This is a genomic window from Agromyces tropicus (assembly GCF_039531345.1).
GTDB classification, from domain to species: domain Bacteria; phylum Actinomycetota; class Actinomycetes; order Actinomycetales; family Microbacteriaceae; genus Agromyces; species Agromyces tropicus.
In genome coordinates, this window is sequence record NZ_BAAAPW010000003.1 from 56,657 (window position 1) to 113,159 (window position 56,503).

The 56,503-nt window shown below is 72.7% G+C and carries 51 protein-coding genes and 2 tRNA genes (2 of these 53 cut by a window edge); 28 read left to right on the forward strand and 25 right to left on the reverse strand.

The annotated features are described in order from the left end of the window. The 7 genes from ABD230_RS11295 to ABD230_RS11325 form a co-directional block, all read left to right on the forward strand. Window positions 1-602 carry the final stretch of a sugar ABC transporter substrate-binding protein gene (locus tag ABD230_RS11295; RefSeq protein ID WP_344373481.1) on the forward strand. The gene continues 631 nt to the left of window position 1, outside the view, so only the last 602 of its 1,233 coding nucleotides appear in the window; its start codon lies beyond the left edge, outside the window; it ends in the stop codon at window positions 600-602. Between the two features lie 95 nt (window positions 603-697). Next, entirely contained in the window at window positions 698-2,320 is a 1,623-nt protein-coding gene (locus ABD230_RS11300; RefSeq protein WP_344373483.1) for an ABC transporter permease subunit, read from the forward strand. Next, window positions 2,320-3,306, forward strand: a complete 987-nt coding sequence (locus tag ABD230_RS11305) for a sugar ABC transporter permease (RefSeq protein ID WP_344373486.1) — start codon at window positions 2,320-2,322, stop codon at window positions 3,304-3,306. The genes ABD230_RS11300 and ABD230_RS11305 overlap by 1 nt, the downstream gene beginning before the upstream one ends. Before the next feature lie 174 nt (window positions 3,307-3,480). Further along, window positions 3,481-3,981, forward strand: coding sequence for a DUF4190 domain-containing protein (locus ABD230_RS11310; RefSeq protein ID WP_344373487.1), 501 nt, complete (start codon window positions 3,481-3,483; stop codon window positions 3,979-3,981). Between the two features lie 64 nt (window positions 3,982-4,045). Further along, window positions 4,046-4,117: transfer RNA gene (locus ABD230_RS11315), tRNA-Thr, on the forward strand. A gap of 33 nt (window positions 4,118-4,150) precedes the next feature. After that, a tRNA-Met gene (locus tag ABD230_RS11320) sits at window positions 4,151-4,224 on the forward strand. A gap of 194 nt (window positions 4,225-4,418) precedes the next feature. Next, complete coding sequence (locus ABD230_RS11325; protein ID WP_344373489.1) at window positions 4,419-6,884, forward strand: CHAT domain-containing protein; 2,466 nt, start codon at window positions 4,419-4,421, stop codon at window positions 6,882-6,884. Window positions 6,885-7,016: 132 nt separating this feature from the next. On the opposite strand, the gene ABD230_RS11330 is transcribed toward ABD230_RS11325, so the two are convergent. Then, window positions 7,017-8,816, reverse strand: coding sequence for an acyl-CoA dehydrogenase family protein (locus tag ABD230_RS11330; protein ID WP_344373491.1), 1,800 nt, complete (start codon window positions 8,814-8,816; stop codon window positions 7,017-7,019). Window positions 8,817-9,088: 272 nt separating this feature from the next. Here ABD230_RS11330 and ABD230_RS11335 point away from each other — a divergent pair, with 272 nt between their 5' ends. Beyond that, on the forward strand, window positions 9,089-10,522 hold the full coding sequence (locus ABD230_RS11335; RefSeq protein WP_344374321.1) for an MFS transporter: 1,434 nt from the start codon (window positions 9,089-9,091) through the stop codon (window positions 10,520-10,522). A 151-nt stretch (window positions 10,523-10,673) separates the two neighbouring features. Next, window positions 10,674-11,582 (forward strand): alpha/beta fold hydrolase, encoded by a 909-nt coding sequence (locus tag ABD230_RS11340; RefSeq protein ID WP_344373494.1) that lies wholly within the window; start codon window positions 10,674-10,676, stop codon window positions 11,580-11,582. Window positions 11,583-11,648: 66 nt separating this feature from the next. Here ABD230_RS11340 and ABD230_RS11345 read toward each other — a convergent pair whose 3' ends face one another. Continuing rightward, the gene (locus ABD230_RS11345) at window positions 11,649-12,101 is read right to left on the reverse strand and encodes a PPC domain-containing DNA-binding protein (protein WP_344373495.1); all 453 of its coding nucleotides are present in this window, start codon (window positions 12,099-12,101) and stop codon (window positions 11,649-11,651) included. Between the two features lie 80 nt (window positions 12,102-12,181). Further along, a complete protein-coding gene (locus tag ABD230_RS11350; RefSeq protein WP_344373496.1) occupies window positions 12,182-12,808 on the reverse strand; it encodes a TetR/AcrR family transcriptional regulator in 627 nt (208 codons plus the stop codon). A 253-nt stretch (window positions 12,809-13,061) separates the two neighbouring features. Between ABD230_RS11350 and ABD230_RS11355 the strand changes: the two genes are divergently transcribed. From ABD230_RS11355 to ABD230_RS11365, 3 genes are all read left to right on the forward strand, one after another. After that, window positions 13,062-14,426, forward strand: coding sequence for a purine-cytosine permease family protein (locus ABD230_RS11355; RefSeq protein WP_344374326.1), 1,365 nt, complete (start codon window positions 13,062-13,064; stop codon window positions 14,424-14,426). A gap of 33 nt (window positions 14,427-14,459) precedes the next feature. Further along, the gene (locus tag ABD230_RS11360) at window positions 14,460-15,530 is read left to right on the forward strand and encodes a C45 family autoproteolytic acyltransferase/hydrolase (RefSeq protein ID WP_344373498.1); all 1,071 of its coding nucleotides are present in this window, start codon (window positions 14,460-14,462) and stop codon (window positions 15,528-15,530) included. A 100-nt stretch (window positions 15,531-15,630) separates the two neighbouring features. Beyond that, window positions 15,631-17,040, forward strand: coding sequence for an MFS transporter (locus ABD230_RS11365; RefSeq protein WP_344373499.1), 1,410 nt, complete (start codon window positions 15,631-15,633; stop codon window positions 17,038-17,040). Window positions 17,041-17,086: 46 nt separating this feature from the next. On the opposite strand, the gene ABD230_RS11370 is transcribed toward ABD230_RS11365, so the two are convergent. From ABD230_RS11370 to ABD230_RS11380, 3 genes are all read right to left on the reverse strand, one after another. Beyond that, a complete protein-coding gene (locus tag ABD230_RS11370) occupies window positions 17,087-17,854 on the reverse strand; it encodes a PspA/IM30 family protein (RefSeq protein WP_344373501.1) in 768 nt (255 codons plus the stop codon). Between the two features lie 37 nt (window positions 17,855-17,891). Then, entirely contained in the window at window positions 17,892-18,482 is a 591-nt protein-coding gene (locus tag ABD230_RS11375) for a hypothetical protein (protein WP_344373503.1), read from the reverse strand. 311 nt (window positions 18,483-18,793) lie between these two features. Next, complete coding sequence (locus ABD230_RS11380; RefSeq protein ID WP_344373505.1) at window positions 18,794-19,081, reverse strand: iron-sulfur cluster assembly accessory protein; 288 nt, start codon at window positions 19,079-19,081, stop codon at window positions 18,794-18,796. A 157-nt stretch (window positions 19,082-19,238) separates the two neighbouring features. Between ABD230_RS11380 and ABD230_RS11385 the strand changes: the two genes are divergently transcribed. Both ABD230_RS11385 and ABD230_RS11390 read left to right on the forward strand, forming a co-directional pair. Further along, entirely contained in the window at window positions 19,239-20,189 is a 951-nt protein-coding gene (locus ABD230_RS11385) for an aldo/keto reductase (RefSeq protein ID WP_344374331.1), read from the forward strand. 65 nt (window positions 20,190-20,254) lie between these two features. Continuing rightward, on the forward strand, window positions 20,255-22,297 hold the full coding sequence (locus tag ABD230_RS11390; RefSeq protein WP_344373507.1) for a DEAD/DEAH box helicase: 2,043 nt from the start codon (window positions 20,255-20,257) through the stop codon (window positions 22,295-22,297). Between the two features lie 27 nt (window positions 22,298-22,324). On the opposite strand, the gene ABD230_RS11395 is transcribed toward ABD230_RS11390, so the two are convergent. Together ABD230_RS11395 and ABD230_RS11400 are read right to left on the reverse strand one after the other, a co-directional pair. Then, window positions 22,325-22,894, reverse strand: a complete 570-nt coding sequence (locus ABD230_RS11395) for a GIY-YIG nuclease family protein (protein WP_344373509.1) — start codon at window positions 22,892-22,894, stop codon at window positions 22,325-22,327. Window positions 22,895-23,081: 187 nt separating this feature from the next. Continuing rightward, window positions 23,082-24,098 (reverse strand): LacI family DNA-binding transcriptional regulator, encoded by a 1,017-nt coding sequence (locus ABD230_RS11400; protein ID WP_344373511.1) that lies wholly within the window; start codon window positions 24,096-24,098, stop codon window positions 23,082-23,084. A 130-nt stretch (window positions 24,099-24,228) separates the two neighbouring features. On the opposite strand from ABD230_RS11400, the gene ABD230_RS11405 reads away from it, so the two are divergent. The 4 genes from ABD230_RS11405 to rhaS are packed head-to-tail and all read left to right on the forward strand — an operon-like array spanning window position 24,229 to window position 28,964. After that, window positions 24,229-25,758, forward strand: a complete 1,530-nt coding sequence (locus ABD230_RS11405; protein WP_425546224.1) for a sugar ABC transporter ATP-binding protein — start codon at window positions 24,229-24,231, stop codon at window positions 25,756-25,758. Continuing rightward, window positions 25,755-26,795 carry an ABC transporter permease gene (locus ABD230_RS11410; RefSeq protein WP_344373515.1) on the forward strand — a complete coding sequence of 347 codons (1,041 nt, stop codon included), beginning with the start codon at window positions 25,755-25,757 and terminating at the stop codon, window positions 26,793-26,795. The genes ABD230_RS11405 and ABD230_RS11410 overlap by 4 nt, the downstream gene beginning before the upstream one ends. Beyond that, window positions 26,792-27,868: an ABC transporter permease gene (locus tag ABD230_RS11415; protein WP_344373518.1), complete on the forward strand. Its 1,077-nt coding sequence runs from the start codon at window positions 26,792-26,794 to the stop codon at window positions 27,866-27,868. Before ABD230_RS11410 ends, ABD230_RS11415 begins: the two co-directional genes overlap by 4 nt. A 46-nt stretch (window positions 27,869-27,914) precedes the next feature. Then, on the forward strand, window positions 27,915-28,964 hold the full coding sequence (rhaS, locus tag ABD230_RS11420; RefSeq protein ID WP_344374342.1) for a rhamnose ABC transporter substrate-binding protein: 1,050 nt from the start codon (window positions 27,915-27,917) through the stop codon (window positions 28,962-28,964). 120 nt (window positions 28,965-29,084) lie between these two features. Here the strand turns inward: rhaS and ABD230_RS11425 are convergent, their stop codons facing one another. Both ABD230_RS11425 and ABD230_RS11430 read right to left on the reverse strand, forming a co-directional pair. Continuing rightward, window positions 29,085-29,726, reverse strand: a complete 642-nt coding sequence (locus ABD230_RS11425; protein WP_344373520.1) for a response regulator — start codon at window positions 29,724-29,726, stop codon at window positions 29,085-29,087. Next, the gene (locus tag ABD230_RS11430; RefSeq protein WP_344373522.1) at window positions 29,723-31,438 is read right to left on the reverse strand and encodes a GAF domain-containing sensor histidine kinase; all 1,716 of its coding nucleotides are present in this window, start codon (window positions 31,436-31,438) and stop codon (window positions 29,723-29,725) included. The genes ABD230_RS11425 and ABD230_RS11430 overlap by 4 nt, the downstream gene beginning before the upstream one ends. A gap of 106 nt (window positions 31,439-31,544) precedes the next feature. Between ABD230_RS11430 and ABD230_RS11435 the strand changes: the two genes are divergently transcribed. From ABD230_RS11435 to ABD230_RS11445, 3 genes are all read left to right on the forward strand, one after another. Then, window positions 31,545-32,363: a universal stress protein gene (locus ABD230_RS11435; protein ID WP_344373525.1), complete on the forward strand. Its 819-nt coding sequence runs from the start codon at window positions 31,545-31,547 to the stop codon at window positions 32,361-32,363. A 92-nt stretch (window positions 32,364-32,455) separates the two neighbouring features. Continuing rightward, a complete protein-coding gene (locus tag ABD230_RS11440; RefSeq protein WP_344373527.1) occupies window positions 32,456-33,028 on the forward strand; it encodes a hypothetical protein in 573 nt (190 codons plus the stop codon). A gap of 115 nt (window positions 33,029-33,143) precedes the next feature. Beyond that, a complete protein-coding gene (locus ABD230_RS11445) occupies window positions 33,144-34,091 on the forward strand; it encodes a phosphodiesterase (protein ID WP_344373529.1) in 948 nt (315 codons plus the stop codon). A 48-nt stretch (window positions 34,092-34,139) separates the two neighbouring features. Here ABD230_RS11445 and ABD230_RS11450 read toward each other — a convergent pair whose 3' ends face one another. Then, a complete protein-coding gene (locus ABD230_RS11450) occupies window positions 34,140-35,846 on the reverse strand; it encodes a stealth family protein (protein ID WP_425546225.1) in 1,707 nt (568 codons plus the stop codon). Between the two features lie 242 nt (window positions 35,847-36,088). On the opposite strand from ABD230_RS11450, the gene ABD230_RS11455 reads away from it, so the two are divergent. The 3 genes from ABD230_RS11455 (at window position 36,089) to ABD230_RS11465 (ending at window position 38,553) form a co-directional block, all read left to right on the forward strand. Continuing rightward, complete coding sequence (locus ABD230_RS11455) at window positions 36,089-37,456, forward strand: aminotransferase class V-fold PLP-dependent enzyme (RefSeq protein ID WP_344373532.1); 1,368 nt, start codon at window positions 36,089-36,091, stop codon at window positions 37,454-37,456. A 76-nt stretch (window positions 37,457-37,532) separates the two neighbouring features. Next, on the forward strand, window positions 37,533-37,982 hold the full coding sequence (locus ABD230_RS11460; RefSeq protein ID WP_344373534.1) for a hypothetical protein: 450 nt from the start codon (window positions 37,533-37,535) through the stop codon (window positions 37,980-37,982). Window positions 37,983-38,058: 76 nt separating this feature from the next. Next, window positions 38,059-38,553, forward strand: coding sequence for an FBP domain-containing protein (locus tag ABD230_RS11465; protein WP_344373536.1), 495 nt, complete (start codon window positions 38,059-38,061; stop codon window positions 38,551-38,553). A gap of 62 nt (window positions 38,554-38,615) precedes the next feature. Here the strand turns inward: ABD230_RS11465 and ABD230_RS11470 are convergent, their stop codons facing one another. After that, window positions 38,616-39,383, reverse strand: a complete 768-nt coding sequence (locus ABD230_RS11470) for an SGNH/GDSL hydrolase family protein (protein ID WP_344373538.1) — start codon at window positions 39,381-39,383, stop codon at window positions 38,616-38,618. Between the two features lie 103 nt (window positions 39,384-39,486). Here ABD230_RS11470 and ABD230_RS11475 point away from each other — a divergent pair, with 103 nt between their 5' ends. Continuing rightward, complete coding sequence (locus tag ABD230_RS11475; protein ID WP_344373543.1) at window positions 39,487-39,675, forward strand: DUF1918 domain-containing protein; 189 nt, start codon at window positions 39,487-39,489, stop codon at window positions 39,673-39,675. Between the two features lie 16 nt (window positions 39,676-39,691). Here the strand turns inward: ABD230_RS11475 and ABD230_RS11480 are convergent, their stop codons facing one another. The 13 genes from ABD230_RS11480 to ABD230_RS11540 all read right to left on the reverse strand — a co-directional run bounded on the left by ABD230_RS11480 (window position 39,692) and on the right by ABD230_RS11540 (window position 53,630). Continuing rightward, a complete protein-coding gene (locus tag ABD230_RS11480) occupies window positions 39,692-41,245 on the reverse strand; it encodes a PucR family transcriptional regulator (RefSeq protein ID WP_344373547.1) in 1,554 nt (517 codons plus the stop codon). A gap of 99 nt (window positions 41,246-41,344) precedes the next feature. Next, window positions 41,345-41,965, reverse strand: coding sequence for a TetR/AcrR family transcriptional regulator (locus ABD230_RS11485; protein ID WP_344373549.1), 621 nt, complete (start codon window positions 41,963-41,965; stop codon window positions 41,345-41,347). After that, window positions 41,962-43,896, reverse strand: a complete 1,935-nt coding sequence (locus ABD230_RS11490) for an ATP-binding cassette domain-containing protein (RefSeq protein WP_344373564.1) — start codon at window positions 43,894-43,896, stop codon at window positions 41,962-41,964. The genes ABD230_RS11485 and ABD230_RS11490 overlap by 4 nt, the downstream gene beginning before the upstream one ends. Then, window positions 43,893-45,026, reverse strand: a complete 1,134-nt coding sequence (locus ABD230_RS11495) for an ABC transporter permease (protein WP_344373567.1) — start codon at window positions 45,024-45,026, stop codon at window positions 43,893-43,895. Before ABD230_RS11495 ends, ABD230_RS11490 begins: the two co-directional genes overlap by 4 nt. 54 nt (window positions 45,027-45,080) lie before the next feature. Next, window positions 45,081-46,361, reverse strand: a complete 1,281-nt coding sequence (gene kynU, locus ABD230_RS11500) for a kynureninase (RefSeq protein ID WP_344373572.1) — start codon at window positions 46,359-46,361, stop codon at window positions 45,081-45,083. A 73-nt stretch (window positions 46,362-46,434) separates the two neighbouring features. Next, complete coding sequence (locus tag ABD230_RS11505; RefSeq protein WP_344373574.1) at window positions 46,435-47,427, reverse strand: amidohydrolase family protein; 993 nt, start codon at window positions 47,425-47,427, stop codon at window positions 46,435-46,437. A 5-nt stretch (window positions 47,428-47,432) separates the two neighbouring features. Further along, entirely contained in the window at window positions 47,433-47,957 is a 525-nt protein-coding gene (locus ABD230_RS11510; protein ID WP_344373578.1) for a 3-hydroxyanthranilate 3,4-dioxygenase, read from the reverse strand. Beyond that, window positions 47,954-48,415, reverse strand: coding sequence for a RidA family protein (locus tag ABD230_RS11515; RefSeq protein ID WP_344373585.1), 462 nt, complete (start codon window positions 48,413-48,415; stop codon window positions 47,954-47,956). The genes ABD230_RS11510 and ABD230_RS11515 overlap by 4 nt, the downstream gene beginning before the upstream one ends. Beyond that, window positions 48,412-49,257: a 2-keto-4-pentenoate hydratase gene (locus ABD230_RS11520; protein ID WP_344373596.1), complete on the reverse strand. Its 846-nt coding sequence runs from the start codon at window positions 49,255-49,257 to the stop codon at window positions 48,412-48,414. Before ABD230_RS11520 ends, ABD230_RS11515 begins: the two co-directional genes overlap by 4 nt. Beyond that, window positions 49,254-50,336, reverse strand: coding sequence for a 4-hydroxy-2-oxovalerate aldolase (gene dmpG / locus ABD230_RS11525; RefSeq protein WP_344373608.1), 1,083 nt, complete (start codon window positions 50,334-50,336; stop codon window positions 49,254-49,256). Before dmpG ends, ABD230_RS11520 begins: the two co-directional genes overlap by 4 nt. Next, a complete protein-coding gene (locus tag ABD230_RS11530; RefSeq protein WP_344373612.1) occupies window positions 50,333-51,262 on the reverse strand; it encodes an acetaldehyde dehydrogenase (acetylating) in 930 nt (309 codons plus the stop codon). The genes dmpG and ABD230_RS11530 overlap by 4 nt, the downstream gene beginning before the upstream one ends. Then, complete coding sequence (locus ABD230_RS11535) at window positions 51,259-52,119, reverse strand: 2-keto-4-pentenoate hydratase (protein ID WP_344373616.1); 861 nt, start codon at window positions 52,117-52,119, stop codon at window positions 51,259-51,261. Before ABD230_RS11535 ends, ABD230_RS11530 begins: the two co-directional genes overlap by 4 nt. Beyond that, window positions 52,116-53,630 (reverse strand): 2-hydroxymuconic semialdehyde dehydrogenase, encoded by a 1,515-nt coding sequence (locus tag ABD230_RS11540; protein ID WP_344373629.1) that lies wholly within the window; start codon window positions 53,628-53,630, stop codon window positions 52,116-52,118. The genes ABD230_RS11535 and ABD230_RS11540 overlap by 4 nt, the downstream gene beginning before the upstream one ends. Before the next feature lie 82 nt (window positions 53,631-53,712). Between ABD230_RS11540 and ABD230_RS11545 the strand changes: the two genes are divergently transcribed. From ABD230_RS11545 to ABD230_RS11555, 3 genes are all read left to right on the forward strand, one after another. Continuing rightward, window positions 53,713-54,681, forward strand: coding sequence for a LysR substrate-binding domain-containing protein (locus tag ABD230_RS11545; RefSeq protein ID WP_344373631.1), 969 nt, complete (start codon window positions 53,713-53,715; stop codon window positions 54,679-54,681). 126 nt (window positions 54,682-54,807) lie between these two features. Then, window positions 54,808-56,430 (forward strand): LVIVD repeat-containing protein, encoded by a 1,623-nt coding sequence (locus ABD230_RS11550; protein WP_344373633.1) that lies wholly within the window; start codon window positions 54,808-54,810, stop codon window positions 56,428-56,430. 7 nt (window positions 56,431-56,437) lie between these two features. After that, window positions 56,438-56,503 carry the 5' end (the start) of a DHA2 family efflux MFS transporter permease subunit gene (locus ABD230_RS11555; protein WP_344373637.1) on the forward strand. 1,461 nt of this gene lie beyond the right edge of the window, so only the first 66 of its 1,527 coding nucleotides appear in the window; its start codon is at window positions 56,438-56,440; its stop codon lies off the right edge, out of view.

Here is a 56,503-nt window from a genome sequence, read left to right on the forward strand (position 1 = left end):
AGGGCTACGACCCCACCGACCTGCAGCTCGGCAACGAGGGCGGCATCGAGTTCGCCAAGTGGCTCGGCAGCCAGGGCAAGAACGGCACCGGCGAGTTCAACACCGACATCGACGGTGACATCGCCAAGCAGGCCTTCCTCGACGGCACCGCGGCCTTCTGGCTGACCGGTCCGTGGAACGTGGGCGCGGCCATCGACGGCGGCGTCAACGTCGCGATCGACACCGTCCCGAGCCCGACCGGTGAGGCCGCCTCGCCGTTCGCCGGCGTCAAGGGTTTCTTCGTGTCGTCCGAGTCGGAGAACAAGGTCGCCGCGAACGACTTCCTCGTGAACTACATCGGCACCGAGGACGTCCAGCTCGAGCTGTTCAAGGCCGGCAACATCCTGCCCGCCCTCTCGGCCGCCGCCGAGTCCGCGTCGAGCGACCCGATCATCGAGGGCTTCGCGGCCGTCGGCCAGGAGGCCGTCCCGATGCCGGCCATCCCCGCCATGGGTTCGGTCTGGCAGTACTGGGGCATCGCCGAGGCCTCGATCATCAACGGCGAGGACCCGACGGCGACGTGGGAGAAGCTCACCGCCGACGTCCAGGCTGCGATCGGCTGATCCGGCCACGAGGCTCCGGGCCGGATGCCGCGAGGCGTCCCGCCCGGAGCCGCAGCCGTATCCGGAGCGTTCCACGAGATGAGCGAGCAGAGCTGATGAGCACCACGACCGACGAGGACGTCGTCACCGAGACGGCGACCCCGCCCACGAAGCGCCAGCGCCGCGCCGCGGCGATCGCGGATGCCGCATCCGGCGGCGTGCGCACCATCCTGATCAAGCTCCTGCTGCTCGGCATCGTCGACGCGATCGCGGTCTACGCGCTCTTCGTCCTCGCGCTCTCGCAGGACTGGCTCGTGTTCGCCGTCGTCGCCGGCGTCACGGCCCTCGTCAACTGGATCTACTTCTCCCGGCGACGCCTCCCGGCGAAGTACCTCACGCCGGGCGTCATCTTCCTGGTGCTGTTCCAGGTGTTCGTGCTCGTCTACACGGGCTACATCGCCTTCACCAACTACGGCACCGGCCACAACGGCTCCAAGGAGCAGGCCGTCAGCTCGCTCATGGCCGCATCGCTCGAGCGCGTGCCCGAGTCGCCGACCTACAAGGTCACCGTCGTCGACCAGCTCGGCACGCTGGGCCTGCTCGTGACCGACCCCGACGGCGACGTCAGCGTCGGCACCAACGAGCAGCCGCTGCAGCCGGTCGACGGCGCCGAGGTCGAGGGCGGCAAGGCCGTCGCGATCGACGGCTGGACCTCGCTGCAGTTCTCCGAGGTCATCGCCCGGACCGGCGAGATCACCGAGCTCGCGGTGCCGTTCTCGGACGACCCGAACGACGGCGCCATCCGCACGCCCGACGGCTCCAACGGCTACCTCTACACCTCGAACCTCGAGTACGACGAGGCGGCCGGCACGATGACCGACCTCGGCACCGGCACCGTGTACTCCGACATCGGCACGGGCGCGTTCACCGCCGACGACGGCACCGAGTTGCTGCCCGGCTGGCAGATCACGGTCGGGTTCGACAACTTCGTCCGCGCCGTCACCGACACCCGCCTCGCGGGCCCGCTCGTGTACGTCACGCTGTGGACCTTCGCGTTCGCGCTCATCTCGGTCGCGACGACGTTCTTCCTCGGCCTCTTCCTCGCGCTCGTCTTCAACGACATGCGCATGCGGGGCCGGAAGTACTACCAGGTCGTCATGATCATCCCGTACGCCATCCCGTCGTTCCTCTCGGCGCTGGTCTGGGCGGGCATGATGAACGAGAGCTTCGGCTTCATCAACCAGGTCATCTTCGGCGGCGCCGCGATCCCATGGCTCACCGATCCCTTCATGGCGAAGGTGTCCGTGCTGATCGTGAACCTCTGGCTCGGGTTCCCGTACATGTTCCTCATCTGCACGGGTGCGCTGCAGTCGATCCCCGACGACGTGAACGAGGCATCCAGCATCGACGGCGCGTCGGCGTGGCAGACGTTCCGGCACATCAAGCTGCCGCTGCTGCTCGTGAGCGTCGCGCCGCTGCTGATCGCCTCGTTCGCGTTCAACTTCAACAACTTCAACGTCATCTACATGTTGACGAACGGCGGGCCGCGCGACACCGGCGCGCCGATCCCGGTCGGCTTCACCGACATCCTCATCTCGATGGTCTACAAGGTCGCGTTCACCGGCCAGAACCGCGACTACGGCCTCGCGGCGGCGTACTCGATCATCATCTTCATCGTCGTCGCGGTGATCTCGATCATCGCGTTCCGCCGAACCAAGTCGCTCGAGGAGATCAACTGATGTCGGACCAGCAGGCGATCCCCGGCTCGGACACGGGCCTCCTCGAGGGCGAGATCCGCGAGGAGGGCGACGCGGTCCGTGCGGGCCGCGACCCCGAGCTGCGCACCACGGCGACCGCGCCGAAGCGCCCGTTCCGCTTCGACCGCTGGTTCAAGGCCACCGGATGGCGCCACCTCGTCGGCCTCGTGGTCGTCGCGTTCGCGCTCTTCCCGGTCGTGTTCGTCATCTCGTCGTCGCTCAACCCGAACGGCACCCTCACGGGCTCGAACGCGCTGTTCTCGCAGATCGGGTTCGACGCCTATGCGCGGATCCTCACGAACCCGCAGGTGCCGTTCACGACCTGGTTCGCGAACACGCTCATCATCGCGGGCGTCACCGCGATCCTGACGGTGTTCCTCGGCGCGCTCGCGGCGTATGCGTTCTCGCGCATGCGCTTCACCGGCCGCCGCTTCGGCCTCATCACGATCGTCGTCGTGCAGATGTTCCCGCAGATGCTGGCCGTCGTCGCGATCTTCCTCGTGATGACCGCGATCAGCGATTGGTTCCCCGCGATCGGCCTGAACACGCACATCGGCCTGATCATGGTCTACCTCGGCGGCGCGCTCGGCGTGAACACGTACCTCATGTACGGCTACTTCAACACGATCCCGTCGTCGATCGACGAGGCGGCGAAGATCGACGGTGCGGGCCATGCGCGGATCTTCTTCACGATCATCCTGCGCCTCGTCGCCCCGATCCTCGCGGTCGTCGCGCTGCTGTCGTTCATCTTCTCGGTGAACGAGTACGTCGTGGCCTCGGTGATCCTGATCGACACCGAGAACCAGACGCTCGCGGTGGGCCTCACGAAGCTCGTCTCGAACCCGCGCTACGCGGACTGGGCGGCGTTCTCGGCGGGCGCGGTCATCGCGGCGCTGCCGGTCGTCGTGCTGTTCCTCTACCTCCAGAAGTACATCGTCGGCGGGCTCTCGGCCGGGTCCGTGAAGTAGCGCCGACCACGGCGACGGATGCCGCGACGCGGGGGCCCCGCGCCGCGGCATCCGTCGTCTCGGGGTCGGAAGTCGCCTCGCGACGGGAGGGGCGCGCGGGGCCTACGGCCCGACGGCGGCACGCGCGTGCTCGGTAGCATGGACGGACCGCTTCGCACGCGACCGGGAGTGACCATGGACGCCGACCAGAACCGCTCGCCCGACGACCGCGAGGCGCCGCCGCCCGCGCCGCCTGCACCGCCGGTCCCGCCCGCGGCCGCGCCGCCCGCCGCCGCGCCGACGCCCTACGGCGCGCCGCCGGCCGCGCCCGGGTACGGGATGCCTCCGGCTGCCCCCGGCTACGGAACGGCGCCGGTATCGGGCGCCTACGCCCCCTACGCGAGCCGCCCGGCGCCGCCGCCGACCAACACCCTCGCCTGGGTGAGCTTCGGGCTGGCGCTGGGGTCGATCTTCTTCGGATTGCTCACCTCGGTCGCCGCGGTCGTGTGCGGCCACATCGCGCGGAGCCAGATCCGCCAGCGGGGCGAGGAGGGCAACGGGATCGCGCTCACGGGCCTCATCCTCGGGTACGTCGTGACGGGCCTCTGGGTCGCCGGGATCGTCGCCTACGGGCTGTTCGTGATCGTCGCGATCGTCGGCTACGGGATCTCCACCGGAGTGCCCTCCAGCCTCTGACCGCCGATTTAGCGTGGACGCGCCGAGGTGATATTCTCGTGTGGTTGCCGCGACAGCGGCGCACGCCCCGATAGCTCAGTGGTAGAGCACTTCCATGGTAAGGAAGGGGTCGTCAGTTCAATCCTGACTCGGGGCTCTGGTTCCTCCGGCTCGACCGGGGAAGCCTCGCGGCGGGGTAGCTCAGGTGGTTAGAGCACACGGCTCATAATCGTGGTGTCGCGGGTTCGAGTCCCGCCCTCGCTACCGTGAATCATCGGTTGATCCGGAGTCTCTTGTCCTTCTGAAGGGCACGGACTCGATGAGTCCAGCGTTCGTACGGTGCGATCCGCCGGATTCTCGTGCCTCTTGGATGGCGCTGCGGCGTGATCCGGAGGACACTGGCAGGAGAGGCCCCGACTCGGGGTTCTGGGAGGATCGCATCATCCGGGGGGCGGCTGATGTCCGTCAGCGAATACGACGACCTCGAGTTGCGCATCGACCGCGATGCCGACGGATCCTACCGCGTGCTGGCCCGCGCGCCCGACGGGCGGACCGCGCGTGGATCGTTCACGTCGCCCATGACCGACGATGACCTCGACGACTTCGTGCAGCGCGTCGGACTGGCCCGTCGGCGCGGCGACTCGGGGGACGCGAGGATGAAGGCGATCACCGAGTTCGGCGCGGATCTCTTCGACGCCCTGATCAAGGACGAGGTCGGCACGGTGTACTACTCCGCGCGCAGCGCGGCCGCCGAGCATGATCGGGGTCTCCGCATCACGCTGCGGCTCTCGGGTTCGCCTGAGCTGATGCGGCTCCCGTGGGAGTTCCTCTACAAGCGCCCGCGTTTCATCGCGCAGTCGACCTACACCCCGATCGTCCGCGCACTCGACGTCGACTCCGCGATGCATCCCCACGAGCTGCGGCTGCCGATGCGGATCCTGGCGATGGTGAGCAGTCCTGCCGGCTACCCGGAGCTCGACGCCGACACCGAGCGACGGAACCTCGAGCGCGCCCTCGCCCGCCCGGGCGCAGCCGGGCTGGTCGAGGTCACCTGGCTCGACCGCGCCACCCTGGGCGAGTTGGGGCGCCGGGTCGCGGAGCCCGACGAGATCCACGTGCTGCACTTCATCGGCCATGGAGCATACGACGAGGCGACGGAATCGGGCGTGCTCGTCCTCGAGACCCCGCAGGGACGCGCGCATGACGTCTCGGGCGAGGAGATCGGGGCGATGCTCCAAGACGAGACGAGCCTGCGGCTGGTGGTGCTGAACGCGTGCGAGGGGGCGCGGAGCTCGCACGTCGACCCGTTCTCGGGCGTGGCGACGAGCCTCGTGCAGTTCGACATCCCCGCCGTGATCGGAATGCAGTTCGAGATCACGGACGATGCCGCGATCGCGTTCAGCGAGAGCCTCTACACCGGCCTCGCGACCGGCTTGCCTGCCGACGCGGCGCTCGCACCTGCCCGACGCGCCATCATCGGGGCGATGCACGCCACGGAGTTCGGGACACCGGTGCTGTTCCTGCGCGACGGCGATGCGAGGCTGTTCGACGTCGCGGATGTCCCCGCGGAACTCCCTGCTCCTGCTCCGGCTGCCGCGCCGGCTCCGGCGGCTGGGGCGGCGGTCGAGGAGGAGGATGGGTCCGCTGAGCCCGTCGTGGCGAGCCTCGACGGTCCGGGGCCGATCGATGCGGTCCCGCCGATGCCGACGGCCGGGTCGGAGACCACCGCCGAGTCGCAGCCCGAGCGGGCGCGGACGACCTGGCCGCTCGGGCCCCTCCTGCTCGCGTGGACCGCGGCGGGGCTGCTCACGTTCTCGGTGGCGACGTGGATCTCCGTCTGGATCGAGTGGAACGTCGCGGCGGGCGTTGCCCAGTACTCGGCTCAGGCCCTCGCCTTCGCGGCCCTGGCCCTATACCACCTCGCCCGGGAAGACCGGGACCGGATCGCGGCCGCCCTGCTCGGGGTCGCAGCGATCGCCGGCGTGTACATGGTGATCGTCTTCGACTCCGTCTACGAGAGTTTGGCCTGGGGCGCCGTCGTCGTCGGACTCGCTCTGATCGGCGTCGGAATCCGAGTGTGGGCCGTCGCGGCGAAGCGGACTTCGCCGTTCACGGTGAGTACGCGCATTCCCGCGCCGTTCATCGTCTTCGCGGGCATCGCATACCTGTCTGCCGCGATGGTCCTCTTCGACCGCGTCGTCTGGGATTGGGACCCGGTGTTCGCCTGGACCTGGCCGTTCGCGATGCTCGCGGTGGGCGCCGGCTATGTCCTCGCCGCGCACGTGCTGGCCCGGGAAGAGCGGTCCACCCGGGCCCCTCGCGACATCAGCTCCGCGGTGACGGCCCAGCGTCGGCGCTTCGCGAGATCCGTCGTCCTGGCCGGGCTCGGGGTGGCATCGCTCGCCTACACGTCCTGGATGGTCTTCGGCGTCGTGGTCCAGCCGGGGGACGCCTTCCAGCTCGCACCGGCTGCGTTCCTCGGGCAGACGCTGGCGTTCGGTGCGTTCGCGGTGCACCACCTCACTCGCCCGAATGGCGATTCGGTTCCGGCATCGGTCGGATACGCGATCGTCGCGGGGGTGAGCGCGGTCACCGTGTGGAACGTGTCGACGGATCTCGAGTCGAGAGCGTGGGGGGACGCAGCCCTCCTCGGGCTCTTCCTCATCGCGATCGGGGGGTGGCTCGCCGTTGCCGGGCGACGCGGGGCATCGCCATTCGCAGTGAGCCTGAAGGCGCCGTCCCCCTACGTGATCGCGCTCGGCGCCGTCTATGCGGTCGCCGCAGTGCTCCGGGTGGCTGGTGCAGGCGATGTGTCATTGGTCATCGATTGGATCATCCTCCCCATCGCCGTGCTCGGTATGGCGGTCGGGTACGTCATCTCGGCCGTGCTCCTGGTGCAGGCGGGTCGGCGCGGACTTCAGTAGCGCAGGCGGCTCTCGGAGGCTCGCAACGTCACGCCCTCGCCGGCGGACCGAACACGATCGCGTCCATGGAGCCGCACGACCGCGGGGGCCGCGCCGATCGGCGCGACCCCCGCGGTGTCGTCGGGCGATGCGTCAGACGCGCGCGCCGCGCCGCGCCACCACGTCGCCGAGCGCGTCGGCGTCGAGCGCGAACAGGTCGCGCGACCCGGCCGTCGCCGCGGGGACGAGGCCGGCCACCGCTGGGAGCAGCTGCTCGGCGTAGAAGCGTGCCATCGGCAGCTGCGTCGCCGCGATGGCGTCGCCGTCGAGCTCTCGGGCGGCGAGTGCGGACTTCGCGAGGAGCCATCCGCCGACCACGAGACCCCAGATGCGCAGGTACGGGCTGGAGCCCGAGAGCACCGAGTTCGGGTCGGACTGGCCGGTGCTGAGCATCCACGCGGTGGTCTGCTCGAGCATGTCGAGGCTCGTGCTCAGCTGCGCCCGGATGGACGCGAACTCGTCGCCCGCGTCCGCCAGCTCGCCGTCGAGTTCGCGCATGGTGGCGATGAACTCGAGGAACGACGCGCCGTTCCGGACGCCGAGCTTGCGGCCCACGAGGTCGGCGGCCTGGATGCCGTTGGTGCCCTCGTAGATGGCGGCGATGCGCACGTCGCGGTAGTGCTGGGCGGCGCCGGTCTCCTCGATGAAGCCCATGCCGCCGTGGATCTGCAGTGCGAGCGACGTGAGCTCGTTGCCGAGGTCGCTTCCGAACGACTTGCAGATGGGGGTGAGGAGGCCCACGATCTCGTCCGCGCGGGCGCGGGTCGCGGCATCCGGGTGGTGGGTCGAGATGTCGACCTGGACGGCGTTCAGGAGCATCATGCGGCGGAGCGCGGCGATGTACGACTTCTGCGTCATGAGCATGCGGCGCACGTCGGGGAACTCGATGATCGGCGAATCCTGCGTGGCGCCGATCGCGCGGCCCTGGATGCGGCCCGTCGCGTACTCGAGCGACTGCTGGTACGCGCGCTCGGCCACGGCGAGCCCCTGCGTGCCCACCGAGACGCGCGCGCTGTTCATCATCACGAACATGATCCGCATGCCGAGGTTCTCGTCGCCGATGAGGTACCCGGTGGCGTCCTCGTACGACAGCACGCAGGTGGGGGAGCCGTGGATGCCCATCTTGTGCTCGACGCCGACGGTGTGCACCCCGTTGCGCTCGCCGATCGAGCCGTCGTCGTTCATGAGGAACTTCGGCACGATGAAGCACGAGATGCCCTTCGTGCCGGCGGGCGCGTCGGGCGTGCGGGCCAGCACCAGGTGCACGATCTGGTCGCTCAGGTCGTGGTCGCCGAACGTGATGAAGATCTTCTGGCCGGTGATGCCGTACGTGCCGTCAGGGCGCTTGACGGCCTTCGTGGTCAGGGCGCCCACGTCGGAGCCGGCGTGCGGCTCGGTGAGGTTCATCGTGCCGGCCCACTCGCCGCTGACCATCTTCGGCAGCCAGGCCTGCTTCTGCTCCTCGCTGCCGTAGTGCAGGAGGGCCTCGATCGCGCCCTGCGTGAGCAGGGGCGCGAGCGAGAAGGCCATGTTGGCCTCCATCGTCAGCTCCTGGATGGCGAGCCCGATCGCGCGCGGGAAGTCGCCGCCGCCGAACGCCTCGGGCAGTGGGACCGACCCCCAGCCGGCCTCCACGTAGGCGGCGTAGGCCTCCTTGAACCCGGTCGGCGTCGTCACCGTGCCGTCGGGGTTCAGCCGGGCACCCTCGAGGTCGCCGGCGCGGTTGGTGGGGGCGACGACCTCGGCCATGAAGCCGCCGACCTCCTCGAGGATCTCGGTGGCCGTGTCGAGGTCTGCGTGTTCGAAGCCCGGGAGCTCGGCGACCCGGTCGTAGCCCACGACGTGCGTGAGCGCGTACGCCAGGTCGGCGACGGGCGGACGGAAATCAGTCATCTTCGGACTGTAGGCGCGGCCATCCGCGTGCGGGCCGAATCTGTCGCTCTCGACGAAGCACGTGGGTCGAACGGGCGCGGATGTTGTGCCTCCCGTCAGTCGGACCCGCCGACCCGGGGCGGCCCGGCCCGTCCGCCCGGTCGGGAATGGAATGCCGCGCATCGCGTTGGCCTTCATCAGGGGTCGTCCGCGTCGGCGGTCGGGCCGAGCGAGGAGGACGTGTGACCGAGCAGACCGCCGTGGGATTGCGCTCCGAACGCGGCCCGGTGCTGATGGCCCTGATGCTGTGCACCGGGCTGGTCGCGATCGAGGCGACGATCCTGGCGACGGCGGTGCCGTCGATCGTGGCCGACATCGGCGGCTTCGCCCAGTTCCCGTGGCTGTTCTCGATCTACCTGCTCGCCCAGGCCGTGTCGGTGCCCGTGTATGCGAAGCTCGCGGACACGATCGGCCGCAAGCCGATCATGCTCGTGGGCATCGGGGCGTTCCTCGTCGGGTCGATCCTCGCGGGCTTCGCGTGGGACATGACCTCGCTCATCGTCTTCCGCGCGATCCAGGGCCTCGGCGCCGGCGCGGTGCTGCCCGTCTCCATCACCATCACGGGCGACATCTACACCGTGCGCGAACGCGCCCGGGTCCAGGGCTACATCGCGAGCGTGTGGGCCGCGTCATCCGTCATCGGCCCGTCGCTCGGCGGACTCTTCGCCGAGTTCCTCTCGTGGCGGTGGATCTTCTTCGTCAACATCCCGCTGAGCATCATCGCCGCGTGGATGCTGATCCGGCACTACCACGAGCGCGTGGAGCGCAAGAGGCACCGCATCGACCTCGCCGGCGCGAGCGTGCTCACGGTCGGGCTCACGCTGCTGATCCTCGCGGTGCTCGAGGGCGGCCAGGCCTGGGCGTGGAACTCGTGGCAGAGCATCGGCGCGTTCGCCCTCGCCGCCGTGCTGCTGGTGGCGTTCGTGTTCATCGAACGGCGCGCGGCGGAGCCGATCCTGCCGCTCTGGGTGTTCTCCCGGCGCCTCATCCTCACGACCTCGCTCATCTCGCTCGGCGTCGGCGCCGTGCTCATCGGCCTGACCTCGTACGTGCCGACGTACCTCGAGATCTCGGCCGGCCAGTCCCCGCTCGTATCGGGCCTCGCGGTCGCCGCGCTGACGCTCGGCTGGCCGATCTCCGCGTCGCAGTCCGGGCGGCTGTACCTTCGGATCGGCTTCCGGAACACGGCGTTCCTCGGCCTCGCCATCGCCGTGCTCGGCGCGTCGGGACTGGTCGTCGCGACCTTCGCCCCCAACCCGGTGACGACGGCGATCGCCTGCTTCGTCGTGGGTCTGGGCCTCGGCCTCGTCGCCTCGCCGACGCTCATCGCCGCGCAGTCGTCCGTACCGTGGTCGGAGCGCGGCGTCGTGACGGGAGCCAACATGTTCCTCCGCTCCATGGGCAGCGCCGTGGGCGTCGCGGTCTTCGGTGCCGTCGCCAACGGCGTGATCGCCGAGTCCGGGCTCGGGATCCACTCGCCCACGGCGATCCGCATCGCCTCGGCGGCGGTGTTCATCGGCGTGGTGATCGCGGCGGTCGCGACGGTCGCCGGTGCCGTGGCGATGCCGCGCGCGCACGTCGACGACATCGAGCACCGGCCGGCCGAACCGGCGGAGCCCGCCGCCGCGGGCTCGGCCGAACCGGCGGAGCCCGCCGCCGCGGGCTGACGAGCGGATCCGGCCCGTCGCGCCCGAGGCGCAGGACTCGCCGCCCGCAGGGCGCTCCAGCGCGGCGCTCCCGTGCGGCGCGCCGCGGGCCGGAGGTCCCATCGGGCGCAGCCCGTTCGTGGTCAGATGTGCCCGACGAGGGGGTGCGTCGATGGCCAAGACGAGCGCGGCGGCGGCGGATCGGTGGCGCGAGCGGCGGACCCCGCGTCGCCAGGTCTCGGGCCTCGTGGAGCGATGGACCGTCGTCGACGGGGTCGACGTCTTCTACCGGGAGTCGCCCGACCCGCCGCCCGACGCCCGCGTGATGATGCACGTGCACGGCTTCGGGATGTCGGGCCGGTACCTCCTGCCGACGGCGGAGCTGCTCGCCGACGAGTTCCACACGTTCGTGCCCGACCTGCCCGGGTTCGGCCGCAGCGGCCGCCACGAGGAGGGCCTCGACATCCCGGACCTCGCGCGGGCGGCGGTCCGGTTCCTCGACGACCGCGGGGTCGAACGCGCGACGCTCGTCGGGAACTCCATGGGGTGTCCGGTGATCCTCGAGTTCGCGAGCCGCTTCCCCGACCGCATCGACCGCGCCGTGCTCGTGTCGCCCGCGGGCGGCGTGTTCAACCGGCCGCTGTCACGGGCGATCCGGCAGCTCGCGCAGGACGGGACGCGCGAACCGCCGCGGATGGCGCGGGTCGCCGTGCCCGACTACGCGCGGTTCGGGGTGCCGAGCACGCTCAAGCTCTTCCGCGCGCTCACCCAGTACCCGTCGCTCGAACGGCTGCTCGAGCTCGAGCTCCCGTCGCTCGTCGTGCTCGGGGACCGCGACCCGCTGATGCCGGGACCGGCGCGCGTGAAGGAGGTCGCCGGGCAGATCGACAACCACGTCCTGGCCGTGACCATCGAGGGCGCTGCACACGCCATCAATTTCAGCCACGCGCGTGCGCTCGCCCACATCATCCGGCGGTTCATGGACGACCGCTCGATCATCGACGATCCCACGTGGACGGGCGGCGCCCGCGTGGTGGAGATCCACCGCGGCGTTCACCATCCGCCGGCGAAGGACGCGTAGGGCCGGTCCGGCCCGGCAGCGGTCGCCACGCAGGGCTCGGCCGGTCTCGCAACGGATGCCTCGGGCTCAGCCCTCGTCGGACCTGCCGACCGAGATGAGCGCGAGCCCGGTGCCGCGGTCGAACCGCTTGCGGAGGTGTGCCGGGGTCTCGGTGACGACCACCTCCATCGTCGGGAAGGCCTCCAGGGCCATCAGGTGGCCGCCGATCACCGCGTAGTCGCGTCGCGCGAGGGTGATGTGGAGGTGGAGCGCGGGCTCGCCGTCGTCCTCGGTGAGGTCGCCCAGCGCCGAGCAGATCTCGAGTTGCTCGTCGAAGTCCTGCTCGAGGTACTCGTTCGACTCGGGATCGAAGTAGGCGAGCCTGACGGAGGATGCCGCGCCGATCGCCGACACCGATGCGCCGAAGATGCGGCGCGATGCGGCGAAGCGGACGATCTCGGCGACCGCCTCGTCGCCCTTGTCCATCACGAGGAGATGCGTCGCGAGGCCCTCGGCCTCGCCCAGCAGGATGTGCTTCATGTGGCCGCCCTTCGTCGGGACCCCATGCTTCGCCCGCTGCGGGCCGGCGTCGACCGGGTTGGCGCGGTCGGCCGATCGCGCTAGCCGCCCCGCCGCAGCGCCCCCGCCCGGAGGCCCAGCGCCCACTCCGCGACATCCGCCACGAAGTGCCCGTAGGCGTCGTGCTCGAATGCACCGGGGTCGTTGGCGTACGCGCCGACGCCGTCGACGGCGATGAGGATCCGGATGCAGGCGGCGAGCGGGTCGACGCCCTCGGTCACGTCGCCGGCGACGATCGCCGCCTCGATGAGCTCGACGAGTCGGTCGCGGTCGATCGCCTCCTGCTCCTCGAGCGCCTCGGCGAGCGCCGGGCGGAATCGGGAGAGGTGGCGGGCGTTGAGCCAGAGTCGGGAGAGCTCCCGCGACTCCGGCCCCTCGGCGCGAGAGACGAGCTGCGCCATCCGCTGCATGGGGTCGCCCTCGGCGGGGATGAGCTCCTCGCGTTCGTGCGCGATGGCCTGGACGAACGCGGCGATCACGAGGTCCTCGACCGCGGGGAAGTAGTGGGTGATGAGGCCGGGCCGCACGCCGAGCCGTTCGGCGACCGCGCGAACGGTGATCCGCTCGAGTCCCTCGCCCAGCGCGATCGAGGCGGCCTCGGCGATGATCTCGGCGCGCCGCTCCTCGGGCCTGCGCCGCGTCCGCGGCGCAATGGGACTTGACACCATGCGACCGATGTTATTGGATAAGCGACCAATAAGGTATTGGTCGCATGACCAATAACGTGTCAGGTCGCTGGTGACGAAGGCGTGCACCGGCCTTGCCGAAGGGTTCCCCGTGTCGCACTCCACCCCCCAGCCGACCGCTCCGCCCGACGCGGCCGCCCGCGCCGTTGCGCCCGCCCGCGCCGACGCGGCCGCCCGCACCGACGACCGCACCGACGCGTACGTCGACCTCGCGACGCGCCCCGAGACGCGCGGCATCGAGCTCGTCCGCCCCTCCGAGCGCCACGGCCGCGCCCGCGAGCTCTTCTGGGTGTGGGCCGCCCCGAACGTGAGCGTCCTGAACTTCACGATCGGCGCGACGATGATCCTGCTCGGGCTCGAGCTCTGGCAGGCCCTGCTGCTCATCGTGGCAGGGAGCCTGCCGTGGATCCTCACGGGCATCGTCGCGACCAGCGGGCCGGCGGCCGGCACGTCGGGCTCGGTGATCAGCCGGGCCATGTACGGCGTGATCGGCAACAAGCTCGTGATCCTGCTCACGGGCTGGCTGCTCTCCGCCGTCTTCCTCGCGTTGAACTGGCTGGCCTCGTCGTTCATGGGCGCCGAACTGCTGGCCGGACTCGGGTGGACGGACCCGGTGCTCGTCCCGGTCGTGGTCACGCTCGTGGTCTCGCTCGTCACCGTGCTGGTCGCGGTCTACGGCCACGGGCTGATCGTGAAGACCTACCCGGCGGTGACGATCGGACTCGTGGTCGTCTTCGTCGCGGTGAGCGCGTTCATCCTGCCGCACGCCGACTGGGGCTACCGGGCCGCCGAGCCGCTGGAGGGCGTCGGCCTGTGGTCGGCACTCACGATCGGGTTCACCATCCTCGCGGCGACCCCGCTGTCGTACATCAACAGCCCCGACATCGCCCGCTACCTGCCGCGATCCGCCCGCCCGTCGCACATCGTCGCCGCCACCGCGCTCGGCGGCGCGCTGCCGTGCATCGCGTTCACCGCGATGGGCGCGCTGCTCGCGACCGGGATCGACGCCGCCGCGATGGACCTCGGGATCGAGTCGGCGCTGCTCGGCATGCTGCCGGCGTGGCTCGCCCCGGTCTTCGTCGTCGCCGTCATCGTCAACACGATCTCGCTGAACGGCATGACCACCTACACGTCGAGCATGGCCCTCCAGTCGATCGGCATCCCGATGCGCCGCATCCCGGCGGCGATCCTGGTCGGCGCCATCGGCACCGCGCTGACCGTCTACCTCGTGATGTCGACGAGCCTGCTGGAGGCCGTGAACCTCATGCTCCAACTGCTCATCGTGGTCACGGGGCCCGCCATGGCGATCTACCTCACCGACCAGGCGCTGCGGCGCAATCGCTACGACGGGTCGGCGCTGCTCGACCAGGAGCGCGGCGGTCCGTTCTGGTACACCGGCGGGTGGAGCATCCCGGGTCTCGTCGCAGCGGCGACCGGCGGCCTCGCCGCCGCGTGGTGCCTGACGACCGAGGCCGGCGCGGGCCCGATCGCCGAGGCGCTGGGCTTCGTCGACCTGTCGGTCCCTGCCGGCATGGCCGTCGCCGGCCTCGTCTACCTCGGCCTGTCGCGCACGCGGCTCGCTGGCCCGACGCGCCCCTGAGCGCGCAGAATCGAAGTACCCGAGAGGACCCACGTGACCATCACCGTCTCCTTCACCACCGCGACGACGCCGTTCGAGCGCGGCCGGTCGTTCGGCGCCGCGAACGCGGCCGACCTCCGCGCCAACTGGGAGGGGTACCGCGCCTTCTTCGGGCTGTTCGACCTGTCGGACGCGGCCGTCCGCGAGGTCGCCGACGGATGCCGCGAGCGACTCGCCGGCTGGGCGCCCGACCTCGCGATCGAGCTCGACGGCCTCGCCGAGGGTGCCGGCCTCGAGCGATGGGAGACGGCGGCGATGACCGCGCGGAGCGAGGTCGTCGCGCCGTTCCGCGCACCGGGAGAGTGTTCGACCGCGATCCACCTGCCCGAGGGCGCCCCGCCGCGCACCCTGCAGACCTGGGACTGGAACGACCGGATGACCGAGGGCAAGGTCGTCCACCGCTACGCGACCTCCGCCGGGCGCACGGTCACGACCTTCACCGAGTTCGGCATCCTCGCGAAGATCGGGGTCACCGACGCCGGCCTCGGGGTGCACTTCAACCTGCTCCAGCACGACGCCGACGGCGGCGAGCCGGGCGTTCCGGTGCACGCCGTCGCGCGGCGGATCCTCGACGAGGCCACGACCGTCGACGACGCCGAGGCCATCGCGAGGTCGGCGCCGGTGTCGGCATCCGTCGTCTTCTCGGTCGTCACCTGGGACGGCGAGCGGGCGGATGCCGCGGCCATCGAGTGCTCGCCCGTCGGCGTCGCCCGCGTGCCGGTGGGCGATCGCGGCCACCTCTGGCACTCGAACCACTTCGTCGACGCGGGGCTCGCGACGGGCGAGCGCCTCGGCGCGATCGACCCGGACACCTACGAGCGCTTCGACGAGCTGGCGCGCCGCATCGACGCGCTCGAGTCGCCGGACCTCGCGGAGCGGGCATCGGCGTTCGTCGCCCACGCCGAGGACGGCGCCGCACTGTGCTGCCATCCGGACCCCGACGTTCCCGCCCACGCGCGCTGGCGGACCCAGGCGATGGTGTCGCTCGACGTCGCCGCCGCGCGGCTCCACGTGCGCGACGGCACCCCGTGCGTCGGCGACCTGCGGGAGTGGCTCGTGGTCTGATCCTCGCCGGCCGGAGCCGGGGTTGTGGGCGGTGTCGAGGTCTGCGAGCCTTGCGCCGAATGCACCCGTCGGCGGGTGCCGGGCCCCGGGGGAGGGTTCCATGGCCGAACCGAGCACGTCCGAGCGCCTGGACCGGAGCGCCGTCGTCACCCTCGTCGCGCTGTCGCTCGGGATCCTCGTCGTCGCGAACGACTTCACGGCGCTCAGCGTCGCGGTGCCCAGCATCGAGCACGACCTCGACAGCAGCCTGAACCGGGCGCAGTGGGTGATCAACGGGTACACCGTCGTGTTCGGCGTGCTGATCGTCACCGGCGGACGGTTCGCCGACCTGTTCGGGCGGCGACGGGTCTTCGTGATCGGGGCGCTCGTGTTCGGCGGCTTCTCGCTGCTCGGCGGCCTCGCGCCGAACATCGGCCTGCTCATCGCGTCGCGCGCTCTCATGGGCATCGGGGGCGCCATGATGTGGCCCTCCGTGCTCGGGATGGTCTACGAGATCATCCCGAAGTCGCGCAGCGGGCTCGCGGGCGGTCTCATCATCGGCGTGGCCGGGCTCGGCAACTCCATCGGACCGCTGCTCGGCGGCATCCTGACCGACACGCTCGGCTGGCGTTCGATCTTCTTCCTCAACGTGCCGGTGGCGCTGCTCGCCGTCCTCGTCGTGATGCGGAACGTGCCGGAGTCGGCCCGCGGCCGGGGCGCCCGCGTCGACTACGCGGGCATCGCGACGCTCTCGGCCGCGGTCGTGCTCATCCTCGTCGCCCTCGACGTCGGGAGCGCGAACTCGTTCGCCTCGCCGTGGGTGATCGGGATGGTCGTCGTCGGGGTGCTGCTCATCCCGGCCTTCGTGCTCGTGCAGCGCCGCCAGGGCGACGACGCGCTCGTGCCGCCGCGGGTGGTCGCGAGCCGGCAGTTCACCGGGGCGCTGGTCTCGATCGTGCTGCTCGGGTCGGTGTTCTTCGGCGTGCTCGTCTACGTGCCGCAGTACCTCGAGAAGGAACTGGGGTGGACGGCCTTCGCGGCCGGCGCCGGCCTGCTGCCCATGATGCTCACGTTCGCCACGGTGTCGTTCGCGGCCGGTCCGCTGTACCACCGGATCGGGAGTCGGCCGGTGGTCGGTATCGGCGCCGCCTGCCTCACCGCGGGCGTGCTGGTGGTCGCGCTGGTCATCGGCACCGGGTACCTCCCGCTCGTCCCGGGGCTCGTGCTCTGCGGCGTCGGCGTCGGGCTGTACTTCTCGGCGGTGACCACGGCCGCGGTCACGGCCGTGCGCCCGGAGGACTCGAGCCTCGCGGGCGGCATCGTCTACATGGGCAACGTGGCCGGCGGCTCGCTCGGGCTCGGCGTGAACACGGCCATCGTGCTCGCTGCCGCCGCGTTCACGGTCGGGATGCGGAACGCCTTCCTCGTCGACGCGGCGCTCGGCGTCATCGGCACGATCGTCGCCATCGCCCTCATCCGCTCCGAGGGCTCGCGGACCCACGCCGCCGGCTCGTCGACGACGAAGACCTGAGCGTCAGCGGGTCGCGGGCGCCGTCAGGGCCGTCAGGTCGGGGGCGTCAGTCGGTGCCCGGGCCGTGCCCGATGCTGAGCCACTCCTCGTCCGTGCGGCCGCCCGACCCGCGTCCGCGGCCGCCGTCCTTCATCTCCTGGAGCTGCCGGTCGACCTCGGCGCGGGCGCTCATCGCGGCGAGCTGGCGCTCGATGTCGGCGTCCGGCGCCGCGGTGAGGTCCTTGAGCGCGCCGCTCGAGAGCAGCTCGTCGGTCGCGGCGGCGCGTGCCTGCATCTGGGCGACGCGGTCGCGCGCCCGATCGAGGCTCGTGCCGACGTCGTCGATCCGCGAGCCGATGCCCGCCACCGCCTCGTTCGCGCGCACCTGCGCCTCGGACGCCGTGTAGGTGGCCTTGATCGTCTCCTTCTCGATGCGGAAGGCGGCGATCTGCTCGGCGAGCTGCCGTTCGCGGTCCTGGAGCTGGTCGTTCTGCCGCTGCATGCCGGCGTACTGCTCCTGCAGCGCCGAGACCTGCCGCTCGATGAGCGAGCGCCGCTCGAGCGCCGCCCGCGCGAGGTCCTCGCGCCCGCCCGCCAGCGCCTCCCGGGCTTGCTCGCCGAGGCGCTGGTACCGGGTGCCGAGCTCCTGCCCCTGCAGGTCGATCCGCTTCTTGGCGGTCGCGACCTCGGCGAGCGCCTGGCGGACCTGCTGCAGGAGCTTCACCTGCTGCTCGTAGCTGTCGTCGAGCGTCTCGCGCGGATCCTCGATCCGGTCGATCGCGCGCGTGGCCTTGCTGCGGAAGATCGTGCGCATCCGCGAGGTGTTGCTGCTCATGGTTCGGTTCCCCTCGTCTCGGGCGGGTTCGGGTGGTTCAGGCGGTTCGGCGGACGGCGTCGGATCCGCTCCACGAGCCGTCGCGGTTGAGGGCGCGCAGGTGCTCGACGCCCGCGTGCAGTGCGGTGGCCTCGCGGTCGACGTCGGCGCGGAGCCGGCGGAGTTCGTCGTCGGAGAGGCCGCCCAGGCCGGATGCCACGGCGGCGCGCATCTCGCGCACCATGCCCGCCACCTGGTCGACGCGCTGCGACGCGGCCGGGAGCTCGCGGTCGAGCACGCCGCGGTCCGCCTCGCTCTCCATGAGGTGGAGCTGCCGGTCGAGCGCCTCGCCCTCGTGCTCGATCCGGGCGAAGAGCCGGTCGAACTCTCCGCGCGGACCGTCGCCCGACGCGGAGACCTGCACCGCGGCGCGCCCGCTCGACAGGGCGTCGGCGAGCCGGACGCGGAGCCGGAGCACTCGGCCCTGCGGGCCGGACGCCAGTCGCGCGCGCACGCGCAGCGCGTTGCCGGAGAGCAGGCGGCTGCGGCGCGCGCGCCGGACGACGGCGCGGACGACGAGGAACACCGTCGTGAGCGACGCGACGACGATGAGCAGGAACGACACGAAGAGCCAGAGCAGGATGTCCACGCGACCACCTTCACGATCTCGGGCGCTCGACGGCGCTCAACCGGGTGGTGGAGCGATGCCCCGGCGTCGATGCCCTCGCGCCGCTGCGGGTCGAACTCGCGATATAACGCGAATATACGCCGCATCGTCCCGGAACGTGAGGGGCTGGCGGAACTTCGCAGCTTCGTGCCAGCCGCGGTCGCGGGACTCGGTCGGTCTCGGCGCGCCGTCGGGCGCCGGCCCGGACAGACCGAGGTCCCGGCGGGCCATGCCCGCCGGGACCTCGGTCTCGACTCGCCCCCGACGCGGTGCGACCGCGCGGGAGCGGTGCCTCACAACTGCTGCGGCAGGATGTCGAAGGCCACGCGGCCGTCGTCCGCCACGCGGGCGTCGAGCACCTTGTCGTCGAGCGCGATGGTGGCGCGCTCGCCCAGGTACACGCGGGCGCCGTCCTGCTCGACCACCGCGTCGCCCTCCTCGGGGGCGGGAGCGATGGCGACCCCGAACTGGGTCGCTTCCGGGTCCTCGGCCTCGATGCGGAGGCCGGAGCCCTCGGGCGCGCCGTTGCCGGCGACGATCTCCTTCACGACCGTGGTCGCGGTATCGGTCAGTGCGAACATGGGGTCCTCCTCTGCGATCACGAACCGACGATGATTCCAGATGTGCGGTCCGTTCGCGACCGGTGGCGGCGTCCGATCGCATCGTCTACCCTGCAGGTCCGGGCATCGGCCCCTGCCCGATTCCGAGCGCCCGGCCTGGCGTAGGCTCGCGCACGTGATGCCCGCGACCGATCCTCCCGTCCCGACGCTCGCACCGCTCGGGCTGGGGCTCGCGGCGCTCGGCCGTCCGGCGTACATCACGGCCGGACGCGACCACGACCTCGGCTCCCACCGCACGCCCGAAGAGCTGGAGCACCGAGCCCACGCGATGCTCGACGCGGCCTGGGACGCCGGCATCCGGTTCCTCGACGCCGCACGCTCGTACGGACGGGCCGAGGCGTTCCTCGGCTCCTGGCTCGCCGCCCACCCGGAGCGCCGCGGCGGGCTCGCGATCGAGTCGAAGTGGGGCTACGAGTACGTCGGCGGATGGCGCATGGACGCCGACGTGCACGAGCGCAAGGAGCACACGCTCGCCATGCTCGACCGGCAGTGGCCCGAGACCGTCGCCGCGCTCCGCGGCGCGCCGGACCGCTACCTCGTGCACTCGCTGACCCCGGAGAGCCCCGCGCTCGCCGACGCGGCGCTCCTCGACCGGCTGCGCGAGCTCGCGGCATCCGGCGTCGCCGTCGGCGTCTCGACCAGCGGGCCGCACCAGGCCGACGCGCTCGACGCCGCCCGCGAACTGGCCGACTCGCCGTTCCGCACCGTGCAGGCGACCTGGAACCTGCTCGAGCCGTCGGCCGGCGCCGCGCTCGGGCGCGCCCACGCCGACGGCTGGTTCATCGTCGTCAAGGAGGCCGTGGCCAACGGCCGGCTCACGCCCGCGGGAGACGAGGCGGATGCCGCGGCGCTCGCCGAGGCCGACGGGCAGTCCCTCGACGCGCTCGCGCTCGGCGCCGCCCGCGCGCAGCCGTGGGCCGACGTCGTGCTCTCGGGGGCCGTCACCCCGGCACAGCTCGCCGCCAACCTCGCCGCGCGCGCCCCGCGGACGGACCCGGACGCGCTCGCGGCGCTCGCCGAGGACGCGGACGCGTACTGGTCGGCGCGGAGCGCGCGGACCTGGGGATAGGCGCGCCGCCGAGGCATCCGTCACCGCATGGGGCGGTTGCACAGGGCCGAGGTCTACCCTGAAATGTGACTTCCGACGACATCCCCACCGAGGCCGAGGCTCCTGAGGAGCCGAAGACGCCCACCTTCGCAGATCTCGGACTCGAGGGGGCCGTGCTCAAGGCGCTCGACGACGTCGGCTACGAGACGCCCTCCGCCATCCAGGCCGCGACCATTCCGACACTCCTCGAGGGGCGCGACGTCGTCGGCCTCGCGCAGACCGGGACCGGCAAGACCGCGGCGTTCGCGCTGCCCATCCTCGCCCGCCTCGACACCTCCGACCGCAGCCCGCAGGCGCTCGTGCTCGCCCCCACCCGCGAACTCGCGCTGCAGGTCTGCGAGGCGTTCGAGAAGTACGCGGCGCACCTGCCCGACCTGCACATCCTGCCCGTCTACGGCGGCCAGGGGTACGGCGTGCAGCTGTCCGCGCTCCGCCGCGGCGTGCACATCGTCGTCGGCACGCCCGGCCGCGTGATCGACCACCTCGACAAGGGCACGCTCGACCTCTCGGGCCTCAAGTACCTCGTGCTCGACGAGGCCGACGAGATGCTCAAGATGGGCTTCGCCGAGGACGTCGAGACGATCCTCGCCGACACCCCGGAGGAGAAGCAGGTAGCGCTGTTCTCGGCGACCATGCCCGCCGCCATCCGGCGCATGTCGGAGCAGTACCTGAACGACCCCGAGCAGATCACGGTCAAGGCGAAGACCCAGACCTCGGCGAACATCGCACAGCGCGTGCTCGTCGTCGCCCACGCGCGCAAGGTCGACGCCCTCACGCGCATCCTCGAGGTCGAGGACTTCGGCGGCGTGATCATCTTCGTCCGCACGAAGAACGCGACCGAGGAGCTCGCCGAGAAGCTCCGCGCGCGCGGCTACGAGGCCGCCGCCATCAACGGCGACATCGCGCAGGCGCAGCGCGAGCGGACCGTCGAGCAGCTCAAGAGCGGCAAGCTCGACATCCTGGTGGCGACGGATGTCGCGGCCCGCGGCCTCGACGTCGAGCGGATCACGCACGTGGTGAACTACGACATCCCCACCGACCCGGAGCCGTACGTGCACCGCATCGGGCGCACCGGTCGCGCGGGCCGCACGGGCGACGCGATCAGCTTCGTCACGCCGCGCGAGCGGGGGCTCCTGAACCGCATCGAGCGGACCACCAAGCAGCAGATGACGCCCATGCAGCTGCCGAGCGTCGACGAGATCAACGAGTCGCGGCTCTCCCGTTTCGACGACCGCATCTCGACTGCACTCGAGCAGTCCGAGCGCATCGAGGGCTTCCGCGACATCATCGCCCACTACGTGCGCCACCACGACGTGCCCGAGACGGATGTCGCCGCCGCCCTCGCCGTCGTCGCGCAGGGCGATTCGCCGCTGCTCATGGAGCCCGAGCCTGAGCCCGCGCCGCGGGAGCGCGGCCGCGACCGCTTCGACCGCGACGACCGCGGCGGGCGCGACGGCGACCGGGACCGGGGCGACCGCGGTCCGCGGCAGCCGAGGGAGGGAATGGCGACCTACCGCCTCGACGTCGGCAAGCGCCACCGCGTGATGCCCGGGCAGATCGTGGGCGCGCTCGCGAACGAGGGCGGGCTCGCGCGAGACGACTTCGGCGCCATCCGCATCCAGGGCGACTTCTCGCTCGTCGAGCTGCCCGCGGACCTGCCGAAGGACGTGTTCGATCGGCTCGCCGACACGCGCATCTCGGGTCGCCTCATCGACCTGCGGCTCGACACGGGCGGCCGTTCGCGCCGCCAGTACGACGATCGGCGCGGCGGCGGGCGCGGGTACGACCGTGACCGCGGGTACGACCGCGGCCAGGGTGGCGGGCGCGGGTACGACCGCGACCGGCGGGACGGGGACCGCGATCGCGGGTACGACCGTGACCGGCGCGGCGGGGACCGCGATCGCGGGTACGACCGTGACCGGCGTGACGGGGACCGCGACCGCGGGTACGACCGCGACCGCGGGTACGACCGGGACCGCGGGTACGACCGGGACCGCCGCGACGGGGATCGGGACCGCGGGTACTCCGGCGACCGCAAGCCGCGGAAGCCCCGGCACGGCAAGTCCTGAGGGGCCGCGCCCGACCGGGCTGGTGACTCAGGTGCGGCGGGCGAGCTCCTCGCTGCGCCAGCGGTCGTAGACGTTCCACGGATCGGCGACGCCGGCGGCCAGCTCGGCGACGTGGCGGACGATCGGCTCGTCGAACCGGAACCATTCGCCGCCCGGCCAGCGCGAGCCGGCGAACTCGGCGTGCCGTCGCCGCTCCAGTGAACGGCCGCCGCGCTCGAAGGCGAGCACCTCGTCGTGCGGGATCGCGGCGAGGCGCTGCCGCGGGTTCGCGGAGGTGCCGATCTTCACCCGCTCCCGCCACCGCACGTAGTACACGACGTCGACCCGAGGCGGCGCGACGTCGGCATCGGGGACCTCGCCCAGCCGCCACTCGCACACCGCGCAGACCCACCCCGACGGGTAGCGCACGCCGACGCGCGACCCGCAGACGAGGCATGCGCCGGGCAACACGTCGGTGACGCCGTGCTCGCGCGCGACCCAGTCGTGCGCCGCGAGCAGGTGCGTGGTGCAGAGCGCGAGGGGCGCGCCCGGCTCGCTCGCGGCGCCGCACGGCCCGCGCTCATCGACGGCCGTGCAGGCCGCGGCATCCGTCGCCATGCGGGCACGGTACTCCCGCCCACCGACGCCCCGTCCGAGTGCCGTTTCTGCGGTGGAGTGCAGGAAGAATCCGCCCTCCACCGCAGAAACCGCACTCGAACGGGAGGAGGCGGGGAGTACGCGGCCCGGGAGTGCGCGTGCGGGGAGTGCGCGGGCGGGGAGTGCGCCGGCGCGGCCGGGGCCGCGGTCAGCGCCGCGGGTCGGTGCTCCGGCGCACGATGAGCTCGGGCTGGAAGACCGTCTGGCGGGGGATGAGCTCGGGGTCGGCCGTCTCCTCGAGCAGGATGCGCAGCGCGGTGCGGCCGATCATGCGGCTCGGCTGGCGCATCGAGGAGAGCGGCACCGCCGCGGCGGCGGCGAACGCGTTGTCGTCGAACCCGATGAGCGCGATCTGGTCGGACACCAGCATCCGCCCGTCGACGATGAGCGCCTGCAGGAGTCCGAGCGCGAGCAGGTCGTTGGCAGCGAAGATCGCGTCGGGCCGCTCGGCGGGCGGCCGGGCGACGATGCGCGCGCCGGCCGCGGCGCCGTCGGCGACCGTCAGCGCGTCGGTCGCGACGACCTCGAGGTCGACGTGCTCGCCGGCGTTCTCGGCCGCGGCGCGCGCGCCGGCCAGCCGATCGGTGACCTGGCGGATGTCGAAGGGCCCGCCCACGAACGCGATGCGCCGGCGCCCGGTCGCGATGAGGTGCTCGACCGCCATCCGCCCGCCCGCGACGCTGTCGACCGAGACCGAGCTGAACCGGCCGTCGCCGCTGAAGCGGTCGACGAGCACGGCCGGGATGCCGCGGGAGCGAAGCCGTTCGAGTCGTGGGTTGATGTCGCCGTAGGGCGAGATGAGCACGCCGCGGACCTGCTGCTCCTCGAAGAGGTCGAGGTACATGCGCTCCCGCTTCGGGTCCTCGTCGGTGTTCCCGTAGAGGATCGCGATGCCCGACTTCGACGCCTCGTCCTCGGCCCCGCGGACGACGTCGCCGAAGAACGGGTTCTGCCCGTCGAGCACGACGAAGCCGACCGTGGTGCTCACGCCGGCGCGGAGCTTCCGGGCCGCGTCGTTGCGCACGTAGCCGAGCGTCTCGATCGCCTCCTGCACGCGCCGGATGGACTCGGGCGACACCTCGCCCGGCCGGTTGAGGACGTTGGAGACCGTGCCCACCGAGACGCCCGCCTGCTGTGCGACGTCGCGAATGCTGACCGCGGCCATCGTGCTCCTTCGTCATCGAATCGTGAGGGGCATCCGTCCGAGCCGACTTGACCGCCGCGGATGTCCTCCATAGAGTATGCCTGAATCGAGCCTGAATCGATTCATAAAGTTTCACCTCAAGGAGGAGGACGTGACCGTGGACCAGACCAGCACGACCCCGGCGCCCCCGGCGCTGGAGCTGTCGAAGGTCGTCAAGTCGTTCGGCGCCGTCGTCGCCCTCAGATCCGGCACCATCACCCTCGAGCAGGGATCGATCCATGCACTGATCGGCGAGAACGGCGCGGGGAAGTCGACCCTCGTGAAGATCATCGCGGGGCTCTACCGCCGGGACGCGGGCACGTTCCGCCTCCGCGGCGACGACGTCGACTTCCACTCGACCGCGCAGTCGAAGGCGGCCGGGATCGCCGTCATCTACCAGGAGCCGACGCTCTTCCCCGATCTGTCGGTGACCGAGAACATCTTCATGGGCCGCCAGCCCACGAACCGTTTCGGACGCATCGACCGCAAGGCGATGCGGACGGAGGCCGAGGAGATCTTCGGCCGGCTCGGCGTGTCGATCGACCCCGACCGCATCACCGACGGCCTGTCGATCGCCGACCAGCAGATCATCGAGATCGCCAAGGCCATCTCGCTCGACGCGCGCGTGCTCATCATGGACGAGCCGACCGCGGCCCTGTCCGGCGTCGAGGTCGAGCGGCTGTTCGCGGTCGCCCGGAGCCTCCGCGACGAGGGACGTGCGCTGATGTTCATCTCGCACCGCTTCGACGAGGTCTTCGCCCTCTGCGACACCGTCACCGTCATGCGCGACGGCAGCTACATCGCCACCGAGCCGATCGCCGAGACGAGCGTGGACGAGCTGGTGCGCCAGATGGTGGGCCGCGACGTCGCCGAGCTCTTCCCGAAGCTGCCCGCCGAGATCGGCGACGACGTGCTCGTCGTCCAGGGGCTCACTCGCCCCGGCGTCTTCCACGACATCAGCTTCACGGTGCGCGCCGGCGAGATCGTCGGCCTCGCCGGCCTCGTCGGCGCGGGGCGCAGCGAGGTCGCGCGAGCGGTCTTCGGCGTCGACCCCTACGAGTCCGGCACCGTCACGGTCGCCGGCGCGCAGCTGCCGAAGGGCAACCCGCGCGTCGCCATGGCCCGCGGCCTCGCGCTGGTTCCGGAGGACCGGCGCAGGCAGGGGCTCGTCCTCGACGAGTCCGTCGCCCGGAACGTGACGCTCGCGATCCGCGACACCCTCGCCAAGGGCGGCCTGCTCACCAGTCGCGCCGAGAACGCCGCCGCCGCGGTCTGGTCGAGCCGCCTCGAGGTGAAGACCGCGGCGCTCGACGCCGAGACCGGCACGCTCTCCGGCGGCAACCAGCAGAAGGTCGTGCTCGGCAAGTGGCTCGCGACCGAACCGAAGGTGCTCATCGTCGACGAGCCCACGCGCGGCATCGACGTCGGCACGAAGTCCGAGGTCCACCGACTGCTCTCCGAGCTCGCCCAGCGCGGCATCGCGATCCTCATGATCAGCTCCGAGCTGCCGGAGGTGCTCGGCATGGCCGACCGCGTGCTCGTGATGCGGGAGGGGTGGCTGACCGGCGAGTTCCCGCGCGCCGAGGCGACCCCCGAATCCGTGATGTTCGCGGCCACCGCCGAGAAGGAGGACGCGAAGTGACCGCGACCGCAGCCCCGCCCGCCCCGTCGACCCCGTCGGCGGCGACGAGGATCGTCTCGCACCTGCTCAAGGCGCGGGAGACCGGCATCCTCATCGCCCTGCTCGCCGTGATCGTGGTCGCGACCCTCGTCAACCCGAACTTCCTGTTCTCGACCGACGGGTTCCGCGACCTGCTCCTGACCCCGTCGCTGCTCATGCTCGTCGCGGTCGGCCAGGCGGTCGTGATCATCACGCGCAACGTCGACCTGTCGGTGGGCTCGGTGCTCGGGCTGACCGCCTACCTCACCGGCCGGCTCTTCATCGACGTGCCCGGCATCCCGATCCTCGCCGTCTTCATGGCGGGCATCGCGCTCGGCGCCGTGCTCGGCCTCGTCAACGGTGCACTGGTCGCCTTCGCGAAGGTGCCCGCGCTCGTGATCACGCTGGGTACGCTCTACATCTACCGCGGCATCAACGTCGCCTGGACGGGCAGCGACCGCATCAACGCCTCCGACCTGCCGGCCGCGTTCCGCGGCCTCGGCACCGGGCAGATCCTGTACATCCCGATCCTCACGATCATCGCGGTCGTCGTCCTCGTCGTCGCCGCCTGGGTGCTGCGCAACCTGCGCAGCGGCCGCGAGTTCTACGCGATCGGCTCGGACCCGGACGCGGCGCACCTCTACGGCCTCCGCGTCACCCGGCGCATCCTGACCGCGTTCGTGCTCAGCGGTGCCCTCGCGGGCCTCGCCGGCGTGCTCTACGCCGCCCGCTACGGCACCGTCAGCTCCGGCGCCGGCACCGGCCTCGAGCTGCAGGCCATCGGCGCCGCGGTCATCGGCGGCGTCGCGATCTCGGGCGGCGTCGGAACGCTCTGGGGCGCCGCGATCGGCGCGTACCTGCTGCTCACCATCAACCGGGCCCTGCCGATCCTCGGCATCCAGGACTTCTGGCAGCGCGCCGTCGTCGGCGCCCTCATCATCGGCGCGATCGTGCTCGACCGCGTGCTCGCCGTCCGACAACACCGCAAGCTCATCGAGGCCAGGGAGGAAGCGCGATGACCGCCACGGCACCGGCGCCCGCTCCGGACACCCGGACCACCCGCACGTACCAGGCGTACGCGACGCCCCTCTGGCGACGCGTGCTGCTCAACCGCGAGGCCGCGATCATCGGGCTGCTGCTCGTCGTCATCGCCGTCGCCCTGGCCGTCGTGCCCAACTTCGACAGTCCGCTCACGGTGACGTACCTGCTGCGCGACATCGCGCCGATCCTGCTGATCGCGCTGCCGATGACGCTCATCATCATCACCGAGGAGATCGACCTGTCGGTGGCGAGCATCGTCGGGCTCTCGAGCGTGATGACCGGCATCCTCACCCAGGCCGGCTGGCCGTTCCCGATCGCCGCGATCACGGCGATCCTCGTCGGCACGCTCGCCGGCGTGGTCAACGGGTTCCTCGTCACCGTGGTCGGCCTGCCCTCGCTGGCCGTCACGATCGGCACGCTCGCGCTCTTCCGCGGCATCGCCGTGGGGCTGCTCGGCACGACCGCGATCACGGACTTCCCGGAGTTCTGGTCCGACCTTTCGCGCGACAACATCCCCGGCACGCCGATCCCGGGCATCATGATCCCGTTCGTCGTGCTCGCGATCGCGTTCGCGATCCTGCTCCACTTCACGCCGTTCGGACGGTCGCTCTACGCCATCGGCCTGAACAAGGAGGCCGCGGCGTTCTCGGGCATCGCGGTCGGCCGCACGAAGTTCCTGCTGTTCGTGATGAGCGGGGCGATCTCCGGCTTCGCCGGCGTCTACTTCACGCTCCTCTACAACAACGCACGCGGCGACAACGCGACCGGACTCGAGCTGCAGGTCATCGCGGCCGTGCTGCTCGGCGGCGTGTCGATCTTCGGCGGCCGCGGCGCCCTGCACGGCGTCATCGCCGGCGTGCTGCTCATCGGCACGCTCGGCAGCGCGCTCCGGCTCGCCGGGGTCACCTCCGACATCATCAACGTCATCACGGGCGTGCTGCTCGTGCTCTCGGTGGTGTCCGCAAGCCTCCTCGCCTGGCTCCGCCGTCGGCGGATCTCGGCGATCGGGAAGAGGAAGGAGCGCGAGCTGGCGGCATCCGCGTCGTCCTGAGCGCTCCGGTCCGTTCACACAGTCCGCACCAAGGAAGGAAACAATGATGTTCACTCAGCACCGTTCGCGCCGGTTGGGCGTGGCGATCACGGCGGTGGCCGCGGCGGCCGCGTTGGCGTTGTCGGGTTGTTCGTCGAGCGGGGGCGACTCCGGCGGCGATGCGGGGGGCGACGGCGGTGACGCGAACCTGTCGGTCACGTTCCTGCCCAAGAACCTGGGCAACCCGTACTTCGACACCTCGAGCTCGGGCGGCGAGGAGGCGGTGACCGAGTTCGGCGGCACGTTCGCCGAGGTCGGCCCGTCGGAGGCGTCGCCGACGTCGCAGGTCAGCTTCATCCAGACCGCGGCGCAGCAGGGCGTGGGCGCCCTGGTCGTGTCGGCGAACGACCCCGAGGCGATCTGCGACGCGCTGGACGAGGCGTCCGGCGCGGGCGTGAAGATCGTCACGTTCGACTCGGACACGAACCCGGAGTGCCGTGACCTGTTCATCAACCAGGCCACCGCGGACGGCATCGCGAAGGTCCAGGTCGACCTGATCGCCGACCAGATCGGCGGGTCGGGGCAGGTCGCGGTCCTCTCGGCGTCGGCGAACGCGACGAACCAGAACGCCTGGATCGAGATGATGCAGGACTACCTGGCCAGCGACTACCCGGACATCGAGCTCGTCGAGGTCGTGTACGGCGACGACGACGACCAGACCTCGTTCGACAAGACCGCGGCGCTGCTGCAGACCTACCCCGACCTGAAGGGCATCATCTCGCCCACCACGGTCGGCATCGCGGCCGCGGCCCGCTACCTGTCGACGTCGGAGTACCAGGGCCAGGTCGCCCTGACCGGCCTGGGCACCCCGAACCAGATGCGCGAGTACGTCGAGGACGGCACCGTGACCGCGTTCGCGCTGTGGAACCCGGCCGACCTGGGCTACCTGGCCGCGTACGCGGCGCAGGCGCTGATCACGGGTGAGATCACGGGCGAGGAGGGCGACTCGTTCGAGGCCGGCAAGCTCGGCTCGTATGAGGTCGGCGCCGACGCGACCGTGCTCCTCGGCGACCCCTACGTCTTCGACGCCGACAACATCGGCGACTTCGACTTCTAGGATTCGCCGCACCACCGAAGGGACGGGCCCGGGGACGCCACCCCGGGCCCGTTCCCGTGCCCGGGACGGACGGGCCCGCGACGACGGATGCCGCGCGGCGCGGCCGCACGGGCCCGTCCGTCAGTCGTCGCCGTGCGCGCGCCGCTCCATCTGGTACACGGCCGCCTGCGTGCGCCGCTCGAAGCCGAGCTTGGACAGCAGCCCCGAGACGTAGTTCTTGACCGTCTTCTCGGCGAGGCCGAGCTGCTCGCCGATCTGGCGGTTCGTCAGTCCGTCGGCGATGAGCGCGAGCACCTGGCGCTCGCGCAGGTTGAGTGCGCTGAAGCGGGGGTCGTCGTGCTCGTCCGACGTGGCCTGCTGCGACACGCGGGTCGCGATCGAGCGGTCGATGAGCGAGCGGCCCGCCGCGACCTTGCGCACGTCCTCGACGATCGTCGTGCCGCGCACGTTCTTCAGCACGTACCCGGCGGCGCCGGCCAGCACGGCGGACATCGCGGCCTGGTCGTCGTCGTAGGCGGTGAGGATCAGGCAGGCGAGTTCGGGATGCCGCGACCGGAGTTCGCGGCACAGGTCGATGCCGTCGCCGTCGGGCAGGCGCATGTCGAGCACCGCGACGTCGGGCCGGGTCGCCTCGATGCGCGCGAGCGCCTGCACGACCGTGCCGGCCTCGCCGACGACCTCGAGGTCGTGCTCGCGATCCAGCAGTTGGGCGACGCCGCGCCGGACGATCTCGTGGTCGTCGACGAGGAACACTCGGGTCATCGGGAGTCTCCTTCGGGGGGTGTGACGGGGGCCGTCCAGCGGGCTCGGGTGCCGTCGCCGGAGCTGTCGAGCTCGAACGATCCGCCGAGGCGCTCGGCGCGCACCCGGAGGTTCTCGAGGCCGCTGCGGCGGGCGGCGCCCCCCATGCCCCGGCCGTCGTCGGCGACCTCCGCGGTGACCTTTCCGTCGCTCGCCGTGAGGGTGAGCGTCACCGAGGTCGCCTCCGCGTGCCGGACCGCGTTCGACAGCAGTTCCCGCACCGACGCCGTGAGCTCGTCGGCGAGCGCCCCCTCGGCGAGGAGGTCGACCGGGCCGGCGAACGCGACCGTGACCGGCTGCGGCAGGTGGCGCGACGCCGAACCCGCGAGGTCGAGCACGCGCAGGCGCAGCGTCGGCGCCCGGCCGTCGTGGGGCGTGAGCGCGAACACGATCGTGCGCACCTGCGCGATGGCGTCGTCGATCGCCTGGACCGCGGCGTCGAGCCGCCTGGCGACCGGCTCGTCGGCGTCCGCGCCCGCGGCTTCCAGGTCGAGGCCGGCGCCGTAGAGCTGCTGCACGACGTGGTCGTGGAGGTCGCGCGCGATGCGCGCCCGGTCCTCGAGCAGCAGCGCCCGCTGCTGCGCATCGCGGGCCTCGGCGAGCTCGTGCGCGAGCGAGACGCGCTCGGCGAGGTCGTCGGCGATCCGCATCTCCGCCGGGGTGAAGTGCGGCGCACCGGGCCGCCGTGCGGCCGCGATCACGGCCCTCGGCCGGCCCGCCTTGTGCAGCGCGGTGAAGAGCACCGGCCCGTACATCCCGTCCTGCTCGAGTGCGAGCGCCTCGGGCGCGTCGGTCCGGCCCCCCGGGGTCGCCCGGGTCTCGCCGCCCTCCAGCACGACCGCGCCGAGCGTCCGGTCGGCGGGGATCACGGACCCGGCCGGGCCCGCATCGGCCTCGACCCCGCGCAGCTCGACCACGCGCACCGCGTTGTCACCGGCCCCGACGAGGATCGCGATGCGCTCGGCGGCCTCCCTGGCCGCCAGTTCGTCGGCGAGCAGCGCGGGCGCGTCGTCGCCCGACGAGGTCAGCAGCGCCGCGACCACCTGGGCGGATGCCGCGGCCCACGCCTCGCGCATGCGCGCCTCGCCGTACCGGCGCGCGTTGTCGATCGCGAGGCCCGCCGCCGTGGCGAGCGCGGAGATCAGCTCGACATCCTCCTCGGTGAACGAGCCGCCCCGGCGATTGGTCAGGTAGAGGTTGCCGAACACCTCCTCGCGCACGCGCACCGGGACGCCGAGGAAGCAGCCCATCGGCGGGTGCCCCTCGGGGAACCCGACCGAGCGCGGGTCGCCTGAGATCTCGTCGAGCCGGATCGGGTCGGGGTGGTCGATGAGCGCGCCGAGCAGCCCGCGCCCCTCGGGGAGGTGGCCGATGCGGTGCACCAGGTCGTCCGGCATCCCGACGTGCACGAACTCCTCGAGCCCGCCCTGCGGGGCGAGCACCCCGAGCGCGCCGTACTCGGCGTCGACGAGGTCGACGGCCGATCGGACGATGCTCCGCAGCACCTCGGAGAGCTCGATCTCGCCGACGACCGACCGCGTGGCGTCGAGCAGCGCGCGCAACCGGCCCTGGGTCCGCATCACCTCGTCGGCGCGGTCCACCAGGTCGCGCAGGGCTCGATCGAGCTCGACCCGCGGACCTTCGGGGAACGACAGCGGCGATGGATGGGACATGCCACCTCCAACCGGGCGGATGGCGCCAATGTACCACCCGGGGGTTCGGCGCCCGCGAAGGACCAAAGGCCTCGGGCGGCGGTGGGGCGCGGCGGATATTGGTCCCATGACGATCGTGGTCGGCGCCGACGGGAGCGTCGCGAGCCGGGCCGCCGTGGAATGGGCCGCCCGGCGCGCGGAGCGCACCGGGGACGAGCTCGACCTCGTCACCGTCGCCGACGACGGCTGGGGGAGCATCGGCGGGTCGGCGCGCGCGGAGCTGCTCGCGACCGCCGAGGGCCTCGCCGCGCGCGAGCTGGAGGCCGCGCGACGCCTCGCCCCGAACGCGGACGTGCGCAGCACGGTCGCCGTCGGGAGCCCGATCCTCACCCTCGCCGAGGCGTCCCGCGACGCCGACGTCGTGGTCGTCGGCACGCACAAGGTCGGCTACTTCCACGGGCGGGCGATGGGGTCCCGCAGCCTGCAGCTCGCGGCGGTGGCGGCGGCGCCGACGGTGGTCGTTCCCGTGACCTCGTGGCGCGGACGCTCGGGGGTCGCCGTGGGCGTGTCCGACGGGGCCGACAGTGACGCGGCGGTGCAGTTCGCCGCCGAGGAGGCTGCGCGGCTGGGCGAACCGCTCGTGCTCCTGCGGGCCGCCGACGGCGACGTCCACGAGCGCGCGATCGAGCGGGCCGCCGAGATCGCGGCCGAGGTCTCGCCCGACCTCACCGTCGACGAGCGCAGCGCGGGCGGCAACGCCGCCGAGTCGCTCATCGGCCTGTCGCGGCGGGCGGTGCTCACGGTCACCGGCCGTCGTCTCGCCAGCCGGGGCTTCCTCCCGCTGGGGCGCACGAACTCCGACCTGCTCATGAACCTGGCCGGCCCCGTCGTCGTGGTGCCGCAGGTGGTCGTCGAGGCCTACCTCGTCGGCTGGTCGGTCGCCTGAGCCCGCTCCGCTGACCCCCGTTCGGGAGGCATCCCCAGCCTGTCGCAGGTATGCTGCACTGCGGCGGAACGACGGACGAGGCGAGAGACGGCATGGAACACCCCGGCACGGAACCGGACCCGGGCGAGGAGCGGCGCGGCCGCCACGCAGCCCCTGCGGCATCCCCGGCCGGCGGCCTGGGCCGCGTCGCGACGCGGACCACCGCGGTGATCGCCGCCGCGCTCGAGGCGGCGCACCGGCTCGTCGACCGCGTGCGGACCGGCCCCGTCCTGCCCTGGATCTCCGCCCACCGCGTCCTCGTCCTCGTGGTCGCCGCGCTCGTCGTCTCCGGCGTCGCCTTCGCCGGGACCGCCGCGCTCATCGCGCAGACGCCCGGTCCGGTCGCCGAGGGCGATGCGACCGACGCCGACCCGTCGCGGCCCCGGCCCGGATCCGACTTCGTGATGCCCGACCCGACGCCGGGCGCCGTGACCGCCTCGCCGTCGCCCACGCCGCCGTCGACCGGCGGCCCCGGCACGCCCGCCGACGATCCCTCCCTCGACCCGGCGCCGACGGCGGACCCGGAGCCCACCGGCGATCCCGCCGAGCCGACCGCCGAGCCGACCGGCAACGGGCGCCCGGACCCGCCGGGTGCGACGAACCGCCCGGACAAGAAGAAGGACTGACCGGCTCCCGCCGGCGTTCAGCTGCGTCACACTCCGCCTTCACGGGGTGTTCGGGCGCGTGTGCTGCGCTAGCGTGTGTCCACCCGGACGCACCCCGCGAACGATCGGAGCCCACGTGACGACCCGGCAGGCCGAGCACCCTCGGCCGTCGCACTTCCTGCTGCACGTCAGCGACACCCACCTGCTCGCGGGCGGCGGCCGGCTGTACGACCGCGTGTCCGCCGACCGGCACCTGCAGCAGCTGTTCGAGCAGTTCGAGGCCTCCGGCGGTCGGCCCGACGCGATCGTGTTCACGGGCGACCTCGCCGACCGCGGCGAGCCCGAGGCGTACGACCTCATCCGGCGCATCGTCGACCCCGTCGCCGCGCGCCTCGGCACGAGGGTCGTCTGGGTCATGGGCAACCACGACGAGCGCGACGCCTTCCGCCGCGGGCTGCTCGGCGACGGCATCGGCGGCGAGCGCCCCGTCGACCGCGTCGACGACGTCGACGGCCTGCGCGTCATCACGCTCGACTCGACGGTCCCGGGCCGCCATCACGGCGAGCTCGCCGACGAGCAGCTCGACTGGCTCGCCGAGGAGCTGTCGATCCCGGCGCCCCACGGCACGATCCTCGCGATGCACCACCCGCCCGTGCCGAGCGTGCTCGACCTCGCCGTGTCCGTCGAGTTGCGCGACCAGGCGGCGCTCGCCGAGGTGGTCGCCGGCAGCGACGTCCGCTCGATCATCGCCGGCCACCTGCACTACTCGTCCACGGCCACGTTCGCGGGCATCCCGGTCTCCGTCGCGTCCGCGAGCTGCTACACGCAGGACCTCACGGTCCCCGTCGGCGGCACGCGCGGCTGGGACGGCGCCCGCGCGTTCAACCTCGTGCACGTGTACCCGACGACCGTGCTGCATTCCGTGGTTCCGCTCGGCGACCACGCGCCGCTCGACTGGATCGACGCGGACGAGTCCGCGCGCCGCCTCGCCGCCGACGGCATCGCGATCCCGGACGCCGCGCCGCGCGCGATCCGTCGCGAGTCGCCGCTCACGCCGCCGGTCACCCTCTCGCTGCGCCCGTAGCGGGGTCCGCGACGCCGCCCGCCCCGCCGGCGCCCGCGACCGGACGCGTCAGGCGCTGAGGCTCGGCGCAGCGCCCGCCGCCGTGCCCGCGGCATCCGCGTCGGACTTCTCCCACGGCGCGGGGAACGGGAAGTACCGCTCGAGGAAGTCGATGACGGCCTCGGTGCGCTCCTCGACCGAGATCTCCGGGAAGCTGCCGTCGTTGAGGCAGAACATGTCGACGTCGCGGCGCTTGAGCAGCCGACGCATCGCCGGGAGCGCGCGCTTCAGGGTCGTCTCGATGTACTTGACCGTCGCATCCGTCTGCACGACCGCGCGCCCGGTCATCAGCGAGAAGTAGTGGTACAGCGAGTTCGTGACCGAGATGTCGGTCGCCGACCGGAAGCGGCTCGCCGCCGTCCGCCGGAACTCGTCGGGGAAGGTCGACTCGAGCTCGGCCATGACGCTCCGGCGGAGCGGCGCGGCGCAGTGCTCCAGGTGACGGGTGGTGACCTTGCCGAACCGGTCGCGCAGCAGCGCGCGGTTCACCCGCGCCGCGTTCTCGAAGCCGGACCGCGTCGGGTCGGAGTCGCCGAGGCCGATCCTGGTGCCCGCCTCGACGAACTTCGTCACGCCGCCGGGGGAGAAGAACAGGTCGGGGGAGACGGGGCGGCCGAAGAACATGTCGTCGTTCGAGTAGAGGAAGTGCTCCGCGATGCCGGGGATGCGGTGCAGCTGGCTCTCGACGGCGTGCGAGTTGTACGTCGGCAGCATCGAGGTGTCGGCGAACATCTCCTCGGCGCGCACGACGGTCACCTTCGGGTGCTTCGCGAGCCACGCCGGCGGGCGCGAGTCCGTGCAGATGAAGATGCGACGCACCCACGGCGCGAACAGGTAGACCGAGCGCAGCGCGTACTTCAACTCGTCGATCTGCCGGTACCGGGCCTCGGAGTCGTCGCCCTCGCCGACGACGTAGGTCTGCATGCGTCGGGCACGCTCGCGCAGGAAGTCGACGTCGGAGCCGTCGACCCACGAGAACACCATGTCGATCTCGAAATCGACGTCGCTCGCGAGCGGCTCCCACATGTGCTCGAGGGTGCGCCAGTCACGGCCGTGCAGGTGCACCGTGTCCTCGACCGCCTCCCGGCGGGGGAGCGTGCGGCGCATGAGCGCGTTCTCGATCGGGGCCTCGACGAGGTCGTCGCCGAAGCGCCAGAACTCCAGCTGCACGGCGGACTCCGCGCCGTACCGCAGGCGCCCGACCGGCTCGATGCGCGGGCGGTAGAGGCGCACGGCCTGCGGCTTCCGCGACGCCGACACGGCGCCGTCGGCGACGAGCACGTGCGGGCCCCCGGCGGCCTTCGCCGGCACCACGGTCGCGGCGTAGAGCGGCTCGTTCTCGAACGCGTGCACGAGCGCCCGGACGACGCGCTTGCGCTCGGCACGATCGACCGCGAGGACGGGCCGGCCGCCGTCCCGCCGGACGAGGAGGTAGTCGATCCCGGCGCGGTCGAGGGCGGCCGCGACGTCGAGCAGGTCCTCGACCATCGACTCGTGCGGCGTGGCGTGCCCGTTGACGAGCGCGTACTGCCCGCGGCGCACGACGAGGTCGTCGCGGTCGAATCGGGCGTGCTCGGCGTCGGGTGCGACGAGCACGAGCTCGGGGGCGCCGCTCAGCTGCAGTCCGCGGTCGGCGTCCGAACGACGCCGATGGAAGGCGTCGCCGTCGGGCGAGGTGCGGTCGTCGCGTGGCGCGTCGGGCTCGTTCGTCGTCACGTCGTGGGGTGCTCCCGGATCGGTGGGCGGATGGCGCGAGGGCGCCGGATGGCTCAATCGTACGACCGTCCCAGCCGCCCCGGACGCCACGGCCGACCTCCGGTGCGACGGGCCGCGCGGCGCCGCGAGGACGCCGTCGTGTTGCGTCGCGTTGCGGGCCGTGACGCCTCGTGACGGCGGGGCGTTGAGGGCGTCGCGTCGGCTTCCCTAGCCTCGACGCACCCGTCCGCCAGGAGGCCGCCATGTCCACGACCCAGCCCGCCGTCGCCGTTGCGAGTGCCGCACCCGCATCGCGCGCGAGGTCGGGCGCGTCCGACGCGGCCCGAGCGGCGGCGACGGGACCGGGGCCGCTCGCCGACCTGCTCGACGCCGGGCTCGAGGTCCCGGTGCTCGGCGGTGGGCTCGTGCGACACGTGAACCTCGACGTCGCGGCATCCGCTCCGGCGCTCGCGGCGGTCGCCGCGCACGTCGCGCGGGTGCTCCCGTACTCGGCGAGCGTGCACCGCGGCACCGGCTACCCCTCGCAGGCGTGCACGGCGCTGCTCGAGGACGCGAGGATCGTCGTGGCGCGGCACGTCGGCGCGCGGCTCGACGACCACGTCGTCTTCACCCGCAACACGACCGACGCGCTCAACCTGCTCGCGGGCGCCGTGCCCGGCGAGACCGTCGTGCTCGACGTCGAGCACCACGCCAACCTGCTGCCCTGGGAGCGGCGCGGACGACGCGTCGTCGTCGCCGGACGCACGTTCGCCGAGACGCTGGGCGACCTGGATGCCGAGCTCGCCCGCCGCCCGGCCGCGTTGCTCTCGGTGACGGGGGCGTCGAACCTCACCGGCGAGGTCGTGCCGCTCGCCGACCTCGCCGCGCTCGCCCACGGGCACGGCGCTCGCCTGGCGGTGGATGCCGCGCAGCTGCTGCCGCACCGGCGCGTCGACCTCGCGGCCTCCGGCATCGACTACCTCGCGTTCTCGGGGCACAAGGCCTACGCGCCCTACGGCGCCGGGGCGCTCGTCGGCCGCGGCGACTGGCTCGACGCGGCGCCCGCGTACCTCGCCGGCGGGGGCGCCGTGGACGCGGTGTCGATCGCGGCGACGACCTGGAAGGCCGGACCCGAGCGGCACGAGGCGGGCACGCCGAACCTCGTCGGCGCGACGGCGCTCGCCCGGGCGCTCGTCGAGTTCGAACGCCTCGGCGAGGCGGCGCGTCGCGACCACGAGCGGGCGCTCACGGCGCGGCTGCTCGGCGGCCTCGCGGAGGTCCCCGGGGTCCGCGTGCTGCGCGGGTTCGACGACCTCGACGACCGGCTCGGCATCGCCACGATCGAGCTGGAACAGGGGTCGGTCGGGCTCGTGGCGGCGGCGCTCGCGGCCGAGCACGGCATCTCGGTGCGTGCCGGGCGGTTCTGCGCGCACCCGTTCTTCGACCGGATCGCCGGCCGCGCGAACGGGCTCCGGGCGAGCCTCGGTGCGGGCTCGTCGGCGGACGACGTCGACCGGTTCCTCGAGGCGCTCGCCGAGCTCGTCGCCGACGGCCCCGCGCAGGCGTACGACCGGACGCCGGCGGGATGGTGCCCGCGCACCGACGACCGGCCGCGGCCGAGCTTCGGCTGACCGCGCCCGTGCGTGGCGGCCCGCGCACCGCGCGCGTGCCCCCGGTCGGACGGACCCGGTCTGCTTGACTGGCCCGATGCAGGCCGATCACCCGTCCGACACGGCATCCGCGCCCGCGTCGGCGACCGAGCGCGTCCGCGTCCGCTGGTACCGTCGGCGGCCGCCGGCCGGGCTCGGGCGGTCCGACCGGATCGTCTGGTGGTGCGGCCACGCGCAGCTCTTCCTCGCCGCCGCCCTGCTCCCGATCGGCCTGGTCCTCGTGCTACCGGCACGGCCGATCGAGGCGCCGTTCGCGGTCGTGCTCGTCGGCCTCGCCATGATCGCGCTCGCCGGCCCGGTCGCGATCTCGGGACGACTCCTGAGGGCCGCGCCCCGAGGCCTGGCGGGGCTGCACGGCGGGTGGCGCGTCGTCGCGCTGGTCGCCTGGGTGCTCGCGACCGCACTCGTCGCGACGGTCGCGGTCGCGGCCTGCGTGCCCGCGGCCGCGTACGGGTGGCTCTGGATCGGGAACGGCATCCGCTTCTGACGGGCGGCCCCTCGGTGCCGGCGGGTCGGCGTGCTCGGCGGACGCGCCTACACTGGGTCGGGTCGAAGGGGGTCGGATGCGTCCGCTCAGCGAGGACGAGCTCCGGTCGTCGTTCGTGAACGCGACCGATCGGGAGCTCGACGAACTCGAACTGCCGCTGGAGTACCTGCTGGTCGAGTGGGACCGGGTCGACGCGCTCGCCTGGCGCGATCGCCGCGCCTCCCGGCGCGGCTACCTCGTCACGCTCATCGACGACGAGCCCGTCGGGGTCGTGCTGCGTGCCGCCGATCCGCCCGCGTCGCGGTTCCGCGCCGGGATGTGCAACCTCTGCCACACGCAGCAGCCCGCCAACCAGGTCACCATGTTCTCGGCGCGCCGCGCGGGCGAGGCCGGCCGCAACGGGAACACCATCGGCACGTACCTCTGCAGCGACCTGTCGTGCCAGGAGAACGTGCGCCTGCGTGCACCGCTCGCGCCCGCGGAGGTCCGGAGCGGGTCGCACGCCGTCGCCCGGATCGACGGGCTCGCGCGGCGCACGCGCGCGTTCGTCGAGGGCGTGCTCGCCGACTGACGGCTCGGGCCCGCCGGTCCGGCCCGGGGCCTCGGGTCGGGCCCTCGGGTCGGGCCCTCGGCTCAGGCGTCCAGCAGCACCGGCTCGAGCGTCGGCCGCTTCGCGACCCGGCCGTCGCCGGACGAGCGGCCGGTGAGCCGGCGCCCGATCCACGGCAGCACGTACTCGCGGTAGTACGTCGCGGTGTTGCGGCTGCGCTTTCCCGCCGGGGCGGCCGCGACCTCGGCGACGCCCCACTCCTCCGGCACGGGCACGCCGAGCGCGGTGAGCACGTTCGAGGCGACCTTCGCATGGCCGAGCGAGTTGAGGTGGAGCTTGTCGGGCGACCAGTAGCGGATGTCGCGCAGCGTGCGGTCGCTGAAGTTGTCGACGAACGTGACGCCGTCGAGGTCGGCGAGGTCGCGCAGCGCGTGCGTGAGGCGAGCGCCGCGCGAGTCGAAGACGCGACCGAGCGGCAGGTGGTCGGTCGGGTTCGCGCCGCTCAGCATGAGCACGTGGATGCCCTCGTCGCGGATGCGGTGGATGGCCTGCCGGAACCGGTTCGCGACCAGTTCCTCGGGCATGCGGGGGCGCAGCATGTCGTTGCCGCCGCCGTTGAAGCTGATGACCTCGGGGCCGAGCGCGATCGCCGCCTCGAGCTGCTCCTCGACGATCGGGCCCAGCTTGCGGCCGCGGATCGCGAGGTTCGCGTAGCGGACGGTCTCGGGGTCGGCGGCCTTGGCGAGGCCGAGGGCGACGAAGTCCGCCCAGCCGCGCGCGACGCCGTCGGGGAGCTCGTCGCCGACGCCCTCGGTGAAGCTGTCGCCGATGGCCGCGTAGGAGTGGAACATGCCCTCCACGCTATCGCCCGGCGCCCGGGGGTCGGCCGGGCCGTCGGACCTACCGGGCCGCGGCGGGGCGGCGTACCCTGACGAGTGGACGAGGAGGTTCGCGATGCAGGCGACGGTCGGCGATCGACTGGTCATCCACGGCAAGCAGGTGGGCAGCACGGAGCGGCACGGCGAGGTCCTGGAGGTCCGGGGCGCCGACGGCGGCCCGCCCTACCTCGTGCGCTTCGACGACGGCCACGAGACCCTGCTCTACCCGGGCAGCGACTGCGAACTGGAGCACGCGACGAGCTGACGCGTCGCGGCGCGCGTCACTCGGTCGCGAGGAGCGCTGCCCAGAGGTCGGCGCGGGCGTGGAAGCCCGACAGGTCGCGGCCGAGCAGCTTCTCCGCCAGGGCGATCCGGCTGCGCACCGTGTGGCGGTGCACGCCGAGTTCCTGCGCCGTCGCGTCGAACTGTCCGCCGTGCTCGAGCCACGTGCGCGTCGTCTCGAGCAGTGCGGTGCCCTGCTCGCGGTCGTGGTCGATGAGCGGCTCGAGCGTGGCGCGCGCGACGGCGCGCGCGTCGGTGCGGGCGAGGAACGCGAGCACGCCCTGTCGGCTGATGTCGTCGAACCAGACCACGCCGGGCGCGGTCTCCCGTGCGCGCTCGACGGCGCGCGTCGCCTGCTCGTGCAGCCGAGCGAGGTCGGCGAGGGTGCCGGCGTCGGAGACGCCGACGGGGACGTCGAACTCCGCTGCGAGCTCGTCCGACACCTCGCGATCCGCGTCCTCGCAGACGATCACGACGGACTCCGCGTCGCGGCCGAAGAAGAGCCGCCCGTCGCGGTCGTCGACGCGCAGCTCGAGGAACTCCGCCATCCGGTCCGCGTGGTCGGGCGGGAGGTCGGCGACGGCGACCCGCACGGGATCCTCCGGCAGCGGTCCCCACATCTCCGCCGACACCCCGGCGGCGAGCTCGACGTCGCCCGCCAGCATCGACCGCAGCAGTCCGGAGCGCAGGTGGCCGCGCGCGCGGTCGAGGTCCCGGTTCTGCTCCAGCGCGAGGCCGGCGAGGGCGATGACCGCGGTGACCACCTCACGACCGGCCTGGTCGAGCTCGGGGGAGTCGCCGATGGCGAGCACGCCGCGCAGCGCGCCGCCGGCGCCGAGCGTCTGCAGCGTCATCCGCTGTGGCGTGCCGATCGACGCACCGGCCTCGAGGGTCCGGCTCGCGCGCTGGCCGCGCCGCAGCATCGTGCGCGCCTCGCCCACGACCTCGCCGAGCGCGGGCTGCCCGAGCCCGCCGATCGGCGCCTCGCGATCGAGGGCGCCGGCGGCGTCGACGAGGCCGACCCAGGTGCCCAGCCGGTTGCTGAGTTCGGTGAGCGTCGCGCCCAGCCCGTCCGGGCGGAGCGCGGCCAGTGAGATCGAACGCTGCGCCTGGAGCGCCCACGCCTGCCGCGCGTTGGCGTCGGCGGCGTTGAGGTCGGCGATCGTGCGCGCGACGCGGATGAACGGGGTGCGGTACGGGACCTCGAACAGGGGCAGGCCGTGCCGCGCGCAGGCCTCGACGAGGACGGCGGGCGTGCCGTCGCGGACGACCTCGGTACCGAACCCGAGGGCGGCGATGCCCGCACCCGCCAGGCGGGAGACGTACTCGTCGAAGCGCGCAGGGTCGTCGTGTCCGGAGTCGGCGCCGAACTGCGTGCCCGTGGTGAGCAGGACCTGTCCCGTCTCGAGGAACGGGGCGGGGTCGTCGAGGTCGGAGCTGTGCACCCACGGCACGGTCGCGTCGAGGGCGGCGTCGGGAAGCGAGGCCGCGTCCGTCAGGAGCGTCAGCGCGAGGTCGTCGCGGTCGAGCAGGGTCCGGACGGTGGGCTTCACGGGTGCCTCCTCGAATGTACGCGGCGTCGAGCACGGTGGGTTCGAGTGTACAGCGAGGAGAGAGTCGCGGACCGATGCGCCCGGCGTCGCCGGGTGGGCTCACTCGTTCCGGTCGTCGACGATCGGCCCGGTCAGGTAGTGCTGCACCGTGGGGGCGACGTGCGCGACCACCCATTCGTGGTCGGCGGATGCCAGCGGCTCCAGCCGGAGGAAGTAGCGGGCCATGATGAGGCCGATCACCTGGCTCGCGGCGAGCGACGCACGCTGCGCGAGCCGCTCCGGGTCGGGCTCGCCGTCCCGGGACTCCGGCGCCACCCGGCGGACCACCGGCATGATGGCCCGGGACAGCAGGAACTGCCGGATGCCGTCGGCGTACCCGGGATCCTGCACCGCGCTGCGCAGCATCGCCCGGAAGCCCACCCCGAGCGGGCCCTCCCAGAGGTCGAGCATCGTCGAGACGAGCACGCGGCCCACCTCCTCGGGTGGTGCGTGCCGGACCGGCGCGGCGAGCCGGAACGGGTCGAAGGGCAGCTCGAGCACCGCCTGCCAGAGCCCCGCCTTCGACCCGAAGTGGTGGCGGATCATGCCCGGGTCCACGCCCGCACGAGCGGCGATGCGCCGGGTGGTCGCCCCCTCGACCCCACGCTCGGCGAACTCGTGGCGGGCGGCCTCGACGAGCTCGTCGCGCGTCGTGGACCGGCCCGGGCGCCGCCCGATCACGACGCGACCGCCGACTCCGCGGCACTCCCCGGAGCGCGGTCGAGCAGCACCATCGTCTCCTCGAGCGTCGGCGCCACCGCGTCGACGGCGGCCTCGATGCGCCGTGCGGCGAGCGCGGCGCGCACGTCGTCGGACGGCACGCCGGCCACGCGGATGTCCCGACCGGTCAGCATGGTGGGCAGGCCCGCGTCGCCGAGCGCCGCGAAGGCGGCCTCCCACTGCTCCGAACGGACCAGCACGGCCGTGGTGCCCGCGGTGAGGTCGCCGACCGATCCCACGCCGAGCAGGCGTCCCCGCGACATCAGTGCGAGCCGCGAGCACTGCTCGGCCTCCTGCAGGTAGTGCGTCGTGACGATCACGCCGCGGCCGCGCGCCGCCTGCTCGTGGATGACGTCCCAGAGGCGTGCCCGGGCGAGCGGGTCGACGCCCGACGTCGGCTCGTCGAGGACGAGCAGCTCCGGGCCGTGACTGAGCGCGAGGGCGAACGCGAGCTGACGCTGCCGGCCCAGCCCGATCGCGGCGACGATGGATCGGCGCACCTCCTCGAGCGCGCGCGGCAGCTCGGCGGGCGGTCCGCCGTAGACCCGCTCGGTGAACTCGACGTTCTGCTCGACCTCGATGGTCCGGAACAGGCCGAGGCCCTGCGGCACGTAGCCCATCCGCCGTCGCGCCTCGCTGTCGGGCGGCCCGCCGAAGAGGGCGGTGGTACCGGCATCCGGTCGTTCCAGGCCGATGAGCATGCGCAGGAACGTCGTCTTGCCCGCGCCGTTGGCGCCGATCAGGCCCACGATCTCGCCCGCGTCGACCGCGAGGCTCATGTCGTCGACGGCCCGGGTGCTGCCGTACGTCCGCGTGGCGCCCTCGGCATCGGCCAGCACGTTCCCACCGGGCCCGCGCTCGGGCTCGGACGGCTCCGAGATCGGCGTCGCCGCAGGGCCGGGCGCGCGGTGCCGCGCATGGGCGTGGGCGTGCGCCTCGGTGCGGGACTCGACGTGGGCTCCGGTGTGGGACTCGTCGTGGGTGGGAGCGGCTTCGGCCGTTCCACCGCCCTCGGGCGCCGCAGGCGTCGACCGACGGCGGAGCGTCAGGGCGATCAGCGCGTCCTCCAGGTCCGGGCGCCCGATGGGCGAGGCGCCCGCAGGGGCTCCGCCCTCCGGGTACCAGGCGTGGCGACGCACCCCGCGCCGCCAGGCGTTCGCCGGGGTCTCGACCCCGTCGCCGTCCGTCGGGAGCACGGCGATCACGCCGGGCACGCCCGCGATGATCTCGTCGGCCGAGCCCGAGGCGATCACGCGGCCCTGGTCGAGCGCGAGCACGGCACCGGCGCGCTGCGCCTCGTCGAGGTACGACGTCGACATGAGCACGGCGGCGCCGCCGGCCGCGATGCCGGAGACGAGCCGCCACAGTTCGACGCGGCTCACCGGATCGACGCCCGTGCTCGGCTCGTCGAGGATGACGAGGTCGGGATCGTGCAGGATCGCGAGCACGAAGCCGAGCTTCTGCCGCATCCCGCCGGAGAGGTCGCGGCCGAGCTTCATGCGCGCCTCGGCCAGGCCGGCCCGTTCGAGCAGTTCCGGTGCGCGCTCGCGGATCGCCCGCGAGGCCATCCCATAGGAGCGCCCGACGAAGTCGACGTTCTCGGAGACGGTGAGGTTGCCCCACACGCCGGACGTCGCGGGCTGGTACCCGAGCCGGTCGGCTCCGAGCGTGCGCACCCGTCCCGTCGACGGCCGGATCCGGTTCGCGAACACGCGCAGCAGCGTCGACTTGCCGGCCCCGTCGCCGCCCACCACCGCGGTGACGCGGCCCGCGGGCACCTCGAGGCTCACGTCGTCGAGCGCGCGGACGTCGCCGAACCCGACGGAGATCCCCTCGACGGCGATCGCGGGAACCCGGCGCGTCGTCCGCTGCGCGGCACCGGTCGCGCTCATCGGCCGGCTCCGACCGGCTCGGCGACCGCCTCGGGGCGGGCCTTCGACACCGCCGGGGCGAGGCTCCGGCGGAGCCGGACGACCGCGAGGCCGAACACGACCACGGCCATCACCGCGAGCACGGTGAGGGGCAGCCACAGCACGTCCCACCCGGCGCCGCGCACCATGACGCCCTGCGAGACCATCGTGAAGTAGGTCAGCGGCAGGAGGTACCCGATCCAGCGCACCCCGGCGGCCATCGCGTCGAGCGGGAAGATCATGCCGGAGAGCAGGATCTGGGGTAGGAGGGTCATCATCGCGAGCTGGATCGCCTGTCCCGTCGTCTGCGACACGGTCGAGATGAGCACGCCGATGCCGAGTACCACGAAGAGGAAGAGCGCGGCACCGACGATGAAGAGCCCGACGGGCCCGTTGAACGGCACGTCGAACAGCAACAGGCCGAGCACCGTGATGAGCGCCATGTCGAGGCTCGCCAGGAGGAAGTAGGGCGTGATCTTGCCCAGGATGACGCCGCTCGCCCGCAGCGGCATGACGGCCAGCTGCTCGAGCGTGCCCGCCTCGCGCTCGCGGACGAGGCCGATGCTCGTGATGATCGTGCCGATGAACGTGAGGATCAGCCCGATGATCGCGGGGACCATGACCCAGGCGGTCGTGAGGTCGGGGTTGAACAGCACCTCGGTCTCGAGGCTCGGGCCCTGCACGGGCTGGCCCTGCGCGGCGGCCTGGATCTGCTGCTGGGCCAGCATCTGCTGCACCTGCGCGAAGAGCGTGAGCGCGGACTGGGCCGCGAAGAGGTTCGATCCGTCGATGTAGGCCGTCCAGGTGTCGCCGTCGGCGAGGATCGCGATGTCGGACTCGTCGTCGCGGAGCACCTCCTCGGCGGTGTCGGCGTCGCCGCCGGGATCGGTCGCGACCACCTCGAGTCGGTCGGACAGGTCGGCGTTCCCGTCGATGAGGTCCTCGACGTCCTGCGCGGAGCTGCCGACGACCGTCACCGTGAGGTGCTCGACGTTGAAGTTCGCGGCGTACCCGAAGATCACGAGCAGCAGCAGGGGGAGCACGATCAGCATCGCGAGGGTGCGGTGGTCGCGGCGGAGTTCCTGGAATTCCTTGAGCATGACGGCGCGCATGCGCGCATTATTCACCGCATGGTGAATTTCGGCAACGGCCGATGGTCCCGTCGCTCAGGTGACGTCGCCGCGGCGGGCGAAGCGCGGTTCCCGCCAGACCTCGGACGCCAGCACGTCCTCCAGCGCGTCGACCGCGTCCCACACGTCGGCATGCGACACGTAGAGGGGAGCGAACCCGAACCGCATGAGGTCCGGTGCTCGGAAGTCGCCGATCACGCCCCGCTCGATGAGCGCCTGCACGATCGCGTAGCCCGACTCGTGGCGCAGCGCCACCTGGCTTCCGCGGAGCGACGACCGCCGCGGCGTGACGACCTCGACGGGCCACCGCCCGAGCCGGTGGTCGACGAGCGAGATGAACAACTCGGTCAGCCGGAGGCTCTTCTCGCGCACGAGGTCCAGGTCGACGTCGGCCCAGACGTCGAGGCTCGCCTCGAGGGCCGCGAGCGAGAGCAGCTGCGGGGTGCCGACGCGGAACCGGGCGACGCCGGGGGCCGGCTCGAAGCCGACCGGGAACTCGAACGGCCTCGCGTGGCCGTGCCATCCCGTCAGCGCCGGTCGGGCCGCGTCGTGGTGGCGGGCCGCCGCCCACATGAACGACGGCGCGCCGGGGCCGCCGTTGAGGTACTTGTACGTGCAGCCCACGGCGAAGTCCGCATCGGCCGACGTCAGGTCCACCGGCACGGCGCCGACGCTGTGGCAGAGGTCCCACACGACGAGCGCGCCCGCGTCGTGCACGCGGCGGGTCACCTCCGCGAGGTCGTGCATGCGACCGGTGCGGTAGTCCACGTGGCTCAGCACGACGACGGCGACGTCCTCGTCGAGCACGTCCTCGAGCGTCGGCCCGTCCTCGTGCACCAGGCGCCGCTCCAGCGGCGCGGGGCCGCCGACGGTCTCCTGCACGCTCTCGAGCACGTAGAGGTCGGTGGGGAAGCTGCCGCGCTCGGCGACCACGACGCGTCGTCCCGGGCGGAGGCGGGCCGCGGCCGTCGCGACCTGGAAGAGGCTCGCCGACGTGGAGTCGCCGAGGACCACCTCACCCGGGCCGGCACCGATGAGCGGCGCGATGCGGTCGCCGACGGACTGCGGCTTCGCGAACCATCCCGCGTCGTTCCAGCTCCGGATCAGGCCGACCCCCCACTCCTCCGCGACGACGCGGTCGACGTGCGCCCGCGTCCCCCGGGGCAGCGCGCCCAGCGAGTTGCCGTCGAGGTAGACGACGCCCTCCGGCAGGCTGAACCGGTCGCGGAACGGGGCGAGCGGGTCCACGGCGTCCAGCGACGTGCACGTGGCGCGGTCGATGGTCTGCACGGCCGTCGCCGGGTCGGTCGACTGCATGAGGTTCCGCCTCTCGGGGGTGTCGGGTTCGTTTCGGGATGGTGGGGCTCGTCCGGTCGCGTCGGCGGACCGGTCAGAGCGCCAGCCAGCGTCGCGCGTTGCCGTGGAGGATGGCTGCGCGTTCCGCGTCGTCGAGCCGGGTGGAGCGGTGCACGGCATCGCCCACGGGGCGCTCGCCGAGCGGGTACGGGTAGTCGCTGCCGAGCATCACCTGCGAGGCGCCCAGCGTGTCGACGAGCAGGTGCAGCGCGGTCGGGTCGAACACGACCGAGTCGACGCTGAAGCGGTCGAGGTAGGCCGACGGCGGCCGCTCGCTGACCCCGACGACGTCGGGCCGCCGATGCCATGCGTTCTCGAGGCGGCCGAGCCAGAACGCGAACGACCCGCCGCCGTGCGCGAACGCGATCCGCAGCGTCGGGGGGACGCGGTCGAACACCCCGCCGAGGATCATCGCGATGATCGACAGGTGCGTCTCCGCCGGCATCCCGGTGAGCCAGCGCGCCATCCAGCGATCCAGCCGCGGCGACTCCGCCATGTCCCACGGATGCACGAACACCGGCACGCCCCGGTCCGCGCAGTGCTGGAGGAAGGTCACGACGCCCTCGTCGTCGAGGTCGCGGTCGCCGACGTGGTTGCCGATCTCGACGCCGCGGTGCCCCGACGCGATCGCGCGGTCGACCTCGGCGCACGCGGCATCCGGATCCTGCAGCGGCACCTGGGCGAACGGGACCAGCCGATCCGGAGCCGGGGCGCAGACCTCGAGCGCGAGGTCGTTGAAGATGCGAGCGACCCGGGCGGCGCGGTCGGCGGGCTGACCGTACGAGAAGAAGACGGGCGTCGGCGACACGACCTGCACGTCGATGCCGTCGGCATCCATCTCGCGCAGTCGCTCGTGCGCATCCCAGCAGTTCGACCCGATCCGCCGGAACTCGCTCGAGCCGAGCATGATCATCGCCTCGCGCTCGGAGTCCACGCGCAGCCACGGCCACGGTCCCGGCCCGACCCGTGCCTCCAGGTCGGGCCAGCCGTTCGGCACGACGTGCGTGTGGACGTCGATCGAGCCCACCCGGGTCAGCCCTTGCCCGGGTGGACGGTGCCGCACTTCGGGCAGGTGCGGCCCTCCTCGCTCTCGTAGAACGCGCGGAACACCGGCGGCAGGTCCTCGACGATGTCGCGCACCTGCAGCTCGACCTCGTGCACCTTCGTGTCGCAGTTCGGGCAGAACCACGCGAACCGCTCGAGCGTGCCCTCCTCGCGGATGCGCTCGATGACGATGCCGATCGAGCCCGCCTCCGGGCGCTGCGGGGAGTGGTACACGTTGCCGGGGAGCAGCCACATCTCGCCCTCGCGGATGTCGATCCGCTGCGGCCCCTCGTCGGTCATGACGTCGACGTGCATGTCGCCGCGGTACTGGTAGAACCACTCCTCGTACGGGTCGAAGTGGTAGTCGGTGCGCTGGTTCGGGCCGCCGACGACCTGCACGATGAAGTCGCCCATGGGCTCCCACGCCTGCTTGTTGTTGACCGGCGGCTTCAGCAGGTGCTCGTGCTCGCGGATCCAGGCGGCGAAGTCGATGACGGGTGGGATGGTGGTCACGGTTCCTCCTCGGTGGTGATGGGGGTTCGGCCGGCGTCGCCGCCGTCCGGGCGACGGGCGACGGCCTGGATCTCGATGCGCAGGTGCGGATGCGGGAGCGCGTGCACCGCGACCGTGGTCCGGGCCGGCCCGGATTCGTCGAAGTACTCGGCCCACACGGCGTTGTACGCGGCGAAGTCGTTCATGTCGACGAGGTAGGCCGTGGCCTGGACGAGATCGTCGAGTCCGCATCCCGCCTCCGCGAGGATGCCCCGGAGGTGCTCGAGCACCGCACGGGTCTGCACGGCCACGTCGAGCCGGGTCGCGCCGAACTCGTCGGCCTCGGCGCCCTCGATCGTGTTGTCGGGACGCCGGCTGCTCGTGCCCGAGACGAACACGAACCCGTCGGCGACCCTGGCGTGCGGGAATCGGCCGCGCGGCGTGGCCCCGCCCCGGACGGTGATGGCGCGTTCGGTCATCGGGTCGCCTCCTCGCCGGCGCGCAGGGCGACCCTGCCGAGCCCGGACACCTCGGCGGCCACGGCGCCGCGCACGGGCAGCGGCACCGCCGCGGTCGCGGCGCCCGCGAGGAGCACCATGCCCTCCCGCAGCTCGTGGCCGTGCCGGAGCGCGAGGCGGCGGGCTGCGGCGACCGCGCGGACCGGGTCGCCGAGGATCGCCGCGGTCGAGCCGACCTGCACGGCGCGACCGTCGACCTCGAGCACGACCGCCCGGTTCTCCAGCGCGCCGGCATCGGCGATCGGACGCCACGGCCCGATCGCGAACGCCGAGGCCGACGCGTCGTCGGCGATCACGTCGCCGAGGTCGAACCGGAAGTCCCGGTACCTCGAGTCGATGACCTCGAGTGCCGGGGCGGCGGCGACGACGGCGCTGGAGGCCTCGGCGTCGGGATCGGCGATGTCCGGCCCGAGCAGGAACGCGACCTCCGGTTCGACCCGCGGGTGGATGCCGCGGACTGCCAGGGCGCCGCCGTCGTCGATGCGCATGGCGTCGGTCAGGCTGCCGATGATCACGTCGTGGACGCCCATCTGCCGTGCCTTCTCGCGACTGGTGAAGCCGAGCTTCAGGCCGACGACGCGCTCGCCGCGGGCGCCCCTCCGCGACAGGAGCGCCCGCTGCACCGCGTACGCCGCGTCGAGGTCGAGGGGCTCGTCGCCCGAGGGCTGCGCGATCGGGGCGGCCCGCCGCTCGGCGTCGTCGAGCGCGCGGGCGAGGCGGGCGACGTCCTCGGGCGCGGGCGTCGCCGACGGGGCACGGCCGTCGGGACGGGCGGATGCGGCGGGGGCGACGTCCGTGCTCATGCGGCACCCTCCTCGGTCCGGGCGCGCTCGTCGAGGGTGCCGCCGTCTCCGGCGGCCCAAGTCCGTGCGGTGACGAGGTCGAGCGCGACGTCCAGGATCATGTCCTCCTGGCCGCCGATCATGCGACGCCGGCCGAGCTCGACCAGGATGTCGCGGGCGTCGAGCCCGTGCTGTGCGGCGGCGCGCTCCGCGTGCAGCAGGAAGCTCGAGTAGACGCCCGCGAACCCGAGCGTGAGGGTCTCGCGGTCCACCCGCACGGGGCGCCTCTGGAGGGGGCGGACGAGGTCCTCCGCGGCATCCTGCAGGGCGAACAGGTCGGCGCCGTGCGCCCAGCCGAGCAGGTCGGCGACGGCGACGAACGCCTCGATCGGGCAGTTGCCGGCGCCCGCGCCCTGGCCGGCGAGCGAGGCGTCGACCCGGAGCGCGCCGTGCTCGACGGCCGTGATGCTGTTGGCCACGCTGAGCGACAGGTTCTCGTGCGCGTGGATGCCGATCTCGGTCGCCGGGTCGAGCACCTCGCGGTACGCGTCGATGCGGTCGGCGACGTCGCGCATGGTGAGGCGCCCGCCGGAATCCGTGACGTACACGCAGTCCGCGCCGTACGACTCCATGAGCCGGGCCTGCCCCGCCAGGCCCCTCGGGTCGTTGAGGTGGCTCATCATGAGGAACCCCGAGACGTCCATGCCGTGGTCCTTCGCCCAGCCGATGTGCTGGGCGGCGACGTCCGCCTCGGTGCAGTGCGTCGCGACGCGCACGCTCCGCACGCCGAGGTCGCGCGCCCTGGCGAGGTCGTCGATCGTGCCGATGCCGGGGAGGATGAGGGTCGTCAGCCGGGCGCGCTGCAGCACCGACGCGGCCGCCGCGATCCACTGCTCGTCGGTCCGGGCACCCTGCCCGTAGGCCACGCTCGAGCCGCCGAGCCCGTCGCCGTGCGCGACCTCGATCGCGTCGACGCCGGCCGCCTCCAGCGCCGACGCGATCGCACGGACCTCGTCGACCGAGTAGCGGTGGGCGATGGCGTGCATGCCGTCGCGCAGGGTGACGTCCTGGAGGTACACCCGTGGCGTCGTCTCGGTCATGCCGGTACTCCCGTCCGCTCGGCGATGAGGCGCTCGGCGGTGCGCAGTGCCGCCGAGGTCATGATGTCGAGGTTGCCCGCGTACTCGGGCAGGTAGTGCCCGGCGCCGGCGACCTCGAGCAGGATCGTGATGCGGACGCCGTGGAACCGGCGGCCGAGGGCCGGCACGTACGACTCCTCGACGTGGTCGAACTGCACGTCCTGCGTGAGGCGATACCCGCCGACGTACTGCCCGACCTCGGCGACCATCGTGGCGACCGACCGGCGCACCGCGTCCCGGTCGACGTCGTCGGCCACCAGGCAGTACACGGTGTCGCGCATGATGAGCGGCGGGTCCGCGGGGTTCAGCACGATGATGGCCTTGCCGCGCCCGGCGCCGCCGATGGACTCGATGGCGCGCGCCGTCGTCTGGGTGAACTCGTCGATGTTCGCCCTGGTCCCCGGCCCGGCCGACCTCGACGCGATCGACGCGACGATCTCCGCGTAGGCGACGGGCGCGACGCGGGAGACCGCGGCGACCATCGGGACCGTCGCCTGGCCGCCGCACGTGACCATGTTGACGTTCGTGGCGTCGAGGTGCTCGTCGAGGTTCACGACGGGCACGACGTAGGGCCCGATCGCGGCGGGGGTGAGGTCGACCACGAGCCGGCCCCGATCGCGCACGACGGCGTCGTTGCGGGCGTGCGCGGCGGCCGAGGTCGCGTCGAAGACGAGCTCGACGTCGTCGAACGCGGGCAGCCGCACGAGGCCGTCCACGCCCTCGTGCGTCGTCGCGACGCCGAGGCGACGCGCTCGGGCGAGGCCGTCCGAGTCCGGGTCGATGCCCGCCATGGCCACCACGCGGAGCGTCTCCGAGAGGCGCTTCACCTTGACCAGCAGGTCGGTGCCGATGTTTCCCGAGCCGATGATCGCGACGTCCGTGGTCATGCCGCTCCTCCGTCCGTGGTGGTGGCCGTGCTCCCGGTGAACTCGGTCCGGACCTCGCCGAGGCCGTCGAGCCGCGCGTGGAAGACGCCGGGGGCGGCGTCGACCATGGGGCCGAGCGCGCCCGAGAGGACGACCTCGCCGGCGCGGAGCGGGCGGCCGTGCCGGGCGACCGCGCGGGCGAGCCACGCCACCGCGATGACGGGGCTGCCGAGGCACGCCGAACCCGCGCCCGTCGAGACCGGGGCGCCCTCGTGATCGAGGCGCATGCCCACCCGGGTCAGGTCGAGTCCGTCGAGTCCGCGCGGCGTCGTCCCGAGCACGACCGCGCCGCTCGAGGCGTTGTCGGCGATCGTGTCGGTGATGCGGATGTCCCATCCGGCGATGCGCGAGTCGACGACCTCGATCGCGGGGAGGACGAACTCGGTCGCCCGGATGACGTCGGCCACGTGCGTGGTCGGCGACTCGAGGTCGCGGCCGAGGACGAAGGCCACCTCGGCCTCCACGCGCGGTCGGATGAAGCCGCCGAGGCCGAGCGGCTGCCGGTCGTCGGCGACCATGTCGTCGAGCAGCACGCCGTAGTCCGGCGTGGCGACGCCGAACTGCGCCTGGACCACCGGCGAGGTCAGCCCGATCTTGCGGCCGACGATCCGCGCCCCCTCGGCCACCCGCCGCGCGATGCCGAGCGACTGGACGGCGTAGGCGGACTCCTGGTCGGCCTCGCCGAGGAGCTCGCGGACCGGCGCGCAGGCGATCCGCGCGCACGCGGCGGCGCGCAGCCGCGACTCGGCGGCGTGCACGGCGTCGGCGGTGCCGACGAGGTCGGCCGGGCCGAGCGCGCTGCGGGTCGTCGTGCTCACAGCTGCACGCAGACGTTCGTGGGCTCGGTGTAGAACCCGAGCGAGTGCGGGCCCCCCTCGCGGCCGATGCCCGAGAGCCCGATGCCGCCGAACGGGCTGCGGAGGTCGCGCAGGTACCAGGTGTTCACCCACGACATGCCGACGCGCATGCGCTGCGCGACGCGGTGGCCGCGCGCCAGGTCGCCGGTCCACGTGACCGCCGCGAGCCCGTAGTCGGTGTCGTTGGCGAGCGCGACCGCCTCCTCCTCGGAGTCGAAGGGGATGACGACCGCGGCCGGGCCGAAGATCTCCTCGCGGACCGTCCGGTGCGAGTTGTCCAGGCCCGCCCAGAGCGTGGGCTCGATCCACGACCCGGCGTCGAGTCCGTCGCCGAGCGTCGGGACCCCGCCGCCGGCCAGCAGCTCGGCGCCCTCGTGGAGGGCGAGGTCGTAGTGGCGGAGCACCTTCTCGCGGTGCGCGACCGAGATGAGGGGTCCGGTGGTGGTCGCCGGGTCCTCCGGGCGGCCGAGGCGCAGGCGCCGGGCGTGCTCGGCGAGGCCGGCGGCGACGTCGTCGAAGACGGCCCGCTCGACGTAGATGCGCTCGGTGCAGAGGCAGACCTGCCCGGTGTTCAGGTACGTCGACCGGGCGAGGCCCGCGATCGCCGCGTCGAGGTCGGCATCGGCGAACACGACCGCGGCGTTCTTGCCGCCGAGCTCGAACGAGACCGGACGCACCCGGGGGGCGACGGCGCGCATGATGGCCGACCCCGTGCTCGACTCGCCCGTGAAGGTGACGCCGTCGATGCCGGGGTGGGTGGTGAGGTGCTCTCCGGCCGAGCCGGGGCCGAACCCGTGCACGACGTTGACCACGCCGTCCGGGATGCCGGCGTCGGCGAGGATCTCCGCGAGCAGCATGGCCGACGAGGGGGTCTCCTCGGACGGCTTGACCACGACCGCGTTGCCGGCGGCGAGCGCGGGGGCGAGCTTCCAGGTCAGCAGGAGCAGGGGCAGGTTCCAGGGCACGATCACGGCGACGACGCCGAGCGGGGCCCGGACGGCGTAGTTGAGCGCCCGTCGCCCGTCGTGCAGCTCGGTCAGGTAGGCGTCGAGCCCGGCGGCGGAGACCGTGTCTGCCGCGGACCGGAAGTTCGCCGCGGCGCGGGCGACGTCGAGGTCGCGGGCGAGCGTCTCGGGCTTGCCGGTGTCGCCGACCTCGGCGGCCACGAGCTCCTCGCTGCGGGCGTCGATGAGGTCGGCGACCCTGCGGAGCAGGCGGGCGCGCTCCGCGACGGTCGTGCGCCCCCACGGGCCGTCGAGTGCGCCGCGCGCGGCGGCGACCGCGCGGTCCACCTGCGCCGGGCCGGCCTCGTGCACGACGGCGACGAGCGCGCCGTCGACGGGGTCGACCTTGTCGAAGGTGCGCACGCCGTCGACGAGCTCGCCGCCGATCACGTTGCGGAGCGAGCGGGGGGCCCGGCGCCGCGCAGGGGGCGGGGCCGTGGTCGGTGCCGGCGTCGTCGGGGAGGGCATGGGTTCAGGCTAGGAAGCGCGAACGATGCCGACAAATGCTCTTGTGATGCACTGCCATGCCCGCCCGGCTATAGTCCGGGGCATGGTCACCGATCGCCTCCTCGACGGCCGGCTCAAGCTCCGGCACCTCGTGCTCATCACCGCCATCGCCGACGAGGGCACGCTCGTGCGCGCCGCGGAGTCGCTGCACATCACGCAGCCGGTCGTGACCCGGGGCCTTCGCGAGGTCGAGGACCTCCTGGGCGTGCAGCTCTTCGAGCGGATGCCGCGCGGCGTGACCCCCACGCAGTACGGCACGCCGTTCATCGAGCGCGCCCGGTCCGTGCTCGCCGAGCTGCGCGCGGCCGACGAGGAGGTGCGGCTGCTCCGCACGGGGCAGCTCGGCACCGTCGCGGTCGGCACCCACCTGGCCGGCTCCAACCTGCTCCTCCCGCGCGCCATCGCCGCGCTCAAGGCCGAGCACCCCCGCCTGACCGTGGTCGTGCGGGAGGGCACGCCCGACACGCTCCAGCAGCTCCTGCTCGCGGGCGACCTCGACCTCACGGTCGGGCGGCTCTCGCCGACGGTGCCAGTGCGGCTCGAGCAGGAGCGGCTGCACCACGAGCCGATCCGTCTCGTGGCCCGGGCGGGGCATCCGGTCCACGCCGGCACGCGGGGGACCTCGCTCACCGAGCTGATCGCCTTCCCCTGGATCTTCCCGGTCGCCCAGACGGCGCTCCGCGCCGAGCTCGAGGCCGTCTTCTTCCACGAGGGGCTCCCGCTGCCGGCCGACCGGGTCGAGTGCACGTCGATGCTCACGCTGCGCAACCTGCTCGTGTCGACCGACGTGATCGCCGCGCTGCCGATGTTCATCGCCGTCGACGACCGCGAGCTGAAGCTCCTGCCGACGCCGTTGAGCTCGATCCGCAGGTCGGTCGGCGTCACGATGCCGAAGGACCGTGCGCCGTCGCCGGCCGCCGCGGCGCTCCTGGCCCACCTCCGCGACGAGGGGGCGCGGCTCGCCGCACTCGAGCGCGAGTACGCCGCAGCGGATCCGGTCCGTTCGGGCTGATATGCCCGCACGGTCATGGCAGCGAGCTGGATAGATATTGGACAGCATCGATACGGCCGATGACGCTGAAGGGGTCGGCGCGCTGGAGCGCCGAACCCGATTCTTCTCCCGACCACAGGAGGCGTCATGGCCGGATCCCCCTACGTACCCGATGCGAAGAAGTACCGCCCGGAGGACTTCGAGCGGGTCGCCGGCGAGCCGGCCGACCCCGAGCCCGGGACGTGGGGGATGCAGCCCGACGGCACCTTCCTCCCGCCCGCGTCCACGCCCTCGGTGCCGCGCGACGTGTTCGTCGACTGGCCCGGCCAGCTCGACTACCGCGACCCCGAGACCTATGCGCTGAACGCGACCGCAGAGGCGTTCTACCCGATCGTCGTCAACACGAGCCACTCGTGGCAGTGCATCTACGACATCGACGGCATCCGCTACATGCTGCACTACGGCGGCGGCAACCACTGGAAGCTCTACGACATCACCGACCCCCGCGACCTGAAGATCGTCGACGAGGAGCAGTGGGGCTGGGGTGACCCCCGCCCCGAGTTCGGCGCCACCACGGTGCAGTGGAACGAGACGCTCGGCACGCACATCGCCGTCCAGGCCAGCGAGACGCCCCGGTACTTCCTCAGGGGCCGCGTCGCCAACAAGTGGACCGACGACACGGTCGAGGGCCAGCTCCTCGAGTGGGAGGGCCTCCGCGGGTTCCGCACGTGGCAGGTGAACGGCCCGAGCCCGCGCGACTGGACCCTGCTCACGCAGGTCTCGACCGACCCGAAGCACGGGCCCGACGAGATCCAGGAGGGCAACGGCGTGCTCGACCTGCCCGTCTACTACGGCGACAGGTACCTCTTCGTCGCGACCGCCCCCGACAACACCTTCACCAACCAGCCCTACAAGACGACACTGTGGGCCGCCGGCCACGCCGCCTACGACATCTCCGACCCGGCCAGGCCCGAGCTGCTCTCGACCTGGTGGGTGCCCGGCACCCGCGCCGGCGAGGAGGACGACTCCGAGTACCTGGCGGGCAACGACCGCTGGAACAACCGGACCTCGTGGTTCGGTTCGCGCATGGGCGTGTTCATGCCCCGCTCGGTCGAGTCGGGCTACCGCTACGCCTACGCCGCGCAGGGCGGCCAGGGCTTCTTCGTGCTGGACGTCTCCGACCCCGCGAACATCCACCACGTCGGCTGGTGCGCGCTGCCCACGAGCGTCGCGGGCACCGAGGGCGACAACGTCGACACGACGCAGGTCGAGGAGACCGGCTACGTCTACGTGTCGGGCTACCCGATGAACACCGACTGCTACGAGCCCGCGAAGGAGATCTACCAGGTCGACGTGAGCGACCCGGCGAACCCGCGCGTCGTCCGCACGATGCCTCGGCCGATGCCGCCCGCGGAGGCCGCGTTCACCGACTGGGCGCAGCGCCGCGGCTCCTTCGGGCCGAAGCGCTCCGGCTACTTCACGAACACGGGCACCCCGCACGGCGGGGTCATCCCCTACGCGTTCTACGCGGCGGGCCTGCAGGTCTTCGACGTGCGCGACCCGGAGGACCCGAAGGTCGGCGCGTACTTCGTGCCGCCGATGGGCCTGAAGGACGACGACGACCTCGCAGCGCCCGTGCACGGCATCTTCGTCGAGTGGGATCGCAACCTCATCTGGCTGTTCGCGAACCACGGCATCTACGCCGTGTCGACGCCCCTGCTCGGCGAGCCCGTCGTCGGGCTGCCGGCCGCGTCGACCGACCGGGACTGAGGCGAACGTGACTCCCCCCGCACGACCGCAGGCCGGATCGACGGCCTCGCGACCCTGGCCGGCGCTCTGGGCG

Excerpts from the sequence above, each read along its gene's own strand:
- ABD230_RS11300 (WP_344373483.1), top strand. The coding sequence starts at position 698 with ATGAGCACCACGACCGACGAGGACGTCGTCACCGAGACGGCGACCCCG.
- ABD230_RS11305 (WP_344373486.1), top strand. The coding sequence starts at position 2,320 with ATGTCGGACCAGCAGGCGATCCCCGGCTCGGACACGGGCCTCCTCGAG.
- ABD230_RS11310 (WP_344373487.1), top strand. The coding sequence starts at position 3,481 with ATGGACGCCGACCAGAACCGCTCGCCCGACGACCGCGAGGCGCCGCCG.
- ABD230_RS11325 (WP_344373489.1), top strand. The coding sequence starts at position 4,419 with ATGTCCGTCAGCGAATACGACGACCTCGAGTTGCGCATCGACCGCGAT.
- ABD230_RS11330 (WP_344373491.1), bottom strand. The coding sequence starts at position 8,816 with ATGACTGATTTCCGTCCGCCCGTCGCCGACCTGGCGTACGCGCTCACG.
- ABD230_RS11335 (WP_344374321.1), top strand. The coding sequence starts at position 9,089 with ATGGCCCTGATGCTGTGCACCGGGCTGGTCGCGATCGAGGCGACGATC.
- ABD230_RS11340 (WP_344373494.1), top strand. The coding sequence starts at position 10,674 with ATGGCCAAGACGAGCGCGGCGGCGGCGGATCGGTGGCGCGAGCGGCGG.
- ABD230_RS11345 (WP_344373495.1), bottom strand. The coding sequence starts at position 12,101 with ATGAAGCACATCCTGCTGGGCGAGGCCGAGGGCCTCGCGACGCATCTC.
- ABD230_RS11350 (WP_344373496.1), bottom strand. The coding sequence starts at position 12,808 with ATGGTGTCAAGTCCCATTGCGCCGCGGACGCGGCGCAGGCCCGAGGAG.
- ABD230_RS11365 (WP_344373499.1), top strand. The coding sequence starts at position 15,631 with ATGGCCGAACCGAGCACGTCCGAGCGCCTGGACCGGAGCGCCGTCGTC.
- ABD230_RS11370 (WP_344373501.1), bottom strand. The coding sequence starts at position 17,854 with ATGAGCAGCAACACCTCGCGGATGCGCACGATCTTCCGCAGCAAGGCC.
- ABD230_RS11380 (WP_344373505.1), bottom strand. The coding sequence starts at position 19,081 with ATGTTCGCACTGACCGATACCGCGACCACGGTCGTGAAGGAGATCGTC.
- ABD230_RS11385 (WP_344374331.1), top strand. The coding sequence starts at position 19,239 with ATGCCCGCGACCGATCCTCCCGTCCCGACGCTCGCACCGCTCGGGCTG.
- ABD230_RS11395 (WP_344373509.1), bottom strand. The coding sequence starts at position 22,894 with ATGGCGACGGATGCCGCGGCCTGCACGGCCGTCGATGAGCGCGGGCCG.
- ABD230_RS11400 (WP_344373511.1), bottom strand. The coding sequence starts at position 24,098 with ATGGCCGCGGTCAGCATTCGCGACGTCGCACAGCAGGCGGGCGTCTCG.
- ABD230_RS11415 (WP_344373518.1), top strand. The coding sequence starts at position 26,792 with ATGACCGCCACGGCACCGGCGCCCGCTCCGGACACCCGGACCACCCGC.
- rhaS (WP_344374342.1), top strand. The coding sequence starts at position 27,915 with ATGTTCACTCAGCACCGTTCGCGCCGGTTGGGCGTGGCGATCACGGCG.
- ABD230_RS11425 (WP_344373520.1), bottom strand. The coding sequence starts at position 29,726 with ATGACCCGAGTGTTCCTCGTCGACGACCACGAGATCGTCCGGCGCGGC.
- ABD230_RS11430 (WP_344373522.1), bottom strand. The coding sequence starts at position 31,438 with ATGTCCCATCCATCGCCGCTGTCGTTCCCCGAAGGTCCGCGGGTCGAG.
- ABD230_RS11435 (WP_344373525.1), top strand. The coding sequence starts at position 31,545 with ATGACGATCGTGGTCGGCGCCGACGGGAGCGTCGCGAGCCGGGCCGCC.
- ABD230_RS11440 (WP_344373527.1), top strand. The coding sequence starts at position 32,456 with ATGGAACACCCCGGCACGGAACCGGACCCGGGCGAGGAGCGGCGCGGC.
- ABD230_RS11455 (WP_344373532.1), top strand. The coding sequence starts at position 36,089 with ATGTCCACGACCCAGCCCGCCGTCGCCGTTGCGAGTGCCGCACCCGCA.
- ABD230_RS11460 (WP_344373534.1), top strand. The coding sequence starts at position 37,533 with ATGCAGGCCGATCACCCGTCCGACACGGCATCCGCGCCCGCGTCGGCG.
- ABD230_RS11465 (WP_344373536.1), top strand. The coding sequence starts at position 38,059 with ATGCGTCCGCTCAGCGAGGACGAGCTCCGGTCGTCGTTCGTGAACGCG.
- ABD230_RS11470 (WP_344373538.1), bottom strand. The coding sequence starts at position 39,383 with ATGTTCCACTCCTACGCGGCCATCGGCGACAGCTTCACCGAGGGCGTC.
- ABD230_RS11475 (WP_344373543.1), top strand. The coding sequence starts at position 39,487 with ATGCAGGCGACGGTCGGCGATCGACTGGTCATCCACGGCAAGCAGGTG.
- ABD230_RS11490 (WP_344373564.1), bottom strand. The coding sequence starts at position 43,896 with ATGAGCGCGACCGGTGCCGCGCAGCGGACGACGCGCCGGGTTCCCGCG.
- ABD230_RS11495 (WP_344373567.1), bottom strand. The coding sequence starts at position 45,026 with ATGCGCGCCGTCATGCTCAAGGAATTCCAGGAACTCCGCCGCGACCAC.
- kynU (WP_344373572.1), bottom strand. The coding sequence starts at position 46,361 with ATGCAGTCGACCGACCCGGCGACGGCCGTGCAGACCATCGACCGCGCC.
- ABD230_RS11515 (WP_344373585.1), bottom strand. The coding sequence starts at position 48,415 with ATGACCGAACGCGCCATCACCGTCCGGGGCGGGGCCACGCCGCGCGGC.
- ABD230_RS11520 (WP_344373596.1), bottom strand. The coding sequence starts at position 49,257 with ATGAGCACGGACGTCGCCCCCGCCGCATCCGCCCGTCCCGACGGCCGT.
- dmpG (WP_344373608.1), bottom strand. The coding sequence starts at position 50,336 with ATGACCGAGACGACGCCACGGGTGTACCTCCAGGACGTCACCCTGCGC.
- ABD230_RS11530 (WP_344373612.1), bottom strand. The coding sequence starts at position 51,262 with ATGACCACGGACGTCGCGATCATCGGCTCGGGAAACATCGGCACCGAC.
- ABD230_RS11540 (WP_344373629.1), bottom strand. The coding sequence starts at position 53,630 with ATGCCCTCCCCGACGACGCCGGCACCGACCACGGCCCCGCCCCCTGCG.
- ABD230_RS11545 (WP_344373631.1), top strand. The coding sequence starts at position 53,713 with ATGGTCACCGATCGCCTCCTCGACGGCCGGCTCAAGCTCCGGCACCTC.
- ABD230_RS11550 (WP_344373633.1), top strand. The coding sequence starts at position 54,808 with ATGGCCGGATCCCCCTACGTACCCGATGCGAAGAAGTACCGCCCGGAG.